Below are 55230 nucleotides of genomic sequence, written 5' to 3' on the forward strand. Positions count from 1 at the left end.
CAAATCTCGGACATCCTCTCCGCCATCGTCACGCTGGACAGCCAGGAGCCCAAAACCGGCGCCAAGCAGCGGCTCGACAGCGTGATGGACTTTGCGTGTGGGTCGGGCTCGCTGCTGCTGAACGTGCGCAAGCGCATGGGGCCGCATGGCATTGGCAAGATTTACGGTCAGGAAAAGAACATCACCACCTACAACCTGGCGCGCATGAACATGCTGCTGCACGGGGTGAAGGACACGGAGTTTGAAATCTTCCACGGTGACACGCTGGCCAACGACTGGGACATGCTGCGCGAGCTGAACCCGGCCAAGAAGCCCGCGTTCGATGCCATCGTGGCCAACCCGCCTTTCAGCTATCGCTGGGAGCCCAACGAGGCCATGGCAGACGATGTGCGCTTTAAAAGCCACGGCCTGGCGCCCAAGTCCGCAGCGGACTTCGCCTTTTGCTGCACGGCTTTCACTTTCTGAAGGACGAGGGCGTGATGGCCATCATCCTGCCGCATGGGGTGCTGTTCCGGGGCGGGGCGGAGGAGCGCATTCGCACCAAGCTGCTGAAGGATGGCCACATCGACACGGTGATTGGCTTGCCGGCCAACCTGTTCTATTCCACCGGTATTCCCGTGTGCATCCTGGTGCTGAAGAAGTGCAAGAAGCCGGACGACGTGCTGTTCATCAACGCCGCCGAGCACTTTGCCAAAGGCAAGCGCCAGAATCAACTGACGGATGAGCACATCGCCAAGATCATCCAGACCTACCAGTTCCGCGAGGAAGAGGCCCGCTACTCACGCCGGGTGGGAATGGCCGAGATTGAAAGAACGACTTCAACCTGAACATCTCGCGCTACATCAGCACCGCGGTGGGCGAGGCGGAGATTGACCTGGAGGTGACCCACCGCGAGCTGGTGGACATCGAAGAGGCGATCACGGCCGCCAGGGACAAGCACAATGCTTTTGAGGGAGCTTGGGCTGAAACTGCTGCCGTGACGACGCTGGTTGCACGAAGGCACGACGCTGTGATCCTTGACATCACCGTTGCGGCCTGCAGGCCGCAACGGCGGGCAAATTGGCGGGTGTGGCCCACTCCAGCGCAGAGTGGGGACGAACAATCTCGTCGTCGTTCTGACGCCGGGCGCGCGTCAATCCACCTTCGCCCCCGACGCCTTCACGATCGGGGCCCAGTTGTGCACTTCGGCGGCGATGAACTTGCTGAAGTCCTGCGGGCTGTTCTTTTCGGCCACGGCGCCGAGCTTGGCGTAGGCCTCCTTCACTTCGGGTTTGTCGAAGGCCGCGTTCATGGCCTTGTTGAGCTTGTCGACGATGTCCTTGGGCGTGCCCTTGGGCGCGATCAGGCCGAACCAGGAACTGACGTCGAAGGGCTTGACGCCGCTTTCCTCCAGCGTGGGCACGTCGGGCGCGGTGGCGGACCGCGTCTTGGTGGTGACGGCCAGCGCCTTCAGCTTGCCCGACTGCACGTGTGGCCACGACGCGGGCATGTTGTCGAACATGAACTGCACCTGGTTGCCGATCAGGTCGGTCACGGCCGGGGCGCTGCCCTTGTAGGGGATGTGCTGCGTTTTCAGCCCGGTGCGCACCTTGAACATTTCGCCCGCCATGTGGATGGACGTGCCGCTGCCGGACGAGGCGTAGGAAATCTTGCCTTCGTTGGCGCGCGCCCAGTCGATGAATTCCTTGACGTTTCTGGCGGGCACGCTGGGGTGGACGACCAGCATGTTGGGCACTTTGGCGCCCAGCGCCACGGCCTCGAAGTCGCGGTTCAGGTCGAACTTGACGTTGGGGTAGAGCGTCTGGTTGATCGCGCTGGTCACCGCCACGAACAGCAGGGTGTAGCCATCGGGCGCCGCCGCGGCCACCATGTCCGTCGCGATGTTGCTGCCACCGCCCGGTTTGTTGTCCACCACGAAGGACTGGCCCAGATCGGCGGTGAGCTCCTGGCCATGATGCGCGCCACGATGTCGGTGGTGCCGCCCGCCGAGAAGCCCACCACGATGCGTACCGGCTTGGTCGGGTAGCTGCCTTGCGCGGCAGCCCCCAGTGCGCAGAGCGCGAAACAGGCCCCGGCAACGCGGGCGAGCTGGCGACGGGACAGGGTGTTGAATGCCTTCATGAACAACGGTTCCTTTCGCTGGGGTGAAGCCCACGGTGGGCGGCAAAGCTCACTTTAGGAAGATCGTTGAGCGTCTGGCAAGAGGTGTTTCCCTCTGATGCCCGATCCGCGGGTGATGCACGGTGCGGGCCGGGCGTGGCACCCGCGCTTTCGGCACGCGTGGTGAATGCCGCGACAATCCTCCCACCGGGTCGTGGACGGCATTGATATGTCATGAAAACGATAGCTGCTCGCGCCCGGTGGACGGGCGTTTCAGCCACTTTTTGCTTTAAATTTCCCATCCATCTCCTCACACGATGAACGAACTCCTGCGCGCCATTGACGGCATGGCCTGGCCCGGCGATGCCGTCCGCATCTTTCACGGCCGCGGAGGGCGCTACCCAGGTGAGGAGCACTGGGTGCTGGACGCCTACCCGCCGGTTTTCGTCCTCACCAGCTTCGCGCCGGTGACGGATGCGCAGCTCGCCACCATCGGCGATGCGCTGCAGCGGCGCTGGGCGCAGATCGCACCGGGCGGCGTGCCGCTGAACTGGGTCTTTCAGCAGCGCGGCGAGGCGGCACGCGGCGCGGGGCGGACGCCACCCGCTTGATGAGCGGCAGCGTGCCCGATCCGCAGGTGGTCACGGAAGGCGCCACGCGCTACGGCGTGCACGTGCTGCGCGGCCAGAACCATGGCCTGTTTCTGGACATGGCGGAGGGCCGGCGCTGGGTGCGCGAGCAAGTGGCCGGGCACGCCGCTCGCGCGCCAGGGCGCGGCCCCAAGGTGCTGAACCTGTTTGCCTACACCTGCGCGTTTTCCGTGGTGGCAATGCAGGCCGGTGCAGCGCAGGTTGTCAACGTGGACATGAGCCGCGGCGCGCTGGCCGCCGGGCAACAGAACCACCGCCTGAACGGCATCGCCAGCGGCGCCAGTTTCCTGGCGCACGACGTCTTTCGTCCTGGGGCAAGCTGACGCGCAGCGGTCCCTACGATCTGGTGATTGTTGATCCGCCCAGTTACCAGAAGGGCAGTTTCGTCGCCACCAAGGACTACCCGCGGCTGATGCGGCGCCTGCCCGACCTGCTGGCGCCCGGCGGCCAGGCGCTGCTGTGCCTGAACGCACCGGAACTGGGCCCCGCGTTCCTGGACGACGCGATGCGCGAACAGGCGCCCGGCCTGCAGCGCGTCGGTCGGCTGCCGAACCCGCCGGTGTTTGCCGACCGCGACGAAGCGCGCTCGCTGAAGGTGATCGTCTACCGCGCACCGGCCTGAGCGGCGCACGCGCTGCGCTTGATCAGCCTGCCGCCCTGGTCAGCCTTACTGGCCGCGTTGCCGCCGGCGCGCGCCGACCGTCAGATCAGCGCCTGGATGCGTTCCCACTCGGCCGCGGTGACCGGCGTGATCGACAGGCGGTTACCGCGCTGCAGCGCGCGCATGTCGGCCAGTTCGGGCACGGCGCGCAGGTCGGCCAGCGAAACCAGGCGCGTCTTGCGCAGCGCCTGCACGTCCAGCAGCAGCCAGCGCGGCTTGTCGGTCGGCGATCGGGGGTCGTGGTAGGGCGATGCGGGGTCGAACTGCGTCGGGTCCGCGCGGGTGGGCGAAGCGACGCGCGCCAGCCCGGCAATGCCCGGCGCCGGGCAACTGGAGTGGTAGAACAGCACGCCGTCGCCGACCTGCATCGCATCGCGCATGAAGTTGCGTGCCTGGTAATTGCGCACGCCGGTCAGGGAACGGTCTGGCCGGGCGCGGCCAGGGCGTCGTCGATGCTGCACTCCGCCGGCTCGGATTTCATCAGCCAGTAGCGCGGGGCGCGGTTGGCGGTGGTCAGCGGCGGTGCGGCGGCGCAGGTGGGTCGAGCGGGCATGGGGCAATTGTGCGCGCCAGGGCGGCGCTTGGCGCAGACCCGTCACCACGCCAAGAATTTCAAAGAAATCAGGCGTTGAAGCAGGCTGGACCTGCGCCAGAAGCTATCAACGGTATAGCGGATGAGGCGCTGCGGCCTGCCGAGTCAGAGCCGCGCCAGCCGCTCCAGCGCGGCGCGCAAGGTGTCGTCCTTCTTGGCGAAGCAAAAGCGCACCACTTTCTGGTCGAAGCCATCGCCGTAGAAGGCCGACAGCGGGATGGCGGCCACGCCGATCTCGCGTGTCAGCCACTGGCAGAAGTCGGCTTCGCTCAGCTCGCGCTCCGGCACGGCCAGCTGATCGATGGCGACGCTCTGGAAGTAAGTGCCTTCGCACGGCAGCAGGCGGAACTTGGTGCGGGCCAGCCCGGCGCGGAACAGATCGCGCTTGGCGGCGTAGAACGCGGGCAGGTTCAGGTACGGCGCCGGGTCCTGCATGTAGCTGGCCAGGCCGTGCTGCATGGGGGTGTTGACGGTGAACACGTTGAACTGGTGCACTTTGCGGAATTCGGCGGTGAGCGCGGCGGGGGCGGCGACGTAGCCGACCTTCCAGCCGGTGACGTGGTACGTCTTGCCGAAGCTGCTGACGATGAAGCTGCGCGCGGCGAGGCCCGGATAGCGCGCCACGCTTTCGTGTTGCAGCGGGGCGTAGACCATGTGTTCGTACACCTCGTCGCTGATCACCAGCACGTTGGTGGGGGCGAGCAGTTCATCCAGCCGGCGCATGTCGGCGGGCGACCAGACGGTGCCGCTGGGGTTGTGCGGGGTGTTGATGATGATGGCGCGGGTCTTGGGGCTCAAAGCGGCGGCGATCTTGTCGAAATCGGGGCGGAAGGTGCCGGGGGTGAGGGGCACGCGCACGACGGTGGCGCCGGCCAACTCGATGTTGGGGACGTAGCTGTCGTAGCAGGGCTCGAGCACGATGACTTCGTCGCCGGGGCCGACGCAGCACAGGATGGCGGTGAGGATGGCCTGGGTGGCGCCGGCGGTGACGGTGATTTCTGCCGCGGCATCGTAGCGGCGGGCGTAGAGCGCTTCGATTTTTGCAGCAATGGCCTCGCGCAGCGGGGCGATGCCGGTCATGGGCGGGTACTGGTTGTGGCCCTGCTGCATGGCGGTGGTGACGCCGTCGACCAGCTTGGGGTCGCAATCGAAATCCGGGAAGCCCTGGCCCAGGTTGACGGCCTTGTGCTGCACGGCCAGCGCCGACATGACGGTGAAGATGGTGGTGCCGACGTTGGGCAGGCGCGAGGGGAAGGTGGGGGTGGTCATGGGGCGAAGTGAAATTTTGATAGTGGGTTGCGCTTGTCAGGTAATGGTTTCAAGAGAAAAATATCTGAAAATGGCTATTGACGGGCGCAAGCAGCTATTGTTATTGATGATTCTTGGCAGTGTTGAGGGAGCGGGCTTGCCCGCGATGGGGCCTGCGTGTGGGTGATGCGCTGCCATCGCGGGCAAGCCCGCTCCCACAGCACGAGGGCTTCATCATCGGCGGTGCCATCGTGCTCACAGCTCATAGTCGGCCACGTGGCCGGTCATGGCTTTGAGGATCAGGTTCTTGTCGAGCCGGTCGGACAGCAGGCTGGCGAAGTGGTAGACGAAGTCGCGCAGGTAGGCGCCGCGCTTGAGGGCGATGCGCGCCACGTTCTGGCCCAGCAGCTGGCCCAGCGGGCGGGTGGCGAGGTCGGTGTCCTTGTCGGCGGCCACGGCCATCTCGGCCACGATGCCGATGCCCAGCCCCAGGCGCACGTAGGTCTTGATGACGTCGGAGTCGATGGCCTCCAGCACGACGCGGGGCGTGAGCTGGCGCTGGGCGAAGGCGTTGTCGATGCGGGTGCGGCCGGTGAACGAGGGGTGATAGGTGATGAGCGGCTCGGACGCAATGTCCTCCAGCGTCAGGCGCTCCTTCTTCGCCAGCGGGTGGGTGGCAGGCAGCACCAGCACGTGCTGCCATTCGTAGCAGGGCAGGGTGACGAGTTCGGGGTAGTTGGCCAGCGATTCGGTGGCGATGCCGATTTCGGCCGTTTCCTCGATCACCATGCGCGCCACCTGGTCGGGCGCGCCCTGGTGCAGGCTGATGTTGACCTTGGGGTATTGCTCGCGCAGTTTGGCCACGGGCAGTGGCAGCACGTAGCGCGCCTGGGTGTGGGTGGTGGCGATCGACAGCGTGCCGGTGTCCTGCGCGCTGTATTGCTCGCCAATGCGCTTGAGGTTGCCGACCTCGCGCATGATGATGGCGATGCTGTCGAGCACGTGCTGGCCGGGTTCGGTGATGCGCTTCAGGCGCTTGCCGTGGCGGGTGAAAATGTCGATGCCCAGTTCTTCTTCCAGCTCGATGATGGCCTTGGAGACGCCGGGCTGCGAGGTGTGCAGGGCCTTGGCCGCTTCGGTCAGGTTCAGGCCCCGGCGCGCGGCTTCTTGCACGAAGCGGAATTGGTGCAGGTTCATGGGGTTTGTTGAATATAGAACCCCATCATTATGCCGAAACCCGTCTAAGGGTGGCCGCTCTGCAGGGCGGCGGCGGCCATGGCGTGCAGCACGTCGGGGTGCTCGGCAATCGCGGCTTGCAGCGTGAAATCAATGCCCGGATGCTGGGCGCGCAGGGCATCGACGAGGCGCGGCAGATCGTCGCGCGCGTGCCGCCCGGTGCCCAGGAACATGGGCCACACGGCGATGGCGGTGGCGCCGCTGCCGGCCAGCTGCGCCACCACGGTCTCCAGCGTCGGCTCGGTGTATTCAAGATAGGCGCAGGCCACGGCGGCACCGGGTGCCAGGGTGCGGATGCGCTCGGCCACGGCCTCGATGGGTGCGCGCCACAGCGGATCGCGCGAGCCGTGGGCGAACAGCACGATGGCGGGGCGGGTTGATGGCGCGGTCACGTTACTGCCTCAATACCAGCCAGCCGAAGGCGCCCAGCGACAGCAGCGAATAGATGATGCCCGGCGCGGCGGCGGCCAGCCAGGGCTCCCAGTTGCGCAGGTTGCCGACAAAGCCGAACACGTTGTTCAGCAGGAAGAAGCTGATGCCCACCAGCACGCCCACGAACACGTAGCCGGCGATGTTGCCGGCGCGGAAGTGCAGGTAGGCGAAGGGCAGGGCCAGCACCATCATCACCAGGCAACTGAGCGGGTAGAACACCTTGCGCCAGAACTCGATCTCGTAGCGCTGGGCGTTCTGGCCGTTGTCCTGCAGGTGGTTGATGTACTGGAACAGGTCCACCGTCTGCATGCGGTCGGGGCTCAGCAGGGCAGCGGCCACCATGTCGAGCGAGAGCCCGGTGGGCCATTGCCACTCGGCCAGCCGGACGACTTCGACGCGCGGCTGTGCGGCCTGGGTGGCCTGCTCGAAGCTGCGGCGCTCCACGTCCTGCAGGTCCCAGCCATGATCGCCAAAGCGGCCGTGCGCGGCCTTGGTGGTGGACAGCAGGCGCCCGCTGTCGTTGGCGAACTCGTAGATGCGCACCTGGTTCAGGGTGCCGTCGGACGCGAGCGCGCCGACGTTGACCGAGTAGTTGCGGCCCTCCTGCCGGTCCTTCATCCAGGCGCCGGTGCGGCCCACGGTGATGTCGCCCAGAAAGCGCGCCTGCAGCGTCTGCGCCGTGCGGTTGGCAGCGGGAGCCACGTAGTCGCCGAACACGAAGGTGACGGCCACGAACGCCACGCCGAGCAGCAGCAGCGTGCCCAGCGCGCGCAGCCCCAGCCCGCTGGTGCGCAGGATGGTGAACTCGGAGCTGCTGGCCAGCCGCGCCATGACGAAGATGGTGCCGATCAGCACGGCGATGGGCAGCAGCTCGTACAGGTGGTTGGGCACCTGCAGCGCCACGTACAGCAGCGCATAGCCCACGGTGTAGCCGCGCGATGCACCCTGGTTCAGCTCGCCCATCTGGTCGACCATGTCGAAAAAGAAGAACAGCGCCAGGAAGGCCAGGGTGACGAAGCCGACGGCGCGCAGCACCTCGCTGTAGATCAGGCGGCGGATGGTTCTCATGCGGTGCCCCGGCGCGCCGGCAGCAGGCGCCGCACGCTGAACCAGCCGGCATGGCGCGCCAGCAGCGCCCCCATGGCCAGCGCGAAGATGCCGCCGTGCAGCAGCAGCATGAAGGGCAGCAGCCCGATCTTGCCGTGGCCGATCCAGCTCTCGCCAACGCCGATCAGGTTGTAGTAGGTGGCGAAGGCGAACAGCGCGAACATCAGCCCCGCGCTGCGGCCCACGCGCGGGTTCACGCGCGTGGCGGCCAGGGCGATGATGACGCAGTTGAGCGCCGCCAGCGTCAGCCCCAGGCGCCACGACAGCTCGGCCTTGTGGCGCGGCGTGGGGTCGCCCATCAGCACGGTGGTGCGCTTCATGCGCGGCGAATCGTTGTCGGTGGGGCCGACGATCTGCGGGCTGATGCGGTTGCCGTATTCGACGAAGTTGCTCACGCGGGTTTCGCCGCTGGCGGTGTCGGTCTCCAGGCGGTAGCCCTTGTCCAGGATCACGAAGCGCTCGCCCTTGACCACGTCGAGCCGGCCGCTCTGGGCGGAGGTCACGGTCTCCATGCCGCGCTCGTTGGCGGCGATGAAGATGTTGTTGCCGGTCTGCGCGTCGGCCGTGTCCTTGTCGATGAAGAACACGCGCTGGCCGCCGGCCGATTCGATGAAGCGGCCGGGCGCCACGCGCTCAATGTCGCCCCGCCCCTGGTAGCGGTCGCGCAACTCGCGGATCTGGTGGTTGGACCACGGCCACACCACGATGGCCAGCACCGCCACCGCCAGCAGCACCGGCCAGGCAAAGCGCAGGATGGGCTTGAGAAAGGTGAACAGCCCCTGGCCGCTGGCGAACCACACCACCATCTCGCTGGCGGCGTACATGCGCGTCAGCGTGGCGGTGATGGCCACGAACAGGCTGAGCGTGAGGATGGTGGGCAGGTGGCCGAGCACCGTGAAGCCCATCACCAGCATCACCTCGGACGGGTTGACGCGCCCCACCGAGGCCTGGCCCAGCGTGCGGATCAGCATCACCGTCATCACGATGGTGACCAGCACCACCAGGGTCGCGCCGAAGCTGCGGCCCAGCTCTTTGCGCAGGGAGGAATCGAATAACATCGCGCGAGAGAAGGAAAAACTGGATTATGCACCTCGAACTCAGACCGCTCCGCCTGGCGGAAGCCGCCGCCGGCAAGACACCCGCCCTGATCGTGCTGGTGGCCGATGGCTTTGAACCCGGCGACGACGCGCTGTCGGCGCTCATCGAACGCGCCCGCGGCAGCGAGGACTTCAAGACCGAGGCCGGTTCGGTGCTGTCGAGCTATGGCGCCGCCCGCGTGGCGGCCGAGCGCGTGGTGCTGGCCGGCGTGGGCGATGGCAGCGCCGCCAAGGTGCGCAAGGCCGTGGGCGCCGCCGTGGGCGCGCTCAAGGGTAGCCCGGCCAAGGCGCTGACGCTGTGCTTTGCCCAGTCGGCCGACGAAGGCGCCCTGCGCGCCGCCACGCTGGCGCTGGCCGACGCGTGCTACGTCTACACCGCCACCAAGAGCAGCAAGAAGCCGAAGGGCGACAAGGACAAGGCCAAGGAGCCGCCACGCATCACCGAGGCCGTCATCGGCGTGCCCGAGGCCGAGGCGCTGCGCGAGCCGTTCCGCCAGGCCGTGGCCATTGCCAGCGGCGTGCGGGAGGCGCGCGAATGGGCCAACCGCCCGGCCAACCACGCCACGCCCACGATGCTGGGCGAGGCAGCGCAGGCGCTGGGCAAGCTACCGCGCGTGAACTGCGAGGTGCTGGGTCCGAAGGAAGTGGCCAGGCTGGGCATGGGCTCGTTCCAGGCCGTGGCGCAGGGTTCGAAGGAAGAATTGCGCTTCATCGTGCTGCGCTACGACGGCGCCGCCAAGTCGCAGGCGCCGGTGGTGCTGGTGGGCAAGGGCATCACGTTCGACACGGGTGGCGTGTCGCTGAAGCCGGCGCCCGAGATGGACGAGATGAAGTTCGACATGAGCGGCGCGGCCAGCGTGCTGGGCGTGTTCCGCACGCTGGGCGAGCTGAAGCCGGCGGTGAACGTGGTCGGCCTGATCCCCGCGTGCGAAAACATGCCCGATGGCGGCGCGCTGAAACCCGGCGACGTGGTCACGAGCATGAGCGGCCAGACCATCGAGGTGCTGAACACCGATGCCGAAGGCCGCCTGGTGCTGTGCGATGCGCTGACCTACGCCGAGCGCTTCAAGCCACGCGCCGTGATCGACATCGCCACGCTGACCGGCGCCTGCGTGATCGCGCTGGGTGGCGTGCGCAGCGGCCTGTTCGCCAGCGACGATGGGCTGGCCGATGCCCTGCTGGCCGCTGGCGACCGCGCCGGCGACCTGTGCTGGCGCCTGCCGCTGGACGACGACTACGCCGAGGCGCTGAAAACCAACTTTGCCGATGTGGCCAACGTGGGCGGCCGCCCGGCCGGTGCGGTGACGGCGGCGAAATTCCTGCAACGCTTTGCATCCGAGTTCGCCTGGGCGCACCTGGACATCGCCGGCACGGCCTGGAAGGGTGGCGCCGCCAAGGGCGCCACCGGCCGACCGGTGGGCCTGCTGGTGCATTACCTGCTGGGGCAGGAGGGCGTGGCGGCAGCCGAGCCCAAGCCGGCCAAGGCCGCCAGGCGCAAGTCCGGCAAGGGCAAGCGCGGCTGATCCGCCTGCGGCCGCAAGGGGTCGGAAGTCATGACTGAGGTGGCCTTTCATTTCAACGTGCCCGACAAGCTGGGCTACGCCTGCCGTTTGCTGCGCAAGGCCTATGCCGCGGGCGGGCCGGTGGGCGTGGTGGCGCCGGCCGATACGCTGGACGCGCTGAACACCCAGCTGTGGAGCTTTTCGGCGCTGGATTTCATCCCGCACTGCCTGGCCACTGCGCCCGCACCCGTTCTGGGCGCCACGCCCATCGTGCTGGCCGAAAACTGTGCGCAGCTGCCCCAGGCCGGGGTGCTGGTGCACCTGGGTGCTGCCGTGCCGTCGGGCTTCGAGCGCTTCGAGCGCCTGATCGAGCTGGTGGCCACCGACGACACCGACCGCGCCCACGCACGCCAGCGCTGGCGCCACTATGCCGACCGCGGCTACCAGATCAAGCGGCACGACCTGGCCGCCAAGGAGTAAGCCTTGTCGAACGAAGACGCCCCCGCCGCACAGCCCCCGCGCTTCGTGCCCACGCTGACCGAAGTGGTGAAGATCGACACCGCGCCCGAGCCCGCGCAGGTGCCGCCGGCCGCCGCCGAAGCCGCGGCAAATCCGGTCCCCGCCGTGCCCCCGGCCGTCAGCGCCGCCGATCACGCCATGGCCACGGCCGACGAGCTGCTGGCCCGCCTGGGCCCCGATCTCGACCGCCTGATCAGCGAAGCCATCGGCCGCGTGCTGCATGAGCAGATGCTGGGCTTCAACGGCCGGGTGCAGAAAGCCGTGGCCGACGTGGTGCGCGAGGCCGTGGCCAAGTCGCTGGTTCAGGGCGATTCGGGGCGCGCCCTCTAGGTGAAAACCCGTAATTCGGCATCGGTCAGACACTAGCGTGTTCCCTGATGTCGCTGACCGGCCGCATGCGCTAACGTTTCCGGCTTAACCAACACCTTGGAGGTAGTGAAATGAATTTGAAGCTGACTTGGGCCGCGGCCGTGGTGGGTGCCTTTGTTGCCGTGGGCTGCAGCAAGAAGGAAGAGGCCCCAGCCCCCGCACCAGCGCCCGCGCCAGCCGCCGAGGCACCTGCCGCCGCGCCTGCACCGGCCCCAGCGCCCGCAGCCGCCGCAGGGGTGAGACGCAGGTCGTCAAGATCGGCCACGTGGCGCCGGTGTCGGGCCCGCAGGCGCACTACGGCAAGGACAACGAGAACGGCTCGCGCATGGCGATCGAGGATCTGAACACGCAGAACATCGTCATCGGCGGCAAGACCATCAAGTTCGAGATCCAGGCCGAGGACGACGCCGCCGATCCCAAGCAGGGCACCGCCGCCGCGCAGAAGCTGTGCGACGCCAAGGTGAACGGCGTGGTGGGTCACCTGAACTCGGGCACCACCATCCCGGCTTCGAAGGTCTACAACGACTGCGGCATCCCGCACGTCACCGGCGCGGCCACCAACCCTGACCTGACCAAGCCCGGCTACAAGACCACCTACCGCATCATCGCCAACGACCTGGCGCTGGGTGCTGGCCTGGCCAACTACGCTGCCGACAACCTGAAGCTGAAGCGGATCGCCGTCATCGACGACCGCACGGCCTACGGCCAGGGCGTGGCGAAGGTGTTTGCCGAGACCGCCAAGACCAAGGGCATCGAGATCGTGGACGAGCAGTTCACCACCGACAAGGCCACCGACTTCATGGCCATCCTGACGGCCATCAAGTCGAAGAATCCCGACGGCATCTTCTTCGGTGGCATGGACGCCCAGGCGGGCCCCATGCTGCGCCAGATGGAGCAACTGGGCCTGGGTGAAGTCAACTATTTCGGTGGCGACGGCATCTGCACCACCGAGATCGCCAAGCTGGCTGCTGGCGCCAAGACGCTGGGCAAGATGATCTGCGCCGAAGGCGGCTCTTCGATCCAGAAGATGCCGGGCGGCGTGGAGTGGAAGGCCCGCTACGACGCCAAGTACCCCAATCAATACCAGATCTACAGCCCGTACACCTACGACGCGACCATGCTGCTGGCGGACGCCATGAAGCGTGCCGACTCGGTCGATCCGGCGGTTTACACGGCCAAGCTGGCCGAGTCGGACTACAAGGGCGTCACCGCCAACATCCAGTTCGAGCCCAACGGCGAGATGAAGAACGCCGCCATCACGCTGCACCACTACGTGGACGGCAAGAAGACGCCGCTGGATTGATGCTGTCCGTCACCGCAACCGCGCACGCGGTTGCGGTTGGCGACACAGGCCACCTTCGGGTGGCCTTTTTCGTGGGCGTCAGTGATTCCCCGTGTCGCGCGGCCACCAGCGGTCTGCACGGAGACGCCGGGCCAGCGATGCGGCCACCGGCAAGGGTTCACCGTGCAACTGCGCTGCCGCAATCTCGCCACACAGCACGGCCAGCGTCAGGCCGCGGGCTCCCAGGCCGGCCAACAGATGCAGCGGCAGGGGTTGCTCGTTTGCTTCTATTTCAATAGCTGCTGGCGCTTTGTCGGTGGCGCTTATGGCCACTTTTTCTACTGAAGCCGCGTTGCTGGCAGCACCCCACGCGCCAACGGCGGGCAGGCGATCGGGCAGGGTGGCGCGCACCGCAGCCCAGGCCTGGGCGCGGCCGTCGGACCATTGGCCTTGCAGCGCCTCGGCGGCGCGCGGCAGCAGCTCGGACAGGCGTTCGAGGTTGGCGTCGTGATCGGCGGGCAGCAGTTCGGGCTGCGTGTTGCCACGCTCGAAGGTGGAGCCGGTGATCCACCAAGGCCCGTGCTCGCCCGGCAGATGCGCGATCAGGCTGCCCTGGCCGTTGACCGGGAAGGGCGGCAGCGCATCGGCGGCCGTGCCATCGGGCATGAGACCGAAGGCGACCTGGCCGCGCAGCGCGTGCAATGGTGGTGCGGCGGGCGCGGCTGTCTGCAGCAGCGCCAGCGAATCGAAACCGGCGGTGATGAACACCTGTTCGGCCTCGGTGATGAACTCGCCGCCTGCGTCTACCACGCGCCACAGCGCCCCGTGCGACTCGATGCGGGACACGGCTGTGTCGCCGCGCCAGGTGATGCGTGGGGCCTTTAGCATGGCGCGCACCAGGGTGGCCGGTCGAATCCACCCGGCCTGTGCATGCCACAGGGCCTGGTGGGCGTCGTCCAGCCGTACGCCAGCGATGGCCGCGTTTTCAATGGTTTCCTGGTTGTCGGAGGCCACAGAATCGGTACGAGTCGCTTCGGTTTGCGGGGCATCCTGCCAGCTCGGCGGCAACCGGCGTTCGCCGGGTGCGTGGCGCTCCAGAACGCCGGTCGCACCGAAGTCGGTGCCTTCGCGCAGCAGCGCCTGCGCGCGCTGCAAGGTGGCGCGCACGCCGGCGCGTGTGAGGCGCGACAGCGGGCGATCGTCGGGCGAGACATGCGGCGCCACCACGCCGGCCGGCAGGCCGCTCGCACCACTGGCAGGCTCGGCGGCGCGGTCCAGCACTGTCACCTGCCAGCCGCGCTGCGCCAGGCTGTACGCCACCGAGGCGCCTGCCAGACCGGCGCCGATGACCACGCAGCGCCCCGGCCCCGCCACACGCGCTGGCTCATCGGCGAGGGTGCGACGGCGTGCCGCCCAGCGCGGCGCATAGCGGGCCTGCAGTGCGTGCCGCTTGGGGGCAGGCCGGGCACGCGCTCGACGTCGAAGCCGGCCGCCGTCATGGCTTCACGCACCTCGCGCGCCACGCACCAGGTGGCCGCACGGGCACCGCGCCGCGCCAGCCGCGCCACGGCCTTGAGTGTGTGCAGGCTCCACATGGCGGGGTTGCGCACGGGGTCGAAACCGTCGAGGTAGATGGTGTCGTGCTCACCCGTCAGCTCCGCCAGCGCGGGTTGCACATCGCCGATGGACAGCGTCAGCTGCACGCGCTCGTCATCCAGCCGCAGGCGGTGCACGCCCGGCAGCAGGCCATGCCACCGGGCCGCCAGTTCGGCGGCCAGCGGTGCCAGTTCGGGGAAGGCGGCGACGCTGCGGATCAGGTCGGCGGGCTCGGGCGGGAAGGCTTCGACCGCGCTGTAGAACAGGCGGGCCGGGCGCCTGGGGTCTTGCCGCCATGTGTGCCAGGTGGCGAGGAAGTTGAGGCCGAGGCCAAAACCTGTCTCCAGCACGGCCCAGCAGGGGGCGCCTGCCCATGCCGTGGCTTCTTCAGCCGTCGACAGCAGGCCACAGCCCTGCAGGAACACTTGACGCGCCTGGGCGAGGCCGCCGCGACCGTCACTGCCCGTGTTGCGGTAGATGTCACCGAAACGCGGGCTGAAGGGCGTGCCATCGTCGCGCCACTGGATGGTCGGGTTGGTCATCCTTTTTGCTAATCAATTGATAGCTGCTCGCGCTTGTCAGACGGGCGCTGGAGGCCAATTTGATCAATAAGGCAGTTCCTGCGGCCCCATGCCGACGTAGTCGGGCGCCGGGTCGGTCGCAAAGCGCTGTGCGCTGATGTGCGTGTGTCCCAGCCGCAGCGCCTGGGCCACGCGGTGCATGCCGTCCATCACGCCGCCGTCGGCGCTCAGGATGATGGGCCAGCGCAGGTCGCAGGCGTCCATCAACTGCACGTGAAGGGCGATGGCGCGCGGCGTGGGCGCGTCGCCCTCGTGGCTGAACCAGTAGGGCTCGTCCAGTTCGCGGATGTCGGTCAGCGGCACCTGGGTTACCGGCAGGTGGCGCGCCAGGCGGATCAGCCGGTGCACGTCCCAGGCGCGCAGGCCGTCGGGGCCGGGGCGAAAGTGGTACTGGCGGCGCAGGCGCGCCAGTTCGGCTTCGGAGCGTCGGCCGTGGGCTGCAACGGCTCAGGCGCTGGGCGGCACGTAGCCCGCGGCCTGGTCGGCGCCGGCGCCGAAGAAGTGGTTCTCCATCTGGCGCTTGAGGTATTCGCGCGCCCGCTGGTCGGCCAGGTTCAGGCGGTTCTCGTTCACCAGCATGGTCTGGTGGCCCAGCCATTGCTGCCAGGCTTCCTTGCTGACGCTTTCCCAGATGCGCTTGCCCAGCTCGCCGGGGTAGGGCGGAAAGTCCAGGCCCTCGGCTTCCTTGCCGAGCTTGATGCAGTTGACCATGCGTGCCATGTAAATCCTTGCGTTGTTCGTGTGTCTTGGGGGTCACGGGACTTTAGCAAGTTTGCCCAAGCCCTGATCCGCATGCTGACTACACTGGCCGCTGCTTTCGCGCCCCTTCCGGATGATCGCCATGACCGACCTGCCGCTGCCCACCCTCGATGCCGACCTGTTCGCCCGCGCACAAGCGCTGCTGGACGACGAATGGCTGTCGGCCGACCCCGACCTGGCACCCGTGCTGCCCATCGTGCTGGCGCGCGGCGTGGGGCAGGACTGGCACAAGGCCGGCACCTTCCGCCACCACCTGGTGGGCGTGGCACGCAGCCTGGCGCTGTGGCGGCAGCCGCGCGACGTGCGCCTGCTGGGCCTGCTGCACAGCGTGTACGGCAACGCCTATGTCGATCTGGTGAAGTTCGACGCCGCCAGCGAGCGCGCCCGCCTGCGCGAGGCCGTGGGCGAGCCGGCGGAGGAGCTGGTGCACCTGTTCTGCACCGCCTCGCGCACGCAGTTCACGCAGAAGGTGCAGGCTGGGCAGATCGAGCCCGACGGCAGCGTGGTGCTGGATGACCGCACGCTGCCGCCCGATGTGGTGGCCGCCTTCACCGTGGTCAGCATGGCCGACTTCTGCGAGCAATGGTTTGCCTGGCAGGAAGACATTTACGCCGGCTTTCCCTTCCTGCACCAGACGCCGCAAGCCGTGCACTGGGCCGCCGCGCTGTGGCCGGGGCCGATGCGCACGCCCAGCCGCATTTATGCGCTGATCAGCCGCCTGGGCGCGGCACTGCGGCACCCGGCGCTGCAGGGGCGGCTGCCCATGCCGCCGGTGTTCGACCACTGCACCCGCGTGCTGCCCGAAGCCGACGAGGCCGCCGCCTCGGCGCTGTACTGGTCGGTGGTGCAGCAGCAGCAACCGCTGGTGCAGCCGCAGGCCAGCATCGCCACGCTGGAGCAGGCCGTGCGCCTGAACCCGTGGGTGGGCGAGCCGCAGATGCTGCTGGCGCAGCTGTACCTGATCGCCGGCCGCCACGACGATGCGCGCGCCGCCGCCGAGGGCGCGCTGCAGTGCTACAGCAGCTGGGGCAACGCCTGGGACAAGCGCGTGCAGTGGGACGCCTGGATCGCCTGGGCGCGCATCCTGCGCCAGGGCGCCATCACCCGCGACTGGCCCGAGCGGCTGGACAAGCTCAACAACGTGGCGCTGCGACCGGACGCTGCATAAGCGCATGACGAAATCGTCTGAGCGCGGTGCGTGGCACCACGTGATCGGCGGCTAGACTGCGGCGATACCGCCTGGATTTCAGGTTTTCAAGTGTTTTTGGCCTCCAGCGCTTATCCAGCAAGCGCTGGCAGCTATTTTTTATAGTTATCGACCTTTCAGGAGAACCCCATGTCGCAGCAATGGAAGTTTGAAACCCAGTCCGTCCACGCCGGCTATTCGCCCGACCCGACCAACAAGTCGGTCGCCGTGCCGATCTACCAGACCGTGGCCTATGCCTTCGACAGCGCGCAGCACGGCGCCGACCTGTTCGACCTCAAGGTGCCGGGCAACATTTACACCCGCATCATGAACCCCACCAACGACGTGCTGGAAAAGCGCGTGGCGGCGCTGGAGGGCGGCATTGGTGCGCTGGCCGTTGCCTCGGGGCAGGCGGCCATCATGTACGCCATCCAGACCATCGCCGAGGCGGGCGACAACATCGTCAGCAGCACCGCGCTGTACGGCGGCACCTACAACCTGTTCGCCCACACGCTGCCGCAGCTCGGCATCACCACGCGCTTTGCCGACCACCGCGACCCGCAGAGCTTCGACAAGCTGATCGACGAACGCACCAAGGCCGTGTTCGTCGAGAGCATCGGCAACCCGGCCGGCAACATCACCGACATCGCCAGCGTGGCCGCCATCGCGCACCGGCACGGCGTGCCGCTGATCGTCGACAACACCGTCGCCAGCCCCTACCTGATGCGCCCCATCGAGCACGGCGCCGACATCGTGATCCAGTCCCTCACCAAGTACATGGGCGGCCACGGCACCTCGCTGGGCGGCGCCATCGTCGACAGCGGCAGGTTTCCTGGGCCGAGCACAAGGCGCGCTTCAAGCGCCTGAACGAACCCGACGTGAGCTACCACGGCGTGGTCTACACCGAGGCCCTGGGCCCGGCGGCCTTCATCGGGCGCGCCCGCGTCGTGCCGCTGCGCAACACCGGCGCGGCGCTGTCGCCCTTCAACGCCTTCCAGATCCTGCAGGGCATCGAAACCCTGGCGCTGCGCATGGACCGCATCTGCGAGAACACGATGAAGGTGGCGCAGCATCTGCAGCAGCACGCCAAGGTGGCCTGGGTCAGCTACGCCGGCCTGCCCGATCACGAAGACCACGCGCTGGCGCAGCACTACATGGGCGGGCGCGCTTCGGGCCTGTTCACCTTCGGCGTCAAATCCGCCCCCGGCGACGATGCCCGCGCCGCCGGCGCGCGCTTTCTCGACGCGCTGCAGCTGTTCACGCGCCTGGTCAACATCGGCGACACCAAGTCGCTGGCCACGCACCCGGCCAGCACCACGCACCGCCAGCTCTCGCCCGAAGAGCTAGCCAAGACCGGCGTGAAAGAGGAAACCGTGCGCCTGTGCGTCGGCATCGAGCACATCGACGACCTGCTGGCCGACCTGGATCAGGCGCTGGCGAAGGTGTGACGCCGGCTCTTGGCATCAAGAATCGCATAAAATGATGTCGATATTGATGCAGGAATCGTTTCAATGCGTACCACCGTTACCCTGGATGAAGCCTTGCTCGGGCGCGCCGGCGCGCTGAGCGGCGTGCAGGACCGCTCGGCGCTGCTGGCCGAAGCGTTGCGTGCCCTGATCGAGCGCGAAAGCGCGCGCCGCCTGGCGCGGCTGGGCGGCAGCGAGCCGCGGCTGGCGGCGGCGCCACGCCGCCAGGGCGAACCCGCACCCAAGACCAGGCGCCCATGATCCTGGCCGACACCTCGGTCTGGGTCGATCACCTGCGCCAGGGCGATGCCGATCTGGCGCGGGCGCTGGAGCAGGGCGCCATCGCGATACACCCTTTCGTCATCGGCGAAATCGCGCTTGGCCATCTGAAGAACCGCCGTGACGTGCTCGACCTGCTGGCTGCCTTGCCGCCGGCGCCGCAGGCCGAGCACGACGAAGTGCTGCACGCGGTCGAGCAGCACCAGCTTGCCGGCCGTGGCCTGGGCTGGATCGACGTGCATCTGCTGGCCGCCACGCTGCTGGCCGCCGATGCCCGGCTGTGGACGCGCGACAAGCGCCTGCACGCTGCGGCGACCGATCTGGGCGTTGCTTGGGCGCCAGAATCCCATTGACGCCAGCGCCCGCGCCATGCCCGCCAAGGAAACCACGACTTCTACTACGAGGTGCTGGGCGAGACCAACGGGATGATGCTGGTCTCGGTGACGGGCACGGCGGTGAAGATGGCCTGACGGCCAAGACCCCACCAGCGCAGCCGGTAAAAGCTGGCCCCGCCATGGGATGGGGGTAAGCTGCTTCGGGACGTCGATCCCATAGGAGCGTGGTGGTGGTTGCCCGCGAACTGGCCTGCAAGAACCGGCTGCTGGCGCTGCTGCCGGACGAGGTGTTCGCGCGCTGGTGGCCCGAGCTGGAGGACGTCGACCTGCCGCTGGGCGCCGTGCTGCGCGAATCGGGCGCGCGCATCTCGCACGCGGTGTTTCCGCTCACGGCCATCGTCTGCCTGGTCTATCTGCTGGAGGACGGTGGTTCCACCGAGATTGCGGTGATCGGCCATGAAGGGCTGGTCGGCATGCCGCTGTTCATGGGCGGCGGCAGCACGCTGAGCCGCGCGGTGGTACAGAGCGCGGGCCGGGGCTGCGGGTGCGCGCGGATTTCCTGATGACGGAGTTCGAACGCCAGCCGGCGGTCATGCAGCTGCTGCTGCGCTTCACACAGGCGCTGATGACGCAGATGTCGCAGACCGCGGTGTGCAACCGGCACCACGCCGTGGTGCAGCAGCTGTGCCGCTGGCTGCTGCTGAGCCTGGATCGCCTGCCCGGCAACGAACTGGTGATGACGCAGGAACTCATCGCCAACATGCTGGGCGTGCGCCGCGAGGGGTGACCGAGGCGGCCGGCCGGCTGAGCCGCGAGGGCCTGATCGAGTACCGGCGTGGCCGCATCACGGTGTTCGACCGCCCGGCGCTGGAGCGGCGCGCCTGCGAATGCTACGGCGTGGTCAGGCGCGAGTACGACCGGCTACTGTCGCGCACGCTGCCGCTGCGGCGCTGAGGGCGGTCAAGGCCCGGTGGCGGTGGGTGGGTGCAGGATCAGTTCCTGCAGCACCAGGGCATCGTTGTGCTGCTCGTCGTGGGCTGAATAGACCATCGTCAGCACGCCCTGGCGCGCGATGTCGCGCAGCTGCGCCAGCAGCTGCGGCTTCTGCGCGATCTCGTCGGCGTAGCGGCGGCGGAACTCGGCCCAGCGCGACGGCTCGTGCCCGAACCACTTGCGGAGTTCGGTGCTGGGGCCGATGTCCTTGAGCCAGAGGTCCAGCGCCGCCGCGTCCTTGCGCACGCCGCGCGGCCACAGCCGGTCGATCAGCACGCGCATGCCGTCGCTGGCGGCGGGCGGCGCGTAGGCGCGCTTCAAGCGCACGCGGGATGCGGCGATGCGGCTCATCACTGGCGCCTTCGCTGGCCTCAACCCGCCGCCGGGTGGCGCGCGGCGTGCTGCGACATGGCGTCCAGCGCCAGGTTGGAGTGCGCATAGGCGGCGCCGGCACGCATCTCGGCGGCGACCCAGATGGCCTCCATCAGCTCCTGCTCGGTGGCGCCCTTGCGCAGCGCGCTGGCAGTGTGGCCGCGGATGCAGTAGGGGCACTGTGTGACATGGGCGACCGCCACGGCGATCAGTTCCTTGGTCTTGGCGGGCAGGGCGCCGTCGGCGAACACGGCCTTGCCGAAGGCCTGGAAGGCCTTGGTGGCATCAGGCGTCAGTTGCTCGCGCCGCGCGTTGAGTTCGCGCGAGGCCGGGGGTACATGTCGGTGTTCATGCGGTGCTCCTCGTGGTCGTCGGGGCCGGGGCGGCGGCGGCCAGTGCGTTCTCGAACGCGCGTTCGGTGCGCAGGCCTTCGAGATCGCGGTGGACGAAGGCAGCTGCCAGCTCCTGCCCGGCGCGCCGGTAGGAGATGCGGCAGTCGCGTGCGTCGATGTCGCCGTCGATTACCACCTGGTCGAAGCCTTCGGCATGGCCCACGTAGGCCAGGCCGAAGTCGAACTGCTCGGTCCAGAAGAACGGCAGCATCTGGAAGCGCTCGCGCTGCCCCAGCATGTTGTGCGCCGCCACCTGGCCCAGGCGCTGCGCCACCACCCAGTGCGCGACGCGGATCGGCGCGCTGCTGTGCGGGTCGGGCCAGCGCGCGATGTCGCCCGCGGCGTAGATGCCGGGCACGCTGGTCTGCAGGTACTCGTCGACCGTCACGCCGCGATCCAGCGCCAGGCCCGCCTGTTCGGCCAGCGCCAGCGCCGGACGCACGCCGACGCCGATCACGACCAGGTCGGCGGCGAGCGTCTCGCCGTTCGACAGCAAGACGCCGCGCGCGTCGATGGTTTCGGGCGTGACGCCGAGGTGAAAGACCACGCCGTGCTGCTCGTGCAGGCGGCGCAGGAAGGCACCGACGTCGGTGCCCAGCACGCGCTCCATCAAGGCCGTCTCGCGCCCCACCACGTGCACGCGCAGGCCGCGCTTGCGCAGCGAGGCCGCCACCTCCAGCCCGATGAAGCTGGCGCTGATGACGACGGCTTGCCTGGCTGTGCCGGCCGCGGCCGCCAGCGCGCGGGCATCGGCCCAGCTGCGCAGGTAGCGCATGTGCGGCAGGTCGGCACCGGGCAGCGGCAGTCGCACCGGCTCGGCGCCGGTGGCCAGCAGCAGGGCGTCGAAGCCATGCCGGCTGCCGTCCTCCAGTTGCACCTCGCGCCGCGCGGTGTCGATGGCGGCCACGCGCATGCCGAGCCGCAGGTCGATGCGCTGGTCTTCATAGAACGACGCCGGACGCAGCGGCACCCAGTCATCGGATGCACTGCCGTCCAGGTAGTACTTCGACAGGTTGGGCCGGTCGCAGGGCAGGTCCGGGTCGGCGCTGAACAGGGTGATGCTGCCCTCGTGGCCCGCGCGGCGCAATGCCTCGGCCGCCGCCTGGCCTGCGGCGCCGCCGCCCACGATGACGATGGGTTGCAACACCTCGGGCGGCGCGGCCTTGCGCGGCAGGGTGGGGTGCTCTGGCGCACGCAGACGCGGCCGTCGATTTCCTCGACCTGGCGGCAGGTGATGGGCTTGAGCGCCGGCGCGCGCACCGCCTCGCCGGTGCGCAGGCTGAAGGCCGCGTGGTGCCAGGGGCAGCGCACCGTGTCGCCGACCAGCAGGCCGTCGGCCAGCGGCCCGTTCCAGTGCGTGCAGACGGCGCCGACGGCGAACAGCTGGCCGCCCTGGCGCACCAGGATCAGCGACTCGCCATGCGCGTGGCCGAGCAGCATCGCACCGTCAGCGAGCGCCGACGAGGCCACGCCCTGGGCGAGGTCGGGGCCGGTGAGAAAAGTGTCGTCGCTGGCCATGGTCGTTCTCCGGTGGCGGTGGCGGCCCTCAGGTCACCACCAGGGTGCCGTTCATGTTGGGGTGGAAGGTGCAGGTGTAGGCAAAGCGGCCGCGCCTGTCGGCACGATAAGTCCAGCGCGCGCCTTCGGCGATGCTCTGCGAATCGAACACGCCAGCGCAGGTGACGGTGTGCGGAAACGGGTCCTTGTTGATCCACTCCACGCTGTCGCCGCGCCGCACGGTCAGGGTCAGCGGCGCATAGGCCGTTGCCGCCATGACGACGGTGTGCCGCACCGGCAGGCGCGCCCGCGCCCGCGCGACGGATGCCACCGCCATGCCGGCCGCGATCAGCAGCGCGTGGCGGCGCGTGCACGGGGCGTGGGGGCTGCGGCCATGTCGATGCCTGCCTGCGCGTCATTTCAGCTTGGCCTGGATCTGTTTCGCGTGCTCCAGGTGGCCGACGAAGGCCGGCCGGGAGTTGACCAGCAGCGCCTTCAGCTTGGCGTTCTGTGCGCTCGGAATCAGGGTCTTGTCGATCGCATCGATGACCTGCGTGTGGTAGTCGACCTCGCGTGCGATGTAGGCCTTGTCGAACGCGGCGCCTTTCAGCGGCTCGAGCGTCTTGAGCGCATCGACGCCCCCTGCTGGAGGCTTTGCGCCGTCGGGTTGTCCTCGGGCGTGAGCTTGAGCCGGTTCGCCAGTTCTGCGGCCTGCTTGTTGACGCCCGTGTGGTCGGTCACCATCTGCCTGGCAAAGGCCTTGACGTCGGCGGCGTGGGCCTTGGTCTGCGCAAACTTGCCGACGTCGATGTCGACCTGGTTGGCGGTGACGACGATGGCGGCGATCTGGGCATCGCTCGGGCCCTGGGCCATGGCGACCGAGGTGCCGGCGGCCAGCAGCACGGCCGAGAAGAGAATCGAGGGTCTGTTCATGATGCGCTCCTTCAGCGTTGGACCGATACCGGTTGTGCGAGGAGGCAGTCCGACAGGCTGCCGCGATGGGCGCCGACCGTTCGATACAAGCCCAGCATGCGCCGCGTGCCGGCGGCTGTCTGTGCGCCAGCGCACACAGTGCAAAAAGCCGATCAGCAACGAAAAAGCGACCGCCGTGGCGGTCGCTGGTAGCGTGGGCGCAGGGCCGAAGTGGCCTGGCGATCTGGCTGCGACTGGCGCCTGACGCGCCGGGATGAAGCGGCTTACACGCCGTCGCGGGCGATCCGCATGGCCTCGCGCAGCACGCCGATGTCGCCGATGTGGTTGGCCAGCAGCAGGATCAGGCGGGCGTTGACCATGGCGCTCTGCTCGTCGCTCAGGTCGCGGTGGGTGTCGATCAAGGCCTCGTAGAAATCGTCGCCGGGCGAGTAGGCCTGGAAGTAGCGCTGGCCGGCTTCGCTGAAGTTGGGCTGGGTGTTCAGGGGCATGGCGGGTCTCCGGTCGGTCTTCAGGCGTTGCCCGTTGCGCGGGCCACGGCTGCTTTGATTTTGCAGCATCCAGCGCACGCCAGCGGCCGGCCACGTGCTGATCTGGCCGGCAAAGGTAGGTGGTGCCCGGCTGCAGGTCGTAGCGCTGGGCCACGCAGCCCTTGGTGTCGATCAGGGTCTTCAGGCCGGCGGGCGCCTGGCCCTTTCGGGCGACCACGATGGGCTCGACCGGGATGCCGCCCGCTTGCAGCTCACTCAGCGCTTGCGCGGCACCCGCGTCCAGTGCGTCCGCGTCCTCGACATAGTGCAGCGCCTGGAAGCGGTTGCCCATCTGGTGCAGCAGCCAGCCGTCGCCGCCGGCGGCCTGCACCGGCGCGTCGGCCATGGGCGCGCCGGGGATCATGTTGCCCTTGAAGGCGTCCGCATCCGGCGTGTTCAGGCTCGACGTCGCCAGCCAGCTGGGCACCGACAGGCGGCCGGAGTTGACCAGCGCGCGGGCGAAAGGGTAGTTGGCCGCCAGCTCCAGCACCGCGTTGCGGAAGGTCTTGCTGGTGGCGCTCTTGGGCGTGATGAAGTCGGTCGAGCGGGTCGAGTTCATGATGTTCTCGTCGGCCGCCCAGCCACGTTCTTCGGTGTAGGTGTCGAGCAGGGTGGCGGGGGCCTGGCCGTCCATCACCAGCTTGAGCTTCCAGGCCAGGTTGTCGGTGTCCTGGATGCCGCTGTTGGCGCCACGCGCGCCGAAGGGCGAGACCTGGTGCGCCGCATCGCCCACGAACAGCACGCGGCCATGGTTGAACCTGTTCATGCGCCGGCACTGGAAGGTGTAGATGCTGACCCATTCCAGCTCGAACTCGCGCTCGTCGCCGAGCATGGCCTGGATGCGCGGGATCACCTTCTCGGGCTTGCGCTCTTCCACCGGGTCGGCGTCCCAGCCGAGCTGGAAGTCGATGCGCCACACGTTGTCGGCCTGCTTGTGCAGCAGCACGCTCTGGTTGGGGTGGAAGGGCGGGTCGAACCAGAACCAGCGCTCGGCCGGGAAGTCGGCCTTCATCACCACGTCGGCGATGAGGAAGCGGTCCATGAAGATCTTGCCCTCGATGTCGAGCCCGAGCATGGTGCGAATGGGACTGCGCGCGCCGTCGGCGACCACCAGCCAGTCGGTGGTGAGCGAGTAGGGCCCGTCCGGCGTCTCGACGCGCACCGTCACCTGGTCTTCGCCCGGCACGACGGAGATGACGTTGCTCTTGAAGCGCATCTGCAGCTTGTCCGACAGCTGGCGGGCGCGCTCGATCAGGTATTCCTCGAGGTAGTACTGCTGCAGGTTGATCATGCCGGGGCGGTGATGATCCGCCTCGGGCCGCAGGTTGAAGTTGAACACCTCGCCCTCGCGCAGGAAGGTGCGGCCCACGTCCCAGCTCACACCCTTCTGCACGAACTTGTCGCCGCAGCCCATGCGATCGAGCACTTCCAGCGCGCGCTTGGCGTAGCACACGCCGCGCGAGCCGATCGACACGGTGTCGTCGTTGTCGAGCAGCAGCACATCCTGGCCCTGCTGCGCCAGGTCGATGGCGGCCGACAGGCCCACCGGGCCGGCGCCCACCACGACCACGGGGTAATGGCCGGTCTTGCCTTCGGTCAGCTCGGGCGGCTGGACGAACTCGAACTTGGGGTAGGTGAAGGTCTTTTGCACCGCTTGTCTCCTCGGGTTGGCGGTTTGAGTCAAAAGAGGCTGCAGCGCTTGATGGATAAGCGCAGGCAGCTATCAATAAATGAGCTTCTTGCTGTGGGAGCGGGCTTGCTCGCGATGAGCCGTTGTGCAGCGTCAGCCTATCGCGGGCAAGCCCGCTCCCACAAGGAGGTGCCCGCACGGCGGGCTGGGCATCAAGCTTTCTGCAACTCGTGCCACATCTGCTGATCGCGCTCGGCGGTCCAGATGCGCGGGTCGCGGATGCCGCTGGCCTCGTCGTGCGCACGGGTCACGTCAAAGGGCAGGCAGTGCTCGTAGATGAAGACCTGGCCGAACTTCGGGTCCATGGCCTTGCGCGTGTGCTTCATGGTGGCGTTCAGGTCCATGCCCTGGGCCACGGCTTCCTGCGCGCTCTGGTACAGCGTGCTGACGAAGTCGCGTGTGTAGGCCAGGCCCTTCTGCACCTCGGCCGGCGTCAGCAGCGCCGGCCCGCGGCCGGGCACCAGCTTGTCGAACTTCATGGCGGCCAGGTTGTCCAGCGTCTGCGGCCAGTCGGCCAGGTAGGCGTCGCCGGTGTAGCAGGCCGCATCGGCCTCGACCAGATCGCCCGAGAAACAGGTGTTCTGGCTCGGCAGGTAGACGATGGTGTCGCCCTTGGTGTGGCCGCGGCCCACCTGCTTGATCTTCACCTCCAGCTTGCCCAGCCACAGCGTCATCTCGCCGGTGAAGGTCATCGTCGGCCAGGTCAGGCCCGGCACGCTTTCGACGGCCTGGAACAGGCGCGGGAAGCGGCCGATTTCCGAGTCCATGTCCTGCTGGCCGCGCTCGACGATCAGGTCGTAGGTGTCCTGGCTGGCGATGATCTGCTCGAGGCCTTCCGACTTGTAGCCGCTGGCGCCAGCACGCGCACGGCGTGGTAGTGCGTCAGCACCACGTACTTGATCGGCTTGTCGGTGATCTCGCGGATCTTCTGGATCACACCTTGCGCGGCCACGGGCGTGGCGGTGGCGTCGATGATCATGCAGCCGTCGTCGCCGATGATGACGCCGGTGTTCGGGTCGCCCTCGGCGGTGTAGGCGTAGGCGTTGTCGCTGAGCTTTTCCCAGCTGATCTTCTTTTCTTCCAGGTCGGCCTGGGAGGCGAATTTCTTTTCGGACATGGCAAGTCTCCAGCGTTGTTCGAGATGGCCGATTGTAGGGACGAATTTAGTTATTCGTCAATCTATTTGCCAATGTTTAATTTTGAGGACGAGGTAGGGCGCGCTGGATGCCGTCGCTCGATCCAGTATCAAATCGGCCTCCAGCGCCCGTCCCTTGGGCGCGGGAAGCTATTGAAATGATAGTTTTCTGGCTACGCGCGATGGCCCAGCCGCCGCGACACGTTGCCGGCATGCTCGCGCAGCAGCTGGCCGGCGGGGCTGTCGATCTCGGCGTCGAAGATGCCCTGCGGCCCGATCATGGTCATCACCAGCACGATGTGGCCGGCGGCGTCGAACACGGGGGCGCACAGCGTGTTCACGCCCGGCTGCGGCATCGAGATGCCGCGCCCCATGCCGCTGGCGCGGATGTCGCGCAGCAGCGCCTGCACCTCGGGCGCGTCGAAGCTGGACGAGGCGCCGCCGACCACGCGGCGGTGCTCGTCCTCCAGCATGCTGCGCACCATCTTCTCGGGCAGGTAGGCGGCGAACACGCGGCCGGTGATGGTGTTGAACAGCGACATCACGGTGCCCACGCGCAGGTTCACGTGCAGCGGGTAACGCGGCTCGTCCAGCCGCACCACGGTGGGGCCCAGCTGGCCCCACACGGCCAGGGCGATGCTCAGATCCGAGCGTGCGGCCAGCTGCGCGGCCTCCTGGCTGGCCTCGGTCAGCGGGTCGAGCTGCTGCAGCGCGGCCAGGCCCATCTGCAGCGCGGCGGGGCCCAGTTCGTAGTGGCCGGTCAGCGGGTGCTGCTTGACCAGGCCGGTGGCCATGAAACTGACCAGATACGGGTGGGCCTTGGCCGGCGGCATGTCGGCCAGGCGCGCCAAGTCCTTCAGCGGCAGCGCGCGGCGCTGCTCGGTCAGCGCCTGCAGCACGCGCATGCCGACCTCGATCGACTGGATGCCGCGCTGGCGGCGGGGGCGGCGTGGTCCTGGGCTTCTTCGCCCGGTTGCGGGCGGGCCCGTGTCACATCCTTTTCCGTCATGCGCGGCATTATGGGCCGGCGCCGCCGTACACCATTTCAACCAATCCCGCGGCGTGCAAGACTATTGAGTTTGGTGGATCATTAGCAGTTTGCTATTTACCAACAGGAACAACAACACCATGAGCAGCCCCTGAACATCGCCGTCGTCGTCGGCAGCATTCGCAAGGATTCGTACAACCGCCGCTTCGCCGAGGCGCTGGCCAAGCTGGCGCCCGAAGGCGTGAAGTTCAACTTCTTGCGCATCGACGACCTGCCGCACTACGACCAGGACGACGATGGCGACAACGCCCCCGAAGTGCGGCGCCTGAAGGCCGAGGTGGAGGCCGCCGACGGCGTGCTGTTCGTCACGCCCGAGTACAACCGCTCGTATTCCGGCGTGCTGAAGAACGCCATCGACCAGGCCTCGCGCCCCTACGGCCAGGCCAAGTGGAAGGGCAAGCCTGCGGCCATCGTCACCGTGTCCTACGGCCCGCTGTCGGGCGCCATGGCGGCGCAGCACCTGCGCAACGTGCTGGCCGTGCTCGACATGCCGACGCTGAACCAGCCCGAGATGTACCTTCAGTGGAAGGACGGGCTGGTGGACGAGCAGGGCAACGTCGGCCCCGCCAGCAAGGATTTCGCGCAGAATTTCGTCGACACTTTCGTGGCCTGGGTGCGCCGTTTCAAGCACTGAAAGCCGCATCCGGGCTTTGCCCATCACCCTGCAGGAGATCTCCATGAGCCAGAAAACAGTTGCCGTCGTCGTCGGCAGCATCCGCAAGGAATCGTTCAACAGGCAGTTTGCCGAGGCGCTGGTCAAGCAGTTTCCGACCGAGCTGAAGGCGCAGTTCATCCGCATCGACGACCTGCCGCTGTACAACCAGGACGACGACGGCAACCCGGCGCCGCAGGTCACGCGCCTGCGGGGCGAGATCAAGGCTGCCGACGCGGTGCTGTTCGTCACCGCCGAGTACAACCGCTCGGTGCCCGGCGTGCTGAAAAACGCCATCGACCACGCCTCGCGCCCCTGGGGCCAGAGCGTGTGGGCTGGCAAGCCGGCGGGCGTGGTGGGTGTGTCGGTGGGCGCCATCGGCACCTCGCTGGCGCAGCAGCACCTGCGCAACGTGCTGGCCTACCTCGACATGCCCACGCTGGGCCAGCCGGAGATGTTCCTGCAGTGGAAGGAAGGTCTGGTCCAGGACGGCGCCATTGGGCCCGACAGCAAGGAGTTCGTGCAGAAGTACGTCGACGCCTTCGCCGCCTGGGTGAAGAAGCAGGCCTGATGCACAGCCCGGCGCCGGCAGCGGCGCGGCTGGCCTGACGAACCCGCGCCTGGCGCGGGTTTTTCTTGGTGCGCGGGCGGGGTGTGTGGATCAGCAGGGCTGCTTGATGCGCAACCAGGCTCGGACAGCCTTGTAGGAGCGTGCTTGCCCGCGATGAGGCGCTTCGTCGCAGCCAGCGCCTGATCGCGGGCAAGCCCGCTCCCACACAGGGATGCGATCCATGCGCCATCCGGGACTTCTTTGAAAAATAATAGCTGCCTGCGCTTGCTGCACAAGGATTTCAGATGTGTTTGAAAATGAAACTGTTCTATATCAGGCGCAAGCAGCTCCTGATAATGTAGTGTCCGCGTGTGCCCCGTACACCTTGCCGGCGGCCTGTTTATCAAGTCAAAATGGCATGAAGCGCAGGCTGTATCGGCGCCGATAGCTGCTAAAACAGAAGCAATCTGCCGCCGCATCGCGTCCGTCGTTCTGGGAACCTTTGCACACCCGGCGCGCTCCAATCGCCGCCGCAGCCCCCGCGCTGCCGGCCCGATGACAGACAATCCGCACCACCATGCTTGATTCGCTTTTCGCCCATCCCCGCCGCGTGTTCGGCGCCATCGCCCTCATCTGTGCCGGCATGCTGGCCTTCGGCATCCTGTACCTGCAGAACGTGGTGGGGCTCGAGCCCTGCCCCATGTGCATCGTGCAGCGCTATGCGCTCATCGTCGTGGGCGTGTTCGCGGCGCTGGCCGCCTTCTCCAAGGGGCCGGCCGGCTGGCGCCTGTGGGGCATTCTGGGCGTGGCCATGGCGGCCTTCGGCGCCTTCACCGCCGCGCGCCAGAGCTGGCTGCAGTGGAACCCGCCCGAGTTCGCCACCTGCGGGCGCGACCTGTTCGGCATGATCGAATCGTTTCCGCTGCAGCGCGCCATCCCCATGATCTTCAAGGGCGCGGGCGACTGCAGCGCGGTGGACTGGACGTTCCTCGGCGGCACCATTGCCAACTGGTCGTTCATCTGGTTCAGCATCTTCATCGTCACCATCCTGGTCACGCTGCTGAAGCTGCCGGCACGGCGCGGCGGCGTGATGCCGGCCTGACGCGCTGGCACGCGCATGAAAAAGCGGCCCGCGGGCCGCTTTTTTATTTCCGGGAAGCCTGATCAGGCGCGCTTGATCAGCCGCAGGATCACGATCAGGATGATGGCGCCCAGCGTGGCCACCACGATGCTGCCCAGCAGCCCGCCGCCCACGGCGCCGCCCAGCGAGCCGAACAGAAAGCCGCCCAGCAGCGCGCCCAGAATGCCGACGACGATGTCGCCCACCAGGCCGTAGCCGCCGCCCTTGACGATCATGCCGGCCAGCCAGCCGGCGATCAGCCCCACCAGAATGAACCAGACAAGTTCCATGGCTTGTTTCTCCTTGCAAATGCCTTCGATGCATTCACTGTAGGCCGGCGCCCTGGGCCGTGCCGTAGGAGAAGCGCCCGCCGGACTGACAGCAGCGCCGTGTTACGTGCTACAGATTTTTCACCAGCACCTGGCTCTTGCGGTCCCAGTTGTACTTGCGCTTGCGCGCCTCGGGCAGCCAGTCCGGGTCGACCTGGCGAAAGCCGCGCTTGATGAACCAGTGCATGGTGCGCGTGGTCAGCACGAAGATGCTGGTCAGGCCCATCTCGCGGGCGCGCTGCTCGATGCGCTTCAGGATCTTCTCGCCGTCGCCCTGGCCCTGGCTTTGCGGCGACACGGTGACGGCGGCCATCTCGCCAGTTTTGGCCTCGGGGTAGGGGTAGAGCGCGGCGCAGGCAAAGATCACGCCATCGTGCTCGACGATGCTGTAGGCGCCGATGTCGCGCTCGATCTCGGTGCGGCTGCGCTTGACCAGGGTGCCGTCCTTCTCGAACGGCTCGATCAGCTGCAGGATGCCGCCCACGTCGTCGTGCGTGGCCTCGCGCAGGCTCTCCAGCTTCTCGTCAACCACCATGGTGCCAATGCCGTCGTGCACGTACACCTCCAGCAGCAGCGCGCCATCCACCGCATAGGGCAGGATGTGGCTGCGCTCCACGCCGTGCTCGCACGCCGTCACGCAGTGGCGCAGGTAGAAGCCCACGTCCATCGGCTGCTCGGGCATCGGCAGGCGCGCCATCAGCGCGCGCGCCTCGGCCAGCGGAATCTCGGTGTCGATAGGGTTGTCCTCGGCCTCGGGCTCCAGCGGGCGGATGCGCACGCCGGGCTTCTCGGTCAGGAACATCAGCTTGTCGGCCTGCAGCGCCATGGCCACCGAGGTGGCCACTTCCTCCATCGACAGGTTGAAGGCCTCGCCCGTGGGCGAAAAGCCGACCGGCGACAGCAGCACCAGCGCGCCGGTGTCGAGCGAATGCGAGATGCCCGCCACGTCCACCTTGCGCACCACGCCGGTGCTCTTGAAATCCACGCCGTCGATGATGCCCATGGGCCGCGCGGTGAGAAAGTTGCCCGAAATCACCCGCACCTTGGAGCCGGCCATGGGCGTGTTGGGCAGCCCCTGGCTGAAGGCGGCCTCGATCTCGTAGCGCAGCTGGCCGGCGGCCTCCTGCGCGCAGTCCAGCGCCACGTCGTCGGTGATGCGCAGGCCGTGCGAATAGCGGGCGTCGTGCCCCTTGGCGCGCAGCTGCTCGTTCACCTGCGGGCGAAAACCGTGCACCAGCACGATCTTCACGCCCATGCTCTGGATCAGCGCCAGGTCGGTGGCGATGTTGCCCAGCTTGCCGGCGGCAATCGCCTCACCCACCACGCCGACCACGAAGGTCTTGCCGCGGTGCATGTGGATATAGGGCGCCACGGCGCGGAACCAGGGGACGAAGGTGAAGTTGAAAACGGTGGACATGGGGAAAGGGCAGGGCTGGCGCGGCACCGTGGCCGGCAAAGCGTGAAGTGTAGCGAGCGGTGTGCCTTGCTCCATGAGGCGATGGCTGTCGATCGCTTCCCTATTGATAGCGAACACCGCTTGCTGGGCGGGCGCTGGAGGCCAAAAATGCTTGAAGTCTCAGCGGCGCGCGACGGAGGCGCCGCGTGTGGCCGCCAGGCGCCGGTACAGCGTGGCCCGGCTCAGGCCCAGCGCGCGCGCGGCTTCGGCCACATTGCCGCTGGCGTCGCGCACGGCCTGCTGGATGAGCCGTTCTTCCAGCGCTTTGAGCGGCAGGCGCGGCGTGGCAGGTGCTGGACTGGCTGCCGGTGCGCCGGGTCGCACGGCCTGCACGGCGATCCGCAGGCCCGACCACAGGGGTACAAGCGACGGTGCATCCCGCCCGGCCAGGTCGAACAGGTGTTGCCAGGGCAGGGCGAACAGATCGCCGGCGTGCACCCCGCCGTGTGCCAGCCCCGCCAGGGCGGGCAGCATCTGGCGCGCGGCGCTGTTGGCGCCCAGCACGGCGCCCCCGGCGTCCAGGCAGAGCACGGCATGAGCGGTTTCTCCGGGCAGCGCCTCACCCCACGCCAGGTGCAGGCGCAGCGCGTGCGGGGTGGCGTGCAGCAATGCGTCCTCGATGGCGCGGGCCGAGCGGGCCACCAGGTGCTGCAATTCAGGACGCTCGGGCGCCTCGATGCCGGTCAGATCCAGCATGCCGAGGCACTGGCCCTTCGGCCCCGTCAGCGGCGCGCCGGCACAGCTGTAGACGCTGGTGTCGCGGAAGAAATGCTCGCCTCGGTGCAGCCACACCGGCTGCTGCTCGCCCAGCGCCGCACCGATGGCGCTGGTGCCGATGCTGCGCTCCGAGAGGTCGACGCCCACGCGCGCAATGGCCTCGGCGCGGCGGTCGCGGCGGTCGATGGCGCCCGCGGTGTCGATCACGGCGCCGGCGGCATCGGTCAGGATGGCGAAGTAGCGGATCGGGGCCACGGCGCGCGCGAGGCGCTGCATCTCGGGGCGTGCCGCGGCAAGCAGGCTGCGGTGCGCTTCGTCGGCCCGCTGGCGGGCGGCGGCGGGCACCGCGTCGAAGCTGACCGGCTGCTCGGGCCGCTGTCCCTGCGCCAGGCAGCGCTGCCAGGAGCGCAGCAGCCACGCACGGTCGTTCCAGGCAGCGTGCAGCAGCTGGTCCGGCGGCACATCGCTGGTGAGCAGCGCGCGGCGCGTCTGTTCGATCTGCTGGAGCCGGTCGCGAGGCTTCATGGCTATGAAATCTGTTGCATAGGATCGCGTGCGGACGCCTGCGAAACCGCCCGTCTCAATCTGAGAATTTCGGCCGCCGGCAGGCCAGAACTAGGGTTTCACCTAGCCGCGGTCCCCGGGAGTGTTCCAAGAATGGAAGAGGCATTCTCACACCTACAAGACCATCCTGGAAGGAGACAGTCCCGATGAAAGTCGAACTCACCGTCAACGGCAAGCCGGTCAGCGCCGACGTGCCCGAGAACACGCTGCTGGTGCAGCTGCTGCGCGACACGCTGCGCCTGACCGGCACCCACGTCGGCTGCGATACCGCGCAGTGCGGTGCCTGCACGGTGATCGCCAACGGCCGCGCCATCAAGTCGTGCAACGTGCTGGCGGCGCAACTGCCGGGCGCCGAGGTGACCACCATCGAGGGCGTGGCGAATGCCGACGGCAGCATGCACCCAGTGCAGGCGGCAATGAAGGACTGTCACGGCCTGCAATGCGGCTTCTGCACCACCGGCATGGTGATGAGCAGCATCGATCTGCTCCAGCACCATCCCCAGGCCAGCGAGGCCGAGATCCGCGAGCTGCTGGAGGGCAACATCTGCCGCTGCACTGGCTACCAGAACATTGTCAAGGCGGTGCAGCAGGCGCAAAAGGCGCTGGCCTGACCCCGACGAGAAAACAAGGAGACAAGACATGGGTGCCAACGACTTTGCCAAGCTGCCGCACATCGGCGAATCCATGAAGCGCAAGGAGGACGAGCGGTTTCTGACCGGCGTCGGCCAGTACACCGACGACATCCACCAGGCCAACCAGAAGTACGCGGTGTTCGTGCGCTCGCCGCATGCGCATGCCGCTCTCAAGAGCGTCGATGTTGGTGCCGCCGAGAAGATGCCCGGCGTGGTGAAGGTCTTCACCGGCAAGGACATGGAAGGCAAGATGGGCGGGTTGCCCTGCGGCTGGCTCATCAGCAACCCCGACGGCTCGCCGATGAAGGAGCCGCCGCACCCCATCCTGGCGCACACCAAGGTGCGCTACGTGGGCGACCACGTGGCCATGGTGGTGGCCGACACGCTGCAGCAGGCCAAGGACGCCGCCGAGGCGGTGGAGGTGGACTACGACGTGCTCGATGCCGTGATCGACATGCGCACCGCCCGAAACGGCCCCGCGCTGCACGACGAGGCGCCCGACAACCACTGCTACAAGTGGACGCTGGGCGACAAGGCCGCGGTGGACGAGGCCTTCGCCAAGGCCGCGCACGTCACCAAGCTCGACATCACCAACAACCGGCTGATCCCCAACGCCATGGAGCCGCGCGCGGCCAACGCCAGCTACAACCGGGCCAGCGACGAGTACGTGCTGTACGTCGCCAACCAGAACCCGCACGTCGAGCGCCTGCTGCTCACCGCCTTCGTCCTGCAACTGCCCGAGCACAAAGTGCGCGTGATCGCGCCCGATGTGGGCGGCGGCTTCGGCTCCAAGATTTTCCTGTATGCCGAGGACGTGGCGGTGACTTGGGCCGCCCGGCAGCTCAACTGCGCCGTGAAGTGGACGGCCGAGCGCAGCGAATCGTTCGTGAGCGACGCGCACGGCCGCGACCACATCACGCACGCCGAAATGGCGATGGACAAGGACGGCAAGTTCCTCGCCATGCGCGTGCACACCGATGCCAACCTGGGTTCGTACCTGTCCACCTTCGCTTCCAGCGTGCCCACCATCCTGTACGGCACGCTGCTGGCGGGGCAGTACACGGCACCGCAGATCTACGTCGAGGTCGATGGCTGGTTCACCAGCACGGCGCCGGTCGATGCCTACCGCGGCGCGGGCCGGCCCGAGGCGACTTACGTGGTCGAACGTCTGGTCACGCGCTGCGCATGGGAGCTGGGCCTGTCGCAGGACGAGATCCGCAAGCGCAACTTCATCACCAGCTTTCCGTACCAGACGCCGGTGGCGCTGCAGTACGACATCGGCGACTACCACGCGTGCATGGATCAGGCGCAGGAGCTGGCCGACGTCAAGGGCTTCGAGGCGCGGCGCACCGCCAGTGAGGCGAAAGGCCTGAAGCGCGGCATCGGCTACAGCAGCTACATCGAGGCCTGCGGCCTGGCGCCTAGCAACATCGCCGGCGCTTTAGGCGCGCGCGCCGGCCTGTTCGAGGCCGGCGAGGTGCGCGTGCACCCCACCGGCAGCGTGACGGTGTTCACCGGTTCTCACAGCCACGGCCAAGGCCACGAGACGACGTTCGCCCAGCTGGTGGCGGCGCGTCTCGGCATCGACCCATCCCAGGTCGACATCGTGCACGGCGACACCGGCCGCGTGCCCTTCGGCATGGGCACCTACGGCAGCCGCTCGCTCTCGGTCGGTGGCACCGCCATCATGAAGGCCATCGACAAGATCGAGGCGAAGGCCAAGAAGATCGCCGCGCACCTGATGGAAGCCAGCGACGCCGACATCGAGTTCAGTGGTGGCGAGTTCAGCGTCAAGGGCACCGACAAGAAGATCCCCTTCGCCCAGGTGGCGCTGACGGCCTACGTGCCGCACAACTACCCGCTCGACAAGCTGGAGCCTGGCCTGAACGAAACCGCGTTCTACGACCCGACCAACTTCACCTACCCGGCCGGCACCTACATCTGCGAGGTCGAGGTCGACCCCGCCACCGGCGTGGTGCGCGTAGACCGCTTCACCGCGGTGGACGACTTCGGTGTCATCATCAACCCGATGATCGTCGAAGGCCAGGTGCACGGCGGACTGGTGCAGGGCATCGGCCAGGCGCTGCTGGAGCACGGCGTGTACGACCCCGAAAGCGGCCAGCTGCTGACCGGCAGCTACATGGACTACACCATGCCGCGCGCGGCCGACTTTCCCGAATTCAGGCTCGGCCACGTCTGCACGCCCTGCACGCACAACCCCATTGGCAGCAAGGGCTGCGGCGAGGCGGGTGCCATCGGCTCGCCGCCGGCCGTCATCAACGCGGTGCTCGATGCGCTCAAGCCCCTGGGCGTGACCGAGCTCGACATGCCCGCCACGCCGCACCGCGTGTGGCAGGCGATTCAATCGGCCCAGGCTTGAGGAGACACGAACCATGTACGCATTCACCTTTGAACGCCCCACCACGCAAGCCGATGCGGTCAAGCTCGCCCAGGGCGGCGGCAAGCTGCTGGCCGGCGGGCAAACGCTGCTGGCGTCGATGAAGCTGCGCCTGGCTGCGCCCGAACAACTGGTCGACCTGGGCGGCGTGAAGGAATTGGCCGGCGTGCGCCAGGAGGGCGACGCGCTCGTTATCGGCGCCATGACGCGCCATGCTGACGTCGCCGGCAACGCCGACGTGAAAGCCATGATCCCCGCGCTGGCGGCGCTGGCCGAGGGCATCGGCGACAAGCAGGTGCGGGCCATGGGCACCATCGGCGGCTCGCTGGCCAACAACGATCCGGCGGCCGACTATCCGGCGGCGGCGCTGGCGCTGGGTGCCACCATCGTCACCACCGAACGCGAGATCGCGGCCGACGACTACTTCCAGGGCCTGTTCGCCACCGCGCTGGAAGAGGGCGAGCTGATCATCGCCGTGCGCTTTCCCAAGCCGCAGCGTGCCGCCTACATGAAGTTCCGCCAGCCCGCGTCGCTGTTCGCGCTGATCGGCGTGTTCGTGGCACAGACGGCGGATGGCGTGCGCGTGGCCGTCACCGGCGGCGGCAACGGGGTGTTCCGCCACACGGCGATGGAAGAGGCGCTGGGCAAGAGCTTCACCACCGAGGCCGCTGCCGGCGTCAAGACTGACCCGTCCGAGCTGAATGGCGACCTGCACGGCAGCGCCGAATACCGCGCGCACCTGGTCGGCGTGATGGCGCAGCGGGCGGTGGCGAAGGCGCTGGGTTGATCGATACCGAACTGGCCGAACAGCCCAACAGCCGGACGCAGAAGACGCAAAGGATTCGCAGAGGACGCAAAAAGAAGAAATTCTTGGTTGCTGGCTGCTGTCTTGGGATGTCGTTGAATGGCACGACAGCCCGTGCCATCCCAAAGAAACTCCCTCTCCCTCTGGGAGAGGGCAGGGTGAGGGCCAGCGGCGCATCACCGATCACGGCCACGTTTTCCCGATTGCAAGTGTTTTCGGCCTCCAGCCCTTGCCTAGTCAGTGCGAACAGCTATCAAAACAGAAGTCATGCCGCCCACTGCCACCATCGACACCCTCACCGACGCGCTGCAGGCGGCGGGCTATTTCGCCGACCGGCGGCTGGCGACGGCGGCGTTTCTGGCGCTCAAGCTGCAACGCCCGCTGCTGCTCGAGGGCGAGCCTGGCGTCGGCAAGACCGAGCTGGCCAAGTCGCTGGCGCAGGTATTGGGGCGCGAGCTGATCCGCCTGCAGTGCTACGACGGCCTGGAGCAGCGTGAGGCGCTGTACGAGTGGAACTACGCCGCCCAACTGTTGCACCTGCGCGCGGCCGAGGGCAGTGCGCCGTCGGAAGAGATCGAGCGCGAGGTCTACCAGCCGCGCTACCTCATCCGCCGTCCCTTGCTGCAGGCACTGCAGGCGCCGCCGCCCGGCGCGGTGCTGCTGATCGACGAGGTGGACCGCGCCGACGAGCCGTTCGAGGCTTTCCTGCTCGAATACCTGGGCGAATACCAGGTCAGCATCCCCGAGCTTGGCACGGTGCGCGCGGCGGCCACGCCGGTGACGATCCTCACCAGCAACCGCACGCGCGAGCTGAACGATGCTGTCAAGCGCCGCTGTCTGTACCACTGGCTCGACTACCCGGAGCGCGAGCGCGAACTGGCCATCGTGCGTGCCCGCGTGCCCGAGGCGCCGCAGGCCCTGGCCGACCAGGTGGCGGCCTTCGTGCACAAGCTGCGCAGCGCGCACGCGTCGCTGTTCCAGCGCGCGCCCGGCATCGCCGAAAGCGTCGAATGGGCCAGGGCGCTGGTCGCGCTGGACACCCTGGCGCTCGACCCCGAAGTGGTGCAGGGCACCGCCGGCGTGCTGTTCAAGCAGCGCGAGGACGTGGCGGCGCTGACGACGGAGCTGATCACGGAGGTGCTGGCGGCGGAGGAGGGGCGTGAACAAGCTCCAACTCCGATGTCGCGCCGGTTTTGCTCCCTCTCCCGCCTGCGGGAGAGGGCGGGGTGAGGCTGGCTGTTCCTCCTTCCCCGCTGGGGAAGGCTGGGATGGGGGCCCGCCGCGCATCCCTGCAAGCGCCGCTGTCCCCTCACCCCAACCCTCTCCCCAGCGGGGCGCGGGCGCCATACCGCAAACCTGCAGCGCGTTGGGGCCAGGGCATGACCACCCTGCTCGGTGACGCCCGCACCGGCAAGCTGGCCGACAACCTCACGGCCTTCGGTCGTACGCTGCGCCGCGCTGGCGTGTCGGTGGACGCCGCGCGCATCGCGCTGGCGCAGCAGGCGCTGCAGCTCACGGGTGTCGAAGCCAAGCGGGACGTGGCCGCCGCGCTTGAAGCCGTGCTGGTCGGCCGCGAGCAGGACCGCGCCGTGTTCCGCGAACTGTTCGACGCCTTCTTCCGCGATCCCGAACTGGCCCACAAGCTGCTGGCGCAGATGCTGCCACGCGCCGAAGGCAGCGCCGTGCCGCCGCCGCAGCGCCCGCGCGTGCGCGAAGCGTTGATGCCGCACCGCGCCCAGGCACCGCGCCCGCCGCAGGCGGCCGACAAGGAATTCGAGTTCGACGCGGCCATGACCGCCAGCGACCTGGCGCGCCTGAGACACGCCGATTTCAACCAGCTTTCGGCCAGCGAATACGTCCTGGTCGAGCGCCTGGTGCGCGACATCCGCCTGCCCGTGCCCCGTGTGCCGGCGCGCCGCGTGCGCGCCGGATGGCGTGGCGCGCGCGTGCACTGGGCGCACACGCTGCAGGGGGCCGCGCACACCGGCGGCGAGGTGATGTCGCTGCACCGCCTGCAGCGCCGGCGCCAGCCGCTGCCCTTGCTGCTGCTGGTCGACGTGTCGGGCTCGATGGAGCGCTACGCGCGCCTGCTGCTGGCGTTTCTGCACGCGGCCACGCGCCAGATCGATGGCCAGCGCATCCAGCGCGACGTGTTCGCCTTCGGCATGCGGCTGGCCGACCTGACACCTGCTTTCCGCGAATCAGACACCGATGCCATGCTGCTGCGCGCCGGCCGCGCCATCGACGACTTTGCCGGCGGCACGCGCTTGGGAAGTGCGCTGGCCACGCTGCGCCTGCGCCACGCACGCCGGCTGGTGGGCCGGCGCACGCTGGTGCTGCTGGTCAGCGACGGCCTCGACACCGGCGAGCCGGATGAGCTGGCGCGCGAGCTGGCCTGGCTCAAGCGCCACAGCCGCGCGCTGTTGTGGCTCAACCCGCTGCTGCGCTACGACGGCTACGCCCCCAGCGCGCGCGGCGCCGCCGTGCTGCACCTCGCGGCCGACGGCATGCTGGCGGTGCACAACATCGCGCGCCTGCAGGATCTCGCCGCAGGCATCGCGGCGCTCATGAAAAATAGCAAGCAGAGGAACCCATCCATGGACATGCAAGGAAGCCGGACCCTTTCCGTCACCCAGCAACAGGCCTGGGAGGCGCTGAACGACCCCGAGGTGCTGAAGCTGTGCATCCCCGGCTGCGACAACATCGAGGCCACCGGTGACAACGCCTATGAACTGACCAACGCCATCAAGGTCGGCCCCGTGGCGGCCAAGTTCAAGGGCAAGCTGAACCTGGCCGACGTGAACGCGCCCGACAGCTACACCATCCACTTCGAGGGCAACGGCGGCGCCGCCGGCTTCGGCAAGGGCAATGCGCAGGTCACGCTGGTGCCACACGACGAGGGGTGCGAACTGGGTTACACCGTGCACGCCTCGGTGGGCGGCAAGATCGCCCAGGTGGGCCAGCGCCTGATCGATGGCGTGGCCAAGTCGATGGCGGAGAGCTTCTTCAAGCGCTTCGACGAGGAAATGACCCGCCGCCACGGCCCGCCGCCCGAGGAGCAGGCCGTCGAACCGGGCAAGCTGAAGAAGATGTGGGGCAAGCTGACGGGCGGCGGCAAGGACGATGCGTCCACCTGAATCGCAACAGCCGAACGCAGAGGATGCAGAGGTTTCGCAGAAGACGCAGAAGAATCCAGATGAAATCGACGTTCTACCCTTGTGCAGACAGCGCCAGCAGCTATGTTTTTGAGAGTTCTTCATTGGCTGTTCCTTTTGCGTCCTCTGCGAAACCTCTGCGTCCTCTGCGTCCGGATGTCCGGCTGTTCGGCAGCCTGATCAAGGAGTAACCAGCCATGGAAAACATTGACGTCACCGTGCTGCGCGCGCTGCGCGACTGGCGCGCTGCGGGCCGGCAGGCGCTGCTGGTCACGGTGGTGCGCACCTGGGGCTCGTCGCCGCGGCCGGTCGGCTCCATCATGGCGCTGTGCGAGAACGGTGCAGTGGTCGGCTCGGTGTCGGGCGGCTGCATCGAGGACGACCTGATCGCCCGCTACGCCCGCCAGGGCGCGGCCGATGCGCTGCCGCACAGCGGCGCGCCGGGCTTCGCCAAATACGGCATCACCGCCGACGAGGCGCACCGCTTCGGCCTGCCGTGCGGCGGCACGCTGGAGCTGCTGTTCGAGTTCGATCCCGACCCGGCCAGTCTGGCCGAACTGGTGCGCGCGCTCGACAGCGGCCGCCTGATGCGGCGCCAGGTGCGGCTGGGCGACGGCCAGGTGACGCTGACGCCGGCCGACGCACCGGCCGAACTCAGCTTGGACGACACCCAGCTCACCAACACCTTCGGTCCCGAGTACCGCATGCTCATCATCGGCGCTGGGCAGATGAGCGAATACCTGGCCACCATGGCGCAGTTCTGCGGTTTTGCCGTCACCGTGTGCGACCCGCGCGAGGAATACCGCGGCGGCTGGTCGGTGCCCGGCGTGCAACTGGCGACCGACATGCCCGACGACGTGGTGACCGCCTTCAAGCCCGACAAGCGCAGCTGCGTCATCGCCCTGACGCACGACCCCAAGCTGGACGACCTCGCGCTGCTGGAGGCGCTGGGCAGCGATGCGTTCTACATCGGCGCCCTGGGCAGTCGCCGCAACAACGCGGCACGCCGCCAGCGCATGATCGAGCATTTCGGCCAGACCGAGGACAGCCTGAAGCCCCTGCGCGGCCCGGTCGGCATTTTCATCGGCAGCAAGACCCCGCCCGAGATCGCCGTCAGCGTGATGGCCGAGGTGCTGGCCGTGAAGAACGGCGTGACGTTGCCGCGCGACCTGGACGTGGCCCACGTGAAGGACCAGCAGGGTGCTGCCGCGGGCCCTCCAGCCTGCGTGTAGGGGTGAGCACGGCTGTTGCCCCCGCACCGGGCGCGCGCATGGGCGCCGTGCTGATGGCCGCTGGCGCGGGGCGGCGCATGGGCTACCGCCCCAAGAGCCTGCTGCGACGCGAAGACGGCAAGCCGCTGATCGCCCACCACCTGCGGGCGCTGGTTGCGGCGGGCCTGTCGGACGTGGTGGTGGTGCTCGGTCACCATGCCGATCGGATCGGCGAAGTGCTACAACAAGAGAAGCAGGCTGCGGCGTCCCCATCGGGGTTGCAATGGGTTTTGAACCTCAATCCGGACGATGGCCCAGGCAGTTCGCTGCGCTGTGCGTTGGCAGCGCTGCCTGCTGATTTGGACGCTGTGCTGGTCACGCTGGCGGACCAACCGCTCATCACCGCTGCCGACATGCTCAGCGTGCTCACGGCGTGGCGGGCGCGCGCGCCGGGCACGGCATTGCTGGTGCCGCGTTTTCAGGGTCAGCCCGGCCATCCGCTGATGTTCGACACCAGGGTGCGCCGCGATCTGATGGCCCAGCCCGTCGAGGCCGGCCTGCGCGACTGGCGCCGTGCACACCCTGCGCAGGTGGCATGGCTCGACGCCAACCACCCGCGCTACACCTTCGATATCGACACAGAGGCCGACCTGGCCCGGCTGGCCGCCGAGCACGGGGTCGTGCTGCGCTAGCGCCCAGGGCGCGCCGCTATCGGCGGATCGCCTGTGCCACCTCTCGCACCAGCCCCGCACCCTTGTAGATCAGCCCGGTGTAGATCTGCACCACATCCGCGCCGGCCTCGATCTTGGCCTGCGCATCGGCGCCGCTCAGGATGCCGCCCACGCCGATGATCGGAAAGCCCGCGCCCAGCGCCGCGCGCAGCTGGCGCACCACGCGGTTGCTGGCCTCGCGCACCGGCGCGCCCGACAAGCCGCCGGCTTCCTCGGCATGCGGCAGGCCCTGCACGGCATCGCGCGACAGCGTGGTGTTGGTGGCGATCACGCCTTCGATGCCGTGCCGGCGCAGCGCATCGGCAATGGCCTGCACCTGGCCTTGGTCCAGATCGGGCGCGATCTTCAGGAACAGGGGCACCTGCCTGCCGTGCTCGGCCGCCAGCTCGCCCTGGCGCGACTTGAGGGCCGACAGCAGCGCGTCCAGCGCGGCGTCGCTCTGCAGGTCGCGCAGGTTCTTGGTGTTGGGGCTGCTGATGTTCACCGTCACGTAGTCGGCATACGGGTACACGCCAGCCAGGCCGATCAGGTAATCGTCGGTCGCGCGCTCGATGGGCGTGGCCGCGTTCTTGCCGATGTTCAGGCCCAGAATCATGCGCTGGCCCTTGTCCGACGAGCGCGAGGCGCTATGAAAACGAGAGTTCTTGACGTTGCGGATGAAGACGTCGAGCCCTTCGTTGTTGAAGCCCATGCGGTTGATCAGCGCGTCCCTGGCCGGCAGGCGGAAGATGCGTGGCTTGGGGTTGCCCGGCTGCGCCAGCGGCGTGACCGTGCCCACCTCGACGAAGCCGAAGCCCATGGCGGCAAAGGCGTCGATGGCGCGGGCGTTCTTGTCGAGCCCCGCGGCCAGGCCCACGCGGTTGGGAAAGCGCAGGCCCGCCAGCGTCACGGGGTCGTGCACGCGCGCCTGCGACCACCCGCACTGCAACGGCGTGCCCTGGCCGCGCGCCAGCATGTCCAGGGTGAGTTCGTGCGCGGCTTCGGCGTCCATGTTGAACAGCACGGCGCGCGTCAAGCCGTAGGGGATCAGGGCCATTGGATAATTCTTTGCAAACCGTTTTGAAACTTGAGGAATTGTCGCAAATGACCCAGGACGAACTGAAAGCGATGGTCGGCCAGGCCGCGCTGGATTACGTGGTGCCGGGCGAAATCGTGGGCGTGGGCACCGGCTCGACGGTGAACAAGTTCATCGACGAACTGGCGCTGATCAAGGACCGCATTGCCGGTGCCGTGTCGTCGTCGGTGGCCTCCACCGAGCGGCTGCAGGCACTGGGTATCCAGGTGTTCGACTGCAATGCCGTGGGCGAGATCGCCGTCTACATCGACGGTGCGGACGAGATCGACGCCAAGGGCCACATGGTCAAGGGCGGGGGCGCGGCGCTGACGCGCGAGAAGATCGTGGCCGCGCAGGCCCGGCGCTTCGTCTGCATTGCCGACGAATCCAAGCTGGTCGACGTGCTGGGGCGCTTTCCGCTGCCGGTGGAGGTGATCCCCATGGCCGCCAACCGCATCGCACGCCAGTTCGCCGCCCTGAAGGCCGAGGCCACGCTGCGCATGCGCGATGGCGCACCGCTGGTCACCGACAACGGCCAGCACATCCTGGACGTGCGCGGGCTGGCCATCACCGATCCGCCGGGCTTCGAGAGCGAAGTGAACCAGTGGCCCGGCGTGGTCACCGTGGGCGTGTTCGCGCACCAGCGCGCGCAGGTGTGCCTGCTGGGCACGCCCACCGGCGTGCGCACGCTGCGCTTCGACTGATGGCCACCGCGCCGGTGTGGAGCGAGCGGCGCCTGCTCGCCATCGCGCTGCGCGCCATGATGGCGGTGGCGGTGCTGGCCGCCCTGGTGCTGAGCTGGCGCTACGCCGCCGGCCCGGCCGACCCCGAGGGGCCGCCCAGCGTGCGCGTGGTCAAGCTGCTGCCCGGCACCTTCCTGTGGGCCGATGCGCCTGCGGACGCACGCTACCTGCCCGACGGCCTGCGCGCCCAGGAGGCCGCGCGCCTGAAGCTGATGCTGCTGCGCGGCGAAGACGGCGCCGTGCGCGGCTTCTACCTGCCGCAGCAGGACGGCTTCGTCGGCGTGCCCACGGCGGCATCGCCTCTCACGCCCGGCATTCCGTGTGCCGATTTCGCGCCCGACTTCCGCGCCGGCGACATCGCCTGCCGCCAGGCCGCACCCGGCTTCGACTTTGCGCTGCGCCACCGCTGGTCGCTGCAGGGGCGGGCGCTGAGTGCCGGCTCGCCCGATCTGCACGCGGTGGCAGGCCACGAGGTGGACGGCAGTTGGTGGCTGCAGGCGGTGCGTTGACGATTTCAAGCCAAATCGGTCTTCAGCGCCCGTCCATACTGCGCCAGAAGCTACAAAAACGGAGTTCCCGCCTGGGTGACAGCGCCGGCGGCGGCAGGGTGCCATCATCGGCCCTCAAGGAGAGCGCATGCAGAGTCTGAACTTCGGCCCCGTGCGGGTGTACCAGGGCGACAAATCCGGCAAGTACCCCGATGGCAACCAGGTGCTGGTGCAGGGCGCCGACACGCGCGTCGCCTTCGACACGCCCCAGGTGTCGCGCCACATCGGGCCCGACCTGGACGAGGTCGATCTCATCATCCTCGGCCACGTGCATGAAGACCACATGGTGGCGCTGGGCCGCCTGCGCAGTGCGCCCGTGCAGGTGCACCAGGCCGACCTGGCCGCCGCGCAGTCGTGGCAGGGGCTAGCGCGCCATTACGGCTACCCGCAGCCGGTGCTCGACGTGCTGCGCCCCATGATCGAGCGCGACTTCGACTACGCGCCGCGCCCCGACGCCACCGGCTACGCCGATGGCGCGCAGTGGGACCTGGGCGGCGGCGTGCGCGTGCGCGCCCACCACCTGCCGGGCCACACGGCGGGCCATTGCGCACTGGTGGTCGAAAGCGAAGGCATCGCCTTCATCGGCGACATCGACCTCACCGGCTTCGGCCCCTACTACGGCGATGCCTCGTCCGACCTGGGCCAGTTCCAGCGCAGCCTGCAGGCCGTGCGCGATCTCGATGCGCGCATGTGGATCACCTCGCACCACCGCGGCGTCGTCACCGAGCGCGCGGCCTTCCTGCAGGCGCTGGAGCGCTTTGCGGCCAAGATCGACGAGCGCGACGAGCGCCTGCTGGGCTACCTGCGCGAAGGCCCGCACACGCTGGACCGCCTGGTCGAGCGGCGCCTGCTGTACCCGGTGGGTTACGAACTGCCCTTCGTCGAATTCGCCGAGCGGCGCAGCATCCAGATGCACCTCGACAGGCTTGTGCAAGCCGGCCAGGTCAGCCGGGACGGCGAGGGCACCTACGCGCTGGCGGCATGATCGGCCGGGCGGCGGGACAAAGAAAAAGCGGCCACGAAGGCCGCTTTTTCTTGGATGGGAATCCCTGGCGGAGAGGGCGTCCGTTGCGGGGTTCACATCAAGTGGTCTCACAAAGACTAAAAATGCCACCTATATCAATGGGTTAGGTGTCATTCGTTCGCCTTGCATGGTATCACGAAACATCCTAGAATCGCAGTCACGATTGTGGATGCATTTGGGAGTGCCATGGTTAGGCGGAGAGAATTTACGCTGACTGCGAAGCAGGTAGAAAAGCAGTCCAAGCCCGGCCGCTACGGCGACGGGGGCGGGCTGTATTTGCAGGTACTGCCGACCGGCGCCAAGACCTGGGTGTTCCGGTTCATGCTCAACAAGCGCGCCCGTGAAATGGGGCTAGGAGGCGTCGCCACCTTTTCATTGGCGGAGGCGCGCGAGCGGGCGAGGGCAGCGCGTCAACTGCTGGCCGATGGTCTAGACCCTATCGAGGCGAAGCGCGAGGATGCGCTACAGCGCCGAATGGCCGACGCCAGCGTCATCTCATTCGACAAGGCCGCCGAACGCTACATAGACGCCCACGCGCCCGGCTGGCGCAATGACAAGCATCGCCAGCAATGGGAAAACACGCTGCGCGCCTACGCCAGCCCCGTGATTGGCGATCTGCCCGTGTCGCGCGTAGATACCGCTCATGTGTTGCGAGTGCTGCAACCAATCTGGACAAGCAAGGCAGAGACAGCATCGCGCCTGCGCGGGCGAATCGAATCTGTGCTGGATTGGGCGAAGGTGCAGGGCTACCGCGAGGGCGAGAACCCTGCGCGCTGGAAAGGCCACCTGGACAAGCTGCTGCCCGCCCGCGCGAAGGTGGCGAGGGTAGAACACCATGCTGCGCTGCCGTGGCGTGAAGTGGGCGCATTCATGGCCCGCGTGCGTGAGATGCCGGGCACGTCAGCGCGCGCCCTTGAGTTCATCGTCCTGACCGCGTGCCGCACGTCCGAGGCCATCAATGCCGAGTGGCGCGAGTTCGATCTGAGTACGAAGGTATGGACGATTCCAGCCGAGCGCATGAAGGCGGGCAAGGAACACATTGTTCCGCTGAGTGACGGCGCCCTGCGCGTCCTAACCGATCTGCGCGACCAATCGGACAGCGCCTATCTGTTCCCCGGCCCGAAGGGCGACAAGCCGCTTTCCAATATGGCTGGGTTGCAGCTACTCAAGCGCATGAATCGGGCCGATCTGACCGTGCATGGCTTCCGAAGCACATTCCGCGATTGGGCCGGTGAATCCACGGCGCACCCGCGCGAGGTAATCGAGCATGCGCTGGCGCACCAGTTGAAGGACAAGGCTGAAGCTGCTTACCAGCGGGGCACGCTGTTTGAAAAGCGCCGCGCCTTGATGGCCGATTGGGCCGCCTACTGTGACACCGTGCCAGCGACTGCGGACGTGGTGCCAATCCGGGGGCAGCATGATCGCGTCGCCGGCAATCGAGGAGGTAAAGGCGCGTCTCGAGGGATTGCCGAACTTGAGAAACTTCGCTTTTCAGCGCCATGTCCTACAGCGCCTTTCAAGTGGTTTTGGCGCCGATCTTGTCTGGAAGCAATTTGGTGACGAGGCCTCACGAGTGGGCGCCGTGCTGGCCCGAGTTAATACAGCTTTCGATCTGACGGTGCGGGAATATGGACGGCCACCGGCATCGCACGAAAAAGAGGACATCGAGCGCGTCATTAGCTTGGCGAAAGAACTTAAATCGGCGATTCGGGCCATCATGCCGGGCGATTCAGTCACCAGCTATGCCTATGGTTTAGATGCCGAGGATGAGCCGGATATTCTGTTAGAACTGGGGTGGCATTCACTCAGAAAAGGGGGCTACCAAACCGGCTACCCGCTGGCGATCGCTGATGACGTGCTGGAATGGGCGATCAAGGAAGCCGAGAAGCGCAGGGACGGGCTACCGACCCGCGCATCCGTCAGGCCGGCCCAACACGATGAAGGCAAGACACCGGAGATTACGATGTTCATCCGGCATCTTGATTGGCAGTTTCGGCGGGAATTCAATGCCGGCAAGCCAACTGCAATAGCGCATATTGCTACAGCTATTTTTGACTTGAAAGATAATCCGCTAGACGCGAAGGATGTGGAAAAGCGGCTGCGCGATTCGCCGCTGAGATACCCCACCTAACGGGCAGATTTTCTTGCTTACGGGGGATGGTATTTTCTGACCCGCCTACATGATTTGCATCAATGCGACGCGAATACGTTGCAGACCTTGAAAGGTTAATTGATGCAAACCAAGCGCTATCCCCTTCATCCCGTCCGAAGCAGGGCGCGGAGCTTCTGGGCGTGTCCCTGCCGACTTTCTGGCGCTGGGCTGCCGAGAAACAAGACTTCCCCAAGGGCCGCCGCCTGTCTGCGCGCTGCACCGTATTTGATACCGCCGAGCTGATTGCTTGGCGCGAATCGAAAATGAAAGGCGGGCGCAATGAGCTTTGACCGCACCCGCCTACCCGACCCGCTGACCTACTACAGCGACACCGCTGGCCTGACTTTCCGCGAGCGCAAAGGCAAATGGCGCACCACGTCCTGCCTGCACTGCGATAGCAGCGACGCCATGCGGATCAACACCGATACCGGGGCCTTTGTCTGCATGACCGGCTGTGGCGCCCGTGGTGGTGACGTACTGGCCTATCACATGGCCGCACGCGGCCAGGGCTTTATCGACTCTGCCAAGGAGCTGGGCGCCTGGATTGACGACGGCAAGGACAGCGCCCGCACACGACCGACGCCGCTACCGGCACGCGATGCCCTGATGGTGCTGGCTGCCGAATCGAATCTGGTGGCCGTAGCCGCCGCCAACGTCGCCCACGGCGTGGTGCTGAGTCAGATTGACCTAACCCGCCTGCTGACCGCCGCAGGCCGCATTGGGCGCATTGCGGAGGTGTTCGCATGATGGCACTCGAAAGACCGCTGGAACGCGCATTCGCAGCCTTGGACGCAGACATTGCCGACCACCCGCCAGCAGGAGTTGCGAGTTGCGCGCCCCTAGCAACGCAACACGCAACTGCACCAGCCATCCGTGCGGTAACAGTGCAAGAGCTGGCCGGAATGCACTTCAAACCACGCGCGGAAATCCTTGCGCCGTGGCTGCACTCGCAAGACCTGTGCATGGTGTTCGCCGCACGCGGCATCGGCAAGACGCACTTTTGTCTAGCCGCAGCCTTCGCCATCGCCACCGGGGGCACCTTTGCCAAATGGAGCGCGCCACGTCCGCACAAGGTGCTGTACCTAGACGGCGAGCTGCCGGGCGCCTTGATGCAAAAGCGCCTGCTGATGCACGTCCCCGACGTGGAACCGGCGCCCGGCTTCCTGCGCGTCTTCACGCCCGACCTGCTGCCCGATGGGACGGCCATGCCGGACATATCGACACCGGAGGGCCAGGCCGCCATCGACGCCATGATCGAACCGGACACCGAAGTCCTGTTTATCGACAACCTGAGCGCCTGGGCGCGCACGGGGCGCGAGAACGAGGGCGAGAGCTGGCAACCGGTGGGCGAATGGCTGCTGACCCTGCGCCGCCGTGGCATCGCCGTGGTGCTGGTGCATCACGCGGGCAAAGGCGGCCAGCAGCGCGGCACCAGCAAGCGCGAAGACCTTCTGGACGTGGTTATCGGCCTGGGGCGACCGCAAGACTACGACCCTACGCAGGGCGCCGTGTTCGTGGCCGAGTTCACCAAGGCCCGCAACCTGGCCGGCACCGATGCTGAAAGCCTGGAACTGGCCCTGGGCGGCGACGAAGACCAAGCCACTTGGACTTACCGCACCGTGGAGGCAAGCACCTATGACCGCGTGGTGGCGCTGGCCAAAGAGGGCTTGAGCCAATCGGAGATCGCCGCCGAGTTGGAGATCAACAAGTCCAACGTCAGCCGGCACCTGCGCAAAGCGCGTGAGCTGGGCGACGTGCCGCCGGAGGCCAAGCGATGAGCCTGCGCGAGCAACTCAAGCGGGCAGTTGCGAGTTGCGCGCCTATAGAGACGCAACACGCAACTTCTGCGGCCAACGATGCAACCGGCAGCGCAACACCTGCGCAACCGCAGGGGCGTCAGCACGCAACTGGCACCGCAACACCTGCGCAACACCACGCAAAAACCAGCGCAACTTTGGCTGCACCGAGTTGCGCAACTGTTGCATCGGAATTGACAGCGCAACGGACGATGAAAAAGCTGCTGGCCGCCGCCATGCGCTGCTGTGACCGACACGGCGACGGTGCCGAAGCCCGCGCAGAAATGGAACGCCAGTGCCTGGAGATACCGCCGCACCTTCGGGGCGATCTGCTGGATTACTTCAAAAGCCACTACCCGGAATAGTGGGACAAGTTGTCCCACCCACAGCCCGCCCCGTGCGGGTTTTTTCTTGACAAGACGATTGAAAGACGCTATATATCACGCAGTATCAATAGTCTATGACTATTGCAACCCGCCCGGCGATTCGGGCACCTTTACGAAAGTGACCCGATGAAAGTAGCCGACCTGCGCGAAGCCCGCGCCCTGAAGGTAGCCGAAGCCCGCGCCCTGGTGGACAAGGCCGGTGCCGAGAAACGCAACCTGACCGCCGACGAGCAGAAAGCCTTCGACGGCCTGAAGGCCAGCATTACCGATCTGGAAGCGCAAGAGCAGCGCGCCGTGTTCCTTGAGTCTGCCGAGCGCCGCAGCCTGGGCACGCCCGACAAGGCCACCGCGAATCTGGAGGGCGCCGTCAACATCACCGACGCCATCCGCGCGCAGATTGAGCAGCGCAGCGTGACCGGCGCCCTTGCCGAGTTCCAGCAAGAAGCCAAGCGCAACGGCATTGAAGCCAAGCATGGGGGCGTGCTGATCCCGTCAAGCGTGTTCGAGAAACGCGCCACCATGACAACGACCGCGAACGCCGCCATTACCCCGGACGATCCGCGCCCCGATCAATTCATCGGCTTGCTGCGCAATTCGACCATCGTGCGCAGCCTGGGCGCGCGCGTGCTGTCGGGCTTGCGCGGCGATGTGGTGATCCCGAAGGCCACGGGCGCGAGTACCGCCTACTGGTTGAACGAGGGCGACCCGCTGACCGAAAGCAACCCGAGCTATTCCAGCATTCGCCTGGAGCCGAAGCACGTCGGTGCTTTGACCGCCTTCAGCCGTCAACTGGCCTTGCAGTCCAACCCTGCGATTGAGCAACTGCTGCGCGACGATATTGCCGCCGTAGTCGGGCTGGCCGTTGACAAGGCATTGATCCATGGCACCGCCGCCGCCAAGCAGCCTGTGGGCATCTTGAATGCTGCCGGTGCCCAGACCGCCAGCTTGGCAACCTTGATTGGGCCGCCGTGCTGGCGGTGTTCGAGAAACTGGCGCTGGTGAACGTCACCCCCAATGCGATCCTGACGCACGCCAAGGTGGCGACCAAGCTGGGCAGCACCTTGAAGTCCACCACCGCAGGCGCTGACTACATCCTGCAAGGCGGCAGCATCAACGGCTTGACCGCGCATGTCAGCAACCAGCTTGACGCCAAGGCCGGTAGCCCTGCCAAGGGCCGCATGATCGTCGGCGACTTTGGCGAGCTGGTGATCGGTGAATGGGGCGCCACGGAAGTGCTGGCCAACCCCTACGCCGCCGGCTACTACGAACGAGGCGATATTCAGCTCCGCATCCTGCACACCATGGATGCCGTGGTGCGTCGCCCGGAAGCGTTCGTGCTGGTTGAAGACATCGCCATCGCCTAAGCCATGGATGCGCCAGTGATCGAACGTCGCGCCACCGCTGGCATCACCGCCAGCGGGCGCGTGCTGTCCGGCTACGCCGCCGTCTATGGCGTCGATACCAAGATCGGCGGTTTCACCGAACGCATCGCCCCCGGTGCATTCAAGGAAACGCTGGCCAGTGGCCGCGACGTGCTGGCGCTGGCTGACCACGATCAACGTGCCGTGCTGGGCCGCACCAAGACCGGCACGCTGACGCTGCATGAAGACGGGCACGGGCTGGCCTTCACGCTGGCGCTGCCCGACACGCAAGCGGGCCGTGATGTGGCCGCACTGGCGCAGCGTGGCGACCTGGGCGGCATGAGCTTTGGTTTCGTCGCTACTGATGAAGTCTGGCGCGGCGACACGCGCGAGCTGCGCGCCGTCGAGCTGCACGAAGTCAGCGTGGTGCAGGCATGGCCAGCCTATGAGCAAACCACCGTGAGCGTGCGCAATCGCCCGCCGCAGGTGGGCATCTTCAATGGCCGCGAACTACTTTGGCTGGACACATGCGACTGATCGAACGTGCCGCCCGCGTGCTGGGCCTGGAGCGCCGCGACGCGAACCCGAACGACGTGTGGGCCAACTTTGCCGCCCTGCGCACGTCGGGCAGCGTCACGCCCGAATCGGCGCAGTCCGTGGCCGCCTGCTACGCCGCTGTATCGGCCATTAGCGAAGCCATCGGCAGCTTGCCCCTGCACCTGTACCGCCGTGAAGGCGAAGACCGCGTGAAAGCCAGCGACCATCGTCTGTATGGCGTGATCCACCACGCGCCGAACGAGCATCAATCGGCCGTCGAGTTCTGGGAATTCATGGTGGCCAGTGCCTTGCTGCGCGGCAATGCGTTTGCAAAGATCATTCGCGCGTGGGACGGGCAGTGCGATGCGCTGATCCCGCTGCCTGCCGAGCGCGTGACCGTCATGCGCAAGGGCGACGTGATCGGCGGGTATGCGTACACCGACCGCGACGGCAAGATGGAACGCCTGCTACCGGCTGAAGTATTCCACCTGCGCCACCGTGCCGGCGCTGATCCGCTGATCGGCCAATCCCCGATTCAGGCTGCGCGTGCGGTGATCGAGCTGGCCACCGCCGAAGCCGAACACGGTACCGCGTCATTCCGCAACGGCACCAAGCTATCGGGCGTGCTGTCGTTCCCCGGCAAGCTGAAAGCCGAACAGCGCGAAGCCCTGAAGCAGAGCTGGGCCACGCAGTACAGCGGCGCAGCCAACGCAGGCCGCACCCCGGTACTTGAAGAAGGCGTGACCTTCAGCCCCGTGAGCATGAGCCTGGAGGACGCCGAATGGATTGCAGCGCGTCAGTTCTCAGTTCAAGAGGTGGCGCGGATATTCAAGATTCCGCCGGTTCTCATTGGCGACCTGACGCACGCCAACTTCAGTAACTCAGTCGAGATGAATCGATGGTTCATCACGCACACGCTGGGCAGGCACATGGCCGCGATTGAAGGGGCGATTGCACGCCAGTTGCTGACCGACGCAGGCCGGCGCATCTATTACCCTGAGTTCTCTGCCGAGGGCATGTTGCGCGGCGATTCCAGCAACCGGGCTGACTTCTACGGCAAGGGCATCGCATCAGGCTGGTTGCTGCCGTCCGAGGCCCGCCGACTTGAGAACCTGCCGACGATTGAGGGTATCGACCATGAAGACACTCAAGCAGCGCCAGCTTGAGACTGGCCGCACGCTGGCACTTGATGGCAAGGCATGGCGCCGTCTGCGTGCCGTGATCCTGGGCGAGCGCCCACTGTGCCAGCACTGCCTCGACCGGGGCGTGATCGAGCCGGCGACCGAGGTCGACCATGTGAACAACGACCCGAGCGACAACCGTCCCGAGGCGCTGCAATCACTGTGCAAGCCCTGCCATAGCCGCAAGACCCAGCGCGACATGGGCAAGCGCGTCAGCTATGGATGTGATAGCAAAGGCATGCCGCTCGATCCGAGCCATCCGTGGTTTCAGAAATCGCCAGCAACCGAGGCCGGCAAACCGCGCTGTTCCCCTCGCTTTAACGCTACCTGCTTAAAAATAGGCAATTATGAAGCTCACACCCAAGCGCCACCGCTCCGATAGTGCCAAGACTGCCACCCAAGCGCACCAGAACGCCGCCCAAGCGCCTATTGAGCCGCCGGGGTATGTGACCCTGCCCGAGCCTTGCAAACCGTTCTGGGACGCCATCGTGACCGCCCGCGCCCGTGATCTTTGGACGCAAGCTGATCTTGTGCAGGCTGCGAACCTTGCCCGCGTACAGCACGCTATCGAATCTTCCCCGATTGGCTCCGACGAGCACGCAAAGCTGACCCGCCTATCCATGGCGCTGGCCAGGGCGGTGGCAGTGCATCCAACTGCTACTGCGGGACGTGCAGCGGATCAAGTGAACCAGAACACGGCAGAGCGCAAGGCACGCCAGGACGACGGGGACGAGCTTATCCCGAGGCTGCGCGCGGTATGACCCGCGCCGCCCGCGTCATCCGATTTATCGAGGGCTACTTGTGCGTCCCCGAGGGTAAGGACGTGGGCAAACCCATGGTGCTGGCAGACTTCCAAAAGAAGTTTCTGATTGACGTTTTCGACAACCCCCACGGCACGCGCCGCGCCATCCTGAGCATGGGCAGAAAGGGGGCAAAACTGCGCTTATCGCCGCCATCCTCGCCGCGTTTGTCGTGGGCCCTGAAGCTCGACAGAATGCGGTTCTGGTTTCAGGCGCCTTGTCGCGTGAACAGGCATCGCTGGTGTTCCGGCTGTGCTGTCTCATGATCCAGCAATCCCCCAAGATTGCCGACCTGGTGCGAATCGTGCCATCGGGGAAACGGATCATCGGCCTGCCCATGAATACCGAGTTCCGCGCCATGAGTGCCGAGGCAAAGACGGCGATGGGCGCGAGTCCCCTGCTGATTATTGGGGACGAATGGGGGCAGGTGCGTGGCCCGCAAGACGACTTTATCGACAGCCTGCTGACCTCCCAAGGGGCACACGAAAACCCGCTGCAAATCATCATCAGCACGCAGGCTGCATCGGATGCGGATTGGCTCAGCGTGCAGATTGACGATGCCTTGAAGTCTGGTGATCCGAAGATTGTCTGCCACCTATACGCTGCGCCCGAAGGCTGCGACTTGATGGACGAGAGCGCCTGGAAGGCCGCAAATCCAGCCCTGGGTTTGTTCCGCTCCGAAGATGATCTTCGGGAACAGATGACGCAGGCGCAGCGCATGCCCAGCATGGAGAACAGCGCCCGCAATCTTTTGCTGAATCAGCGCGTCAGCACTGAATCGCCTTTCGTGTCGCCGGACGTGTGGAAGGGTTGCGCACTCAGTCCAAAAATGGACGCAGTGGATGGCCCTGTCTTCGCCGGCCTTGACCTGTCCGCCCGCACCGACCTGACGGCGCTGGTGATCGTCGGCAAGGTGGATGGCGTGTGGCAAGTACAGCCCCACTTCTGGACGCCCGAGCAAGGCATTCATGATCGTTCAAAGCGTGATCGCGCACCCTATGCCGTGTGGGCCGCTGAGGGCCATTTGCACACCACTGCCGGCGCCACCGTCGATTACGAAATCGTCGCGCAAGACATGGCCGCCATCCTTGCCGGCCTGGACGTGCAAGCCATTGCCTATGACCGCTGGCGCATTGATTTGCTGAAAAAGGAATTGGAGCGCGTCGGCTGCGATCTGCCGCTGGTGCCGTGGGGCCAGGGCTACAAGGACATGGCGCCCGCGCTGGATGCGCTGGAAGCCGAGCTGCTGAATCAGCGCATCGCCCACGGCATGCACCCGGTGCTGACGATGTGCGCCGCCAATGCCGTGGTGACCAAAGACCCGACTGGCGCCCGCAAGTTGGACAAGAGCCGCGCCACGGGCCGGATTGACGGCATGCAAGCCCTTGCCATGGCGATAGGTGTTGCCGTCGCCGCTGGTGAAGAACAAGGCCATGCGGCCAGTGAGTTCTGTTTTGTTTAACCCTAGCCGGGAGGGGCCGCAAGGCATCACCCGGACGTGCCTTAGTCGGCGAGTGGCACGGTTCCAAACTAACCCCGACAGCCGGTGGCCTTTGCAGGAAGGCGCGACCGGCACCTATTCACCGAAGTGCATTTCTGCACATCGCCCTTGAGGATCAACCATGCCCACACTTGAACAAGCCAAAGCCCATCTTCGCGTAGACCACACGCACGAGGATGATCTGATCCAGCGCATGATCGATGCTGCTACGTATTCCGTAGCGGATTACCTGGACATGGCGCA

Annotated in this window: 55 protein-coding genes and 11 pseudogenes (2 of these 66 cut by a window edge); 41 read left to right on the plus strand and 25 right to left on the minus strand. The window is 67.1% G+C overall.

From position 1 onward, the window contains the following. Positions 1–980 (plus strand): annotated as a pseudogene (locus tag H0I39_RS18220) (type I restriction-modification system subunit M); it begins 623 nt to the left of the window's first position. A 152-nt stretch (positions 981–1132) separates the two neighbouring features. On the opposite strand, the pseudogene H0I39_RS18225 reads toward H0I39_RS18220, so the two are convergent. Further along, a pseudogene (locus H0I39_RS18225) lies at positions 1133–2121 on the minus strand (Bug family tripartite tricarboxylate transporter substrate binding protein). A 296-nt stretch (positions 2122–2417) separates the two neighbouring features. Here H0I39_RS18225 and H0I39_RS22745 point away from each other — a divergent pair. Beyond that, entirely contained in the window at positions 2418–2711 is a 294-nt protein-coding gene (locus H0I39_RS22745; RefSeq protein ID WP_257645880.1) for a class I SAM-dependent methyltransferase, read from the plus strand. Next, positions 2711–3372: pseudogene (locus tag H0I39_RS18230) on the plus strand (class I SAM-dependent methyltransferase). Before H0I39_RS22745 ends, H0I39_RS18230 begins: the two are co-directional and overlap by 1 nt. 80 nt (positions 3373–3452) lie before the next feature. Here H0I39_RS18230 and H0I39_RS18235 read toward each other — a convergent pair. From H0I39_RS18235 to lptF, 6 genes and pseudogenes are all read right to left on the minus strand, one after another. Further along, a pseudogene (locus tag H0I39_RS18235) lies at positions 3453–3964 on the minus strand (EVE domain-containing protein). A 144-nt stretch (positions 3965–4108) separates the two neighbouring features. Continuing rightward, on the minus strand, positions 4109–5272 hold the full coding sequence (locus H0I39_RS18240; RefSeq protein WP_180551419.1) for a pyridoxal phosphate-dependent aminotransferase: 1164 nt from the start codon (positions 5270–5272) through the stop codon (positions 4109–4111). A 234-nt stretch (positions 5273–5506) separates the two neighbouring features. After that, the gene (locus H0I39_RS18245) at positions 5507–6448 is read right to left on the minus strand and encodes a CysB family HTH-type transcriptional regulator (RefSeq protein ID WP_180551420.1); all 942 of its coding nucleotides are present in this window, start codon (positions 6446–6448) and stop codon (positions 5507–5509) included. A gap of 44 nt (positions 6449–6492) precedes the next feature. Further along, entirely contained in the window at positions 6493–6879 is a 387-nt protein-coding gene (locus H0I39_RS18250) for a sirohydrochlorin chelatase (RefSeq protein WP_308645890.1), read from the minus strand. Between the two features lies 1 nt (position 6880). After that, a complete protein-coding gene (gene lptG / locus H0I39_RS18255; RefSeq protein WP_180551421.1) occupies positions 6881–7987 on the minus strand; it encodes an LPS export ABC transporter permease LptG in 1107 nt (368 codons plus the stop codon). Further along, positions 7984–9084 carry an LPS export ABC transporter permease LptF gene (gene lptF, locus H0I39_RS18260; protein ID WP_180551422.1) on the minus strand — a complete coding sequence of 367 codons (1101 nt, stop codon included), beginning with the start codon at positions 9082–9084 and terminating at the stop codon, positions 7984–7986. Before lptF ends, lptG begins: the two co-directional genes overlap by 4 nt. A gap of 26 nt (positions 9085–9110) precedes the next feature. Between lptF and H0I39_RS18265 the strand changes: the two genes are divergently transcribed. The 4 genes from H0I39_RS18265 (at position 9111) to H0I39_RS18280 (ending at position 12816) form a co-directional block, all read left to right on the plus strand. After that, positions 9111–10646 (plus strand): leucyl aminopeptidase, encoded by a 1536-nt coding sequence (locus H0I39_RS18265; RefSeq protein ID WP_180551423.1) that lies wholly within the window; start codon positions 9111–9113, stop codon positions 10644–10646. Between the two features lie 30 nt (positions 10647–10676). Beyond that, on the plus strand, positions 10677–11105 hold the full coding sequence (locus H0I39_RS18270; protein WP_180551424.1) for a DNA polymerase III subunit chi: 429 nt from the start codon (positions 10677–10679) through the stop codon (positions 11103–11105). A gap of 3 nt (positions 11106–11108) precedes the next feature. Further along, positions 11109–11474 (plus strand): hypothetical protein, encoded by a 366-nt coding sequence (locus tag H0I39_RS18275; protein WP_180551425.1) that lies wholly within the window; start codon positions 11109–11111, stop codon positions 11472–11474. Between the two features lie 166 nt (positions 11475–11640). Then, on the plus strand, positions 11641–12816 hold the full coding sequence (locus H0I39_RS18280; protein WP_180551875.1) for an ABC transporter substrate-binding protein: 1176 nt from the start codon (positions 11641–11643) through the stop codon (positions 12814–12816). Between the two features lie 78 nt (positions 12817–12894). Here the strand turns inward: H0I39_RS18280 and mnmC1 are convergent, their stop codons facing one another. From mnmC1 to H0I39_RS18295, 4 genes are all read right to left on the minus strand, one after another. Next, on the minus strand, positions 12895–14115 hold the full coding sequence (mnmC1, locus tag H0I39_RS24305; RefSeq protein WP_373368317.1) for an FAD-dependent 5-carboxymethylaminomethyl-2-thiouridine(34) oxidoreductase MnmC1: 1221 nt from the start codon (positions 14113–14115) through the stop codon (positions 12895–12897). Continuing rightward, the gene (mnmC2, locus tag H0I39_RS24310; protein ID WP_373368318.1) at positions 14079–14933 is read right to left on the minus strand and encodes a tRNA (5-methylaminomethyl-2-thiouridine)(34)-methyltransferase MnmC2; all 855 of its coding nucleotides are present in this window, start codon (positions 14931–14933) and stop codon (positions 14079–14081) included. Before mnmC2 ends, mnmC1 begins: the two co-directional genes overlap by 37 nt. Before the next feature lie 63 nt (positions 14934–14996). Further along, positions 14997–15320: a ParB N-terminal domain-containing protein gene (locus H0I39_RS18290; RefSeq protein ID WP_257645881.1), complete on the minus strand. Its 324-nt coding sequence runs from the start codon at positions 15318–15320 to the stop codon at positions 14997–14999. A gap of 99 nt (positions 15321–15419) precedes the next feature. Further along, positions 15420–15692, minus strand: a complete 273-nt coding sequence (locus tag H0I39_RS18295) for an oxidative damage protection protein (protein ID WP_180551426.1) — start codon at positions 15690–15692, stop codon at positions 15420–15422. 121 nt (positions 15693–15813) lie between these two features. Between H0I39_RS18295 and H0I39_RS18300 the strand changes: the two genes are divergently transcribed. From H0I39_RS18300 to H0I39_RS18320, 5 genes and pseudogenes are all read left to right on the plus strand, one after another. After that, positions 15814–16899, plus strand: coding sequence for a DUF6817 domain-containing protein (locus H0I39_RS18300; RefSeq protein WP_180551427.1), 1086 nt, complete (start codon positions 15814–15816; stop codon positions 16897–16899). A 168-nt stretch (positions 16900–17067) separates the two neighbouring features. Then, positions 17068–18365: pseudogene (locus H0I39_RS18305) on the plus strand (O-acetylhomoserine aminocarboxypropyltransferase/cysteine synthase family protein). A gap of 63 nt (positions 18366–18428) precedes the next feature. Then, positions 18429–18644 carry a type II toxin-antitoxin system VapB family antitoxin gene (locus tag H0I39_RS18310; protein WP_180551428.1) on the plus strand — a complete coding sequence of 72 codons (216 nt, stop codon included), beginning with the start codon at positions 18429–18431 and terminating at the stop codon, positions 18642–18644. Further along, a complete protein-coding gene (locus H0I39_RS18315; protein ID WP_180551429.1) occupies positions 18641–19015 on the plus strand; it encodes a type II toxin-antitoxin system VapC family toxin in 375 nt (124 codons plus the stop codon). The genes H0I39_RS18310 and H0I39_RS18315 overlap by 4 nt, the downstream gene beginning before the upstream one ends. Before the next feature lie 227 nt (positions 19016–19242). Continuing rightward, a pseudogene (locus H0I39_RS18320) lies at positions 19243–19951 on the plus strand (Crp/Fnr family transcriptional regulator). Positions 19952–19957: 6 nt separating this feature from the next. On the opposite strand, the gene H0I39_RS18325 reads toward H0I39_RS18320, so the two are convergent. The 10 genes and pseudogenes from H0I39_RS18325 to H0I39_RS18365 form a co-directional block, all read right to left on the minus strand. Beyond that, complete coding sequence (locus H0I39_RS18325) at positions 19958–20341, minus strand: DUF488 domain-containing protein (RefSeq protein ID WP_180551430.1); 384 nt, start codon at positions 20339–20341, stop codon at positions 19958–19960. 20 nt (positions 20342–20361) lie between these two features. After that, positions 20362–20613 (minus strand): carboxymuconolactone decarboxylase family protein, encoded by a 252-nt coding sequence (locus tag H0I39_RS24315; RefSeq protein WP_373368319.1) that lies wholly within the window; start codon positions 20611–20613, stop codon positions 20362–20364. A 97-nt stretch (positions 20614–20710) separates the two neighbouring features. Then, positions 20711–21901 carry an NAD(P)/FAD-dependent oxidoreductase gene (locus tag H0I39_RS18335; RefSeq protein ID WP_308645891.1) on the minus strand — a complete coding sequence of 397 codons (1191 nt, stop codon included), beginning with the start codon at positions 21899–21901 and terminating at the stop codon, positions 20711–20713. A 143-nt stretch (positions 21902–22044) separates the two neighbouring features. Beyond that, positions 22045–22272: pseudogene (locus H0I39_RS23520) on the minus strand (Rieske 2Fe-2S domain-containing protein); the annotation flags it as partial. Positions 22273–22300: 28 nt separating this feature from the next. Further along, positions 22301–22606, minus strand: a complete 306-nt coding sequence (locus tag H0I39_RS18340) for a cupredoxin domain-containing protein (protein ID WP_373368353.1) — start codon at positions 22604–22606, stop codon at positions 22301–22303. A 60-nt stretch (positions 22607–22666) separates the two neighbouring features. Next, a pseudogene (locus H0I39_RS18345) lies at positions 22667–23184 on the minus strand (DUF4142 domain-containing protein). Positions 23185–23447: 263 nt separating this feature from the next. Then, entirely contained in the window at positions 23448–23672 is a 225-nt protein-coding gene (locus tag H0I39_RS18350; RefSeq protein ID WP_180551878.1) for a DUF2783 domain-containing protein, read from the minus strand. Between the two features lie 20 nt (positions 23673–23692). After that, positions 23693–25362: pseudogene (locus H0I39_RS18355) on the minus strand (FAD-dependent oxidoreductase). A 191-nt stretch (positions 25363–25553) separates the two neighbouring features. Continuing rightward, positions 25554–26518: pseudogene (locus H0I39_RS18360) on the minus strand (MBL fold metallo-hydrolase). A 191-nt stretch (positions 26519–26709) separates the two neighbouring features. Further along, positions 26710–27462: an IclR family transcriptional regulator gene (locus tag H0I39_RS18365; RefSeq protein WP_308645937.1), complete on the minus strand. Its 753-nt coding sequence runs from the start codon at positions 27460–27462 to the stop codon at positions 26710–26712. A 213-nt stretch (positions 27463–27675) separates the two neighbouring features. Here H0I39_RS18365 and H0I39_RS18370 point away from each other — a divergent pair, with 213 nt between their 5' ends. The 3 genes from H0I39_RS18370 to H0I39_RS18380 all read left to right on the plus strand — a co-directional run bounded on the left by H0I39_RS18370 (position 27676) and on the right by H0I39_RS18380 (position 29888). Continuing rightward, positions 27676–28218 (plus strand): NADPH-dependent FMN reductase, encoded by a 543-nt coding sequence (locus tag H0I39_RS18370; RefSeq protein ID WP_180551880.1) that lies wholly within the window; start codon positions 27676–27678, stop codon positions 28216–28218. A gap of 43 nt (positions 28219–28261) precedes the next feature. Beyond that, positions 28262–28807: an NADPH-dependent FMN reductase gene (locus tag H0I39_RS18375; protein WP_180551433.1), complete on the plus strand. Its 546-nt coding sequence runs from the start codon at positions 28262–28264 to the stop codon at positions 28805–28807. 556 nt (positions 28808–29363) lie between these two features. Next, positions 29364–29888 (plus strand): disulfide bond formation protein B, encoded by a 525-nt coding sequence (locus H0I39_RS18380; protein ID WP_180551434.1) that lies wholly within the window; start codon positions 29364–29366, stop codon positions 29886–29888. A gap of 62 nt (positions 29889–29950) precedes the next feature. Here H0I39_RS18380 and H0I39_RS18385 read toward each other — a convergent pair whose 3' ends face one another. The 3 genes from H0I39_RS18385 to H0I39_RS18395 all read right to left on the minus strand — a co-directional run bounded on the left by H0I39_RS18385 (position 29951) and on the right by H0I39_RS18395 (position 32933). After that, the gene (locus H0I39_RS18385; protein WP_180551435.1) at positions 29951–30196 is read right to left on the minus strand and encodes a GlsB/YeaQ/YmgE family stress response membrane protein; all 246 of its coding nucleotides are present in this window, start codon (positions 30194–30196) and stop codon (positions 29951–29953) included. A gap of 109 nt (positions 30197–30305) precedes the next feature. Continuing rightward, a complete protein-coding gene (argA, locus tag H0I39_RS18390) occupies positions 30306–31652 on the minus strand; it encodes an amino-acid N-acetyltransferase (RefSeq protein WP_180551436.1) in 1347 nt (448 codons plus the stop codon). 159 nt (positions 31653–31811) lie between these two features. Further along, positions 31812–32933, minus strand: a complete 1122-nt coding sequence (locus H0I39_RS18395; RefSeq protein WP_180551437.1) for a helix-turn-helix domain-containing protein — start codon at positions 32931–32933, stop codon at positions 31812–31814. A gap of 185 nt (positions 32934–33118) precedes the next feature. Here H0I39_RS18395 and H0I39_RS18400 point away from each other — a divergent pair, with 185 nt between their 5' ends. The 8 genes and pseudogenes from H0I39_RS18400 to H0I39_RS18435 all read left to right on the plus strand — a co-directional run bounded on the left by H0I39_RS18400 (position 33119) and on the right by H0I39_RS18435 (position 41865). Next, positions 33119–33583, plus strand: a complete 465-nt coding sequence (locus tag H0I39_RS18400) for a (2Fe-2S)-binding protein (RefSeq protein ID WP_180551438.1) — start codon at positions 33119–33121, stop codon at positions 33581–33583. Positions 33584–33611: 28 nt separating this feature from the next. Next, complete coding sequence (locus H0I39_RS18405) at positions 33612–35984, plus strand: xanthine dehydrogenase family protein molybdopterin-binding subunit (protein WP_180551439.1); 2373 nt, start codon at positions 33612–33614, stop codon at positions 35982–35984. 13 nt (positions 35985–35997) lie between these two features. Then, a complete protein-coding gene (locus tag H0I39_RS18410) occupies positions 35998–36789 on the plus strand; it encodes an FAD binding domain-containing protein (RefSeq protein WP_180551440.1) in 792 nt (263 codons plus the stop codon). Between the two features lie 285 nt (positions 36790–37074). After that, positions 37075–38037 (plus strand): AAA family ATPase, encoded by a 963-nt coding sequence (locus tag H0I39_RS18415; RefSeq protein WP_180551441.1) that lies wholly within the window; start codon positions 37075–37077, stop codon positions 38035–38037. 149 nt (positions 38038–38186) lie between these two features. Then, a pseudogene (locus H0I39_RS18420) lies at positions 38187–39380 on the plus strand (vWA domain-containing protein); the annotation flags it as partial. Between the two features lie 24 nt (positions 39381–39404). After that, positions 39405–39944 (plus strand): SRPBCC family protein, encoded by a 540-nt coding sequence (locus H0I39_RS18425; RefSeq protein WP_180551882.1) that lies wholly within the window; start codon positions 39405–39407, stop codon positions 39942–39944. Between the two features lie 215 nt (positions 39945–40159). Further along, entirely contained in the window at positions 40160–41194 is a 1035-nt protein-coding gene (locus H0I39_RS18430) for an XdhC family protein (protein WP_180551442.1), read from the plus strand. A gap of 38 nt (positions 41195–41232) precedes the next feature. Further along, complete coding sequence (locus H0I39_RS18435) at positions 41233–41865, plus strand: nucleotidyltransferase family protein (protein WP_180551444.1); 633 nt, start codon at positions 41233–41235, stop codon at positions 41863–41865. Positions 41866–41881: 16 nt separating this feature from the next. On the opposite strand, the gene H0I39_RS18440 is transcribed toward H0I39_RS18435, so the two are convergent. Continuing rightward, positions 41882–42940, minus strand: coding sequence for a quinone-dependent dihydroorotate dehydrogenase (locus tag H0I39_RS18440; protein WP_180551446.1), 1059 nt, complete (start codon positions 42938–42940; stop codon positions 41882–41884). A 47-nt stretch (positions 42941–42987) separates the two neighbouring features. Between H0I39_RS18440 and rpiA the strand changes: the two genes are divergently transcribed. The 18 genes from rpiA to H0I39_RS18520 form a co-directional block, all read left to right on the plus strand. Continuing rightward, positions 42988–43662, plus strand: coding sequence for a ribose-5-phosphate isomerase RpiA (gene rpiA, locus H0I39_RS18445; RefSeq protein WP_180551448.1), 675 nt, complete (start codon positions 42988–42990; stop codon positions 43660–43662). Continuing rightward, positions 43662–44210 carry a hypothetical protein gene (locus tag H0I39_RS18450; RefSeq protein ID WP_180551449.1) on the plus strand — a complete coding sequence of 183 codons (549 nt, stop codon included), beginning with the start codon at positions 43662–43664 and terminating at the stop codon, positions 44208–44210. The genes rpiA and H0I39_RS18450 overlap by 1 nt, the downstream gene beginning before the upstream one ends. 127 nt (positions 44211–44337) lie before the next feature. Further along, the gene (locus tag H0I39_RS18455; RefSeq protein WP_180551450.1) at positions 44338–45234 is read left to right on the plus strand and encodes an MBL fold metallo-hydrolase; all 897 of its coding nucleotides are present in this window, start codon (positions 44338–44340) and stop codon (positions 45232–45234) included. Positions 45235–45396: 162 nt separating this feature from the next. Then, positions 45397–46833, plus strand: coding sequence for a tyrosine-type recombinase/integrase (locus H0I39_RS18460; protein WP_257645883.1), 1437 nt, complete (start codon positions 45397–45399; stop codon positions 46831–46833). 13 nt (positions 46834–46846) lie between these two features. Then, entirely contained in the window at positions 46847–47404 is a 558-nt protein-coding gene (locus tag H0I39_RS18465; RefSeq protein WP_180551452.1) for a hypothetical protein, read from the plus strand. Positions 47405–47466: 62 nt separating this feature from the next. Then, a complete protein-coding gene (locus H0I39_RS18470) occupies positions 47467–47715 on the plus strand; it encodes a helix-turn-helix transcriptional regulator (protein WP_180551453.1) in 249 nt (82 codons plus the stop codon). Next, positions 47705–48172, plus strand: a complete 468-nt coding sequence (locus tag H0I39_RS18475) for a hypothetical protein (RefSeq protein WP_180551455.1) — start codon at positions 47705–47707, stop codon at positions 48170–48172. The genes H0I39_RS18470 and H0I39_RS18475 overlap by 11 nt, the downstream gene beginning before the upstream one ends. After that, positions 48172–49203, plus strand: a complete 1032-nt coding sequence (locus H0I39_RS18480; protein WP_257646249.1) for an AAA family ATPase — start codon at positions 48172–48174, stop codon at positions 49201–49203. The genes H0I39_RS18475 and H0I39_RS18480 overlap by 1 nt, the downstream gene beginning before the upstream one ends. After that, positions 49200–49586: a hypothetical protein gene (locus H0I39_RS18485; protein WP_180551458.1), complete on the plus strand. Its 387-nt coding sequence runs from the start codon at positions 49200–49202 to the stop codon at positions 49584–49586. Before H0I39_RS18480 ends, H0I39_RS18485 begins: the two co-directional genes overlap by 4 nt. A gap of 147 nt (positions 49587–49733) precedes the next feature. Beyond that, positions 49734–50609: a phage major capsid protein gene (locus tag H0I39_RS18490; RefSeq protein WP_257645884.1), complete on the plus strand. Its 876-nt coding sequence runs from the start codon at positions 49734–49736 to the stop codon at positions 50607–50609. Continuing rightward, positions 50585–50971, plus strand: coding sequence for a phage major capsid family protein (locus H0I39_RS22750; protein ID WP_308645892.1), 387 nt, complete (start codon positions 50585–50587; stop codon positions 50969–50971). Before H0I39_RS18490 ends, H0I39_RS22750 begins: the two co-directional genes overlap by 25 nt. 3 nt (positions 50972–50974) lie before the next feature. Next, complete coding sequence (locus H0I39_RS18495) at positions 50975–51505, plus strand: HK97 family phage prohead protease (protein WP_180551459.1); 531 nt, start codon at positions 50975–50977, stop codon at positions 51503–51505. Further along, on the plus strand, positions 51496–52671 hold the full coding sequence (locus H0I39_RS18500; protein ID WP_180551461.1) for a phage portal protein: 1176 nt from the start codon (positions 51496–51498) through the stop codon (positions 52669–52671). Before H0I39_RS18495 ends, H0I39_RS18500 begins: the two co-directional genes overlap by 10 nt. After that, the gene (locus H0I39_RS18505) at positions 52643–53068 is read left to right on the plus strand and encodes an HNH endonuclease signature motif containing protein (RefSeq protein WP_180551462.1); all 426 of its coding nucleotides are present in this window, start codon (positions 52643–52645) and stop codon (positions 53066–53068) included. The genes H0I39_RS18500 and H0I39_RS18505 overlap by 29 nt, the downstream gene beginning before the upstream one ends. Further along, the gene (locus H0I39_RS18510) at positions 53034–53447 is read left to right on the plus strand and encodes a phage terminase small subunit, hendrixvirinae-type (protein ID WP_180551463.1); all 414 of its coding nucleotides are present in this window, start codon (positions 53034–53036) and stop codon (positions 53445–53447) included. The genes H0I39_RS18505 and H0I39_RS18510 overlap by 35 nt, the downstream gene beginning before the upstream one ends. Next, positions 53444–53752, plus strand: a complete 309-nt coding sequence (locus H0I39_RS23525) for a hypothetical protein (RefSeq protein ID WP_307776842.1) — start codon at positions 53444–53446, stop codon at positions 53750–53752. The genes H0I39_RS18510 and H0I39_RS23525 overlap by 4 nt, the downstream gene beginning before the upstream one ends. Beyond that, a complete protein-coding gene (locus H0I39_RS18515; protein WP_307776843.1) occupies positions 53704–54948 on the plus strand; it encodes a terminase TerL endonuclease subunit in 1245 nt (414 codons plus the stop codon). The genes H0I39_RS23525 and H0I39_RS18515 overlap by 49 nt, the downstream gene beginning before the upstream one ends. Positions 54949–55108: 160 nt before the next feature. Beyond that, positions 55109–55230, plus strand: the 5' end (the start) of a protein-coding gene (locus H0I39_RS18520) for a head-tail connector protein (RefSeq protein ID WP_180551464.1). 259 nt of this gene lie beyond the right edge of the window; only the first 122 of its 381 coding nucleotides appear in the window; it begins with the start codon at positions 55109–55111; the stop codon falls past the right edge of the window.

It is taken from the genome of Ottowia beijingensis (assembly GCF_013423955.1).
Lineage (GTDB): Bacteria > Pseudomonadota > Gammaproteobacteria > Burkholderiales > Burkholderiaceae_C > Ottowia > Ottowia beijingensis.

Coding starts and splice junctions, on each gene's coding strand:
- H0I39_RS22745 (WP_257645880.1), top strand. CDS start 2,418: ATGAACGAACTCCTGCGCGCCATTGACGGCATGGCCTGGCCCGGCGAT.
- H0I39_RS18240 (WP_180551419.1), bottom strand. CDS start 5,272: ATGACCACCCCCACCTTCCCCTCGCGCCTGCCCAACGTCGGCACCACC.
- H0I39_RS18245 (WP_180551420.1), bottom strand. CDS start 6,448: ATGAACCTGCACCAATTCCGCTTCGTGCAAGAAGCCGCGCGCCGGGGC.
- lptG (WP_180551421.1), bottom strand. CDS start 7,987: ATGAGAACCATCCGCCGCCTGATCTACAGCGAGGTGCTGCGCGCCGTC.
- lptF (WP_180551422.1), bottom strand. CDS start 9,084: ATGTTATTCGATTCCTCCCTGCGCAAAGAGCTGGGCCGCAGCTTCGGC.
- H0I39_RS18265 (WP_180551423.1), top strand. CDS start 9,111: ATGCACCTCGAACTCAGACCGCTCCGCCTGGCGGAAGCCGCCGCCGGC.
- H0I39_RS18270 (WP_180551424.1), top strand. CDS start 10,677: ATGACTGAGGTGGCCTTTCATTTCAACGTGCCCGACAAGCTGGGCTAC.
- mnmC2 (WP_373368318.1), bottom strand. CDS start 14,933: ATGACCAACCCGACCATCCAGTGGCGCGACGATGGCACGCCCTTCAGC.
- H0I39_RS18295 (WP_180551426.1), bottom strand. CDS start 15,692: ATGGCACGCATGGTCAACTGCATCAAGCTCGGCAAGGAAGCCGAGGGC.
- H0I39_RS18300 (WP_180551427.1), top strand. CDS start 15,814: ATGACCGACCTGCCGCTGCCCACCCTCGATGCCGACCTGTTCGCCCGC.
- H0I39_RS18310 (WP_180551428.1), top strand. CDS start 18,429: ATGCGTACCACCGTTACCCTGGATGAAGCCTTGCTCGGGCGCGCCGGC.
- H0I39_RS18315 (WP_180551429.1), top strand. CDS start 18,641: ATGATCCTGGCCGACACCTCGGTCTGGGTCGATCACCTGCGCCAGGGC.
- H0I39_RS18325 (WP_180551430.1), bottom strand. CDS start 20,341: ATGAGCCGCATCGCCGCATCCCGCGTGCGCTTGAAGCGCGCCTACGCG.
- H0I39_RS18350 (WP_180551878.1), bottom strand. CDS start 23,672: ATGCCCCTGAACACCCAGCCCAACTTCAGCGAAGCCGGCCAGCGCTAC.
- H0I39_RS18375 (WP_180551433.1), top strand. CDS start 28,262: ATGAGCCAGAAAACAGTTGCCGTCGTCGTCGGCAGCATCCGCAAGGAA.
- H0I39_RS18380 (WP_180551434.1), top strand. CDS start 29,364: ATGCTTGATTCGCTTTTCGCCCATCCCCGCCGCGTGTTCGGCGCCATC.
- H0I39_RS18385 (WP_180551435.1), bottom strand. CDS start 30,196: ATGGAACTTGTCTGGTTCATTCTGGTGGGGCTGATCGCCGGCTGGCTG.
- argA (WP_180551436.1), bottom strand. CDS start 31,652: ATGTCCACCGTTTTCAACTTCACCTTCGTCCCCTGGTTCCGCGCCGTG.
- H0I39_RS18395 (WP_180551437.1), bottom strand. CDS start 32,933: ATGAAGCCTCGCGACCGGCTCCAGCAGATCGAACAGACGCGCCGCGCG.
- H0I39_RS18400 (WP_180551438.1), top strand. CDS start 33,119: ATGAAAGTCGAACTCACCGTCAACGGCAAGCCGGTCAGCGCCGACGTG.
- H0I39_RS18405 (WP_180551439.1), top strand. CDS start 33,612: ATGGGTGCCAACGACTTTGCCAAGCTGCCGCACATCGGCGAATCCATG.
- H0I39_RS18410 (WP_180551440.1), top strand. CDS start 35,998: ATGTACGCATTCACCTTTGAACGCCCCACCACGCAAGCCGATGCGGTC.
- H0I39_RS18415 (WP_180551441.1), top strand. CDS start 37,075: ATGCCGCCCACTGCCACCATCGACACCCTCACCGACGCGCTGCAGGCG.
- H0I39_RS18425 (WP_180551882.1), top strand. CDS start 39,405: ATGGACATGCAAGGAAGCCGGACCCTTTCCGTCACCCAGCAACAGGCC.
- H0I39_RS18430 (WP_180551442.1), top strand. CDS start 40,160: ATGGAAAACATTGACGTCACCGTGCTGCGCGCGCTGCGCGACTGGCGC.
- H0I39_RS18435 (WP_180551444.1), top strand. CDS start 41,233: ATGGGCGCCGTGCTGATGGCCGCTGGCGCGGGGCGGCGCATGGGCTAC.
- H0I39_RS18440 (WP_180551446.1), bottom strand. CDS start 42,940: ATGGCCCTGATCCCCTACGGCTTGACGCGCGCCGTGCTGTTCAACATG.
- rpiA (WP_180551448.1), top strand. CDS start 42,988: ATGACCCAGGACGAACTGAAAGCGATGGTCGGCCAGGCCGCGCTGGAT.
- H0I39_RS18450 (WP_180551449.1), top strand. CDS start 43,662: ATGGCCACCGCGCCGGTGTGGAGCGAGCGGCGCCTGCTCGCCATCGCG.
- H0I39_RS18455 (WP_180551450.1), top strand. CDS start 44,338: ATGCAGAGTCTGAACTTCGGCCCCGTGCGGGTGTACCAGGGCGACAAA.
- H0I39_RS18470 (WP_180551453.1), top strand. CDS start 47,467: ATGCGACGCGAATACGTTGCAGACCTTGAAAGGTTAATTGATGCAAAC.
- H0I39_RS18475 (WP_180551455.1), top strand. CDS start 47,705: ATGAGCTTTGACCGCACCCGCCTACCCGACCCGCTGACCTACTACAGC.
- H0I39_RS18480 (WP_257646249.1), top strand. CDS start 48,172: ATGGCACTCGAAAGACCGCTGGAACGCGCATTCGCAGCCTTGGACGCA.
- H0I39_RS18485 (WP_180551458.1), top strand. CDS start 49,200: ATGAGCCTGCGCGAGCAACTCAAGCGGGCAGTTGCGAGTTGCGCGCCT.
- H0I39_RS18490 (WP_257645884.1), top strand. CDS start 49,734: ATGAAAGTAGCCGACCTGCGCGAAGCCCGCGCCCTGAAGGTAGCCGAA.
- H0I39_RS18495 (WP_180551459.1), top strand. CDS start 50,975: ATGGATGCGCCAGTGATCGAACGTCGCGCCACCGCTGGCATCACCGCC.
- H0I39_RS18500 (WP_180551461.1), top strand. CDS start 51,496: ATGCGACTGATCGAACGTGCCGCCCGCGTGCTGGGCCTGGAGCGCCGC.
- H0I39_RS18505 (WP_180551462.1), top strand. CDS start 52,643: ATGAAGACACTCAAGCAGCGCCAGCTTGAGACTGGCCGCACGCTGGCA.
- H0I39_RS18510 (WP_180551463.1), top strand. CDS start 53,034: ATGAAGCTCACACCCAAGCGCCACCGCTCCGATAGTGCCAAGACTGCC.
- H0I39_RS23525 (WP_307776842.1), top strand. CDS start 53,444: ATGACCCGCGCCGCCCGCGTCATCCGATTTATCGAGGGCTACTTGTGC.